This window comes from Salinicola socius (assembly GCF_001937195.1).
Lineage (GTDB): Bacteria > Pseudomonadota > Gammaproteobacteria > Pseudomonadales > Halomonadaceae > Salinicola > Salinicola socius.
The window spans coordinates 1-53,669 of record NZ_MSDO01000014.1 but is presented as its reverse complement, the minus strand read 5'-3'; the positions used below and the strand labels follow the sequence as shown (position 1 = coordinate 53,669).

Here is a 53,669-nt window from a genome sequence, read left to right as displayed (position 1 = left end):
GCCCAGCGAGTGGCCGGTCAGCGATTTGGTCGAGCTCATCGCCGGCGTGCTGTCGCCGAACACTTCGCGAATCGCCTTGAGCTCGGCCACGTCGCCCACCGGCGTCGAAGTGCCGTGGGTGTTGACGTAGTCGACCTTGCCGTCGAGACCCGCGAGCGCCTGACGCATGCAGCGCGCCGCCCCTTCGCCGGAGGGGGCCACCATGTCATGACCGTCGGAAGTGGCGCCGTAGCCGGTGATCTCGGCATAGATCCTGGCACCGCGAGCCTTGGCATGTTCGAGTTCTTCCACCACCAGCATCCCGCCGCCGCCGGCAATGATGAAGCCGTCGCGATCCACGTCGTAAGGGCGCGAGGCCTTTTCCGGCGTGTCGTTGTAGTGAGTGGTCAGTGCGCCCATGGCATCGAACAGACACGACAGCGTCCAGTGCTCCTCCTCGCCGCCACCGGCGAAGACCACGTCCTGCTTGCCGAGCTGGATCTGCTCGACGGCACTGCCGATGCAGTGAGCCGAAGTGGCGCAGGCGGAAGAGATGGAGTAGTTGACACCCTTGATCTTGAACGGCGTTGCCAGACACGCCGAGACCGTGCTCCCCATGGTTCGGGTCACCCGGTAAGGCCCGACGCGGCGCAGACCTTTTTCACGCATCACATCGGCGGCTTCGACCTGATTGGCGCTGGACGCGCCGCCCGAACCTGCAATCAGTCCGGTACGCGGATTGGAGATATCGCTGGCTTCGAGCCCGGCATCCTCGATCGCCTGCTGCATGGCGATGTAGGCGTAGGCCGCCGCATCGCCCATGAAGCGAAGCTGCTTGCGATCGACCAGCGATTCGATATCGATATCGACGGCACCGGCCACGTGGCTGCGAAAGCCGAGTTCGGCATATTCCGGCTTGAAGCGAATGCCGGAGCGCCCCTGGCGCAGAGCATCGAGCACCTGCCGGGCATCATTGCCCAGGCAGGAAACAATACCCAGGCCGGTGACTACCACTCGTTTCATGGAAGCCTCCCGCTCAGAATTTCTCAGTATTGGTAAATAGACCGACGCGCAAGTCCTTGGCCTCGTAGATATCCTGGCCATCTACCGACAGCGTGCCGTCGGCGATACCCAGTACCAGGCGTCGAGTGATCACGCGCTTGATCTCGATATGATACGAAACCTGGCCGGCGCTGGGCAGGATCTGTCCGGAGAACTTGACCTCGCCACACCCCAGGGCGCGGCCTCGGCCGGGGTTACCCAGCCAGCCAAGATGAAAGCCGACCAGCTGCCACATGGCATCCAGGCCGAGGCAGCCGGGCATGACCGGGTCACCGGGGAAGTGGCACTGGAAGAACCACAGGTCGGGATGGATATCCAGCTCGGCGATGATCTCGCCCTTGTGATACTTGCCGCCGTCCTCGTTGATCCGCGTGATGCGATCGAGCATCAGCATGTTGGGCGCGGGAAGCTGGGCGTTTCCGGGGCCGAACAGTTCCCCCCGGCTGCATTTCAGCAGATCGTCTTGGCTGAAAGAGTGCTGTCTGGTCACTGGATGGTTCCGAGAATCGAAAAAGAGTTTGCCTTGTCGTCTCCAAGGCGCGGCCAGTCTAATGGCTGCGAGCACTGAATGCACGTCGGCCAAAGCCTAGTCGTGTGCGATCTGCCGCGCAATGATCCGCGCGACGCTTGCTCTGGCGAATACCGGCGGGGCATGATGCAAAAAGGGAACGGGGTCTTTGCAACGGCCGCCAGGCAAATGATAACGACGATAAAAGACGATCTATGTGGCCTTTCTTTACGCTGAATCGACCGCTGGTCTGGTTGGCGCTGGCGGCACTCGCTGGCGCTAGCGTGCTGCCGTTGCTGAGCTTGCGACTGGCGGCGCTGGTGGTCATCGCCATTGGCATGGTCGATGGCTGGCGCCAGATCCGGCTCGAGCATCAGCGGCGTCGCCTCGGCGAGCAGGCCCTCGAACTGTCCCAGGATGGCGTGATGATCACCAACGCCGCCAATCGAATCGTGATCGTCAATCCCGCCTTTACCCAGATCACCGGCTATACGCTCGAGGAGATCCGCGGCCTCGATCCTTCCGCCCTCTCTTCAGGTCGTCACGACAAGGCGTTCTACGATCGCTACTGGCAGACCCTGAAAACCACCGGGCGCTGGGAAGGCGAGATCTGGAACGAGCGCAAGCACGGTGATCAGTATCCCCAGTGGCTGCGGGTTCAGGCGTGTCATGACCACAAGGGACGGGTATCCCATTATGTCGGCCTGTTCACCGATATCACCCGGCACAAGTCACGGGAGCAGGATCTGCGTCGTATCGGTTTCGAGGATCCGCTCACCGGGCTGCCCAATCGGCGGCGGCTGCATGATCTGCTGGCGTCGCGTTTGCGTCATCTGCGTGCCGGCGAGGGACTGGACCTGGCGCTGATCGATATCGATGCGTTCAAGACGGTCAACGACAGTCTCGGTGTCGATAGTGGAGACCGGCTACTGGCACGTTTCGGTCAGCGCCTGGCCGCCCAGGTGGCTGGCGGTATCGTCGGGCGGCTGGGCGGCGACGAATTCATGGTCATTCGCACCACGACGTTCGACGATCATGACAAGTGGATCGCCACTCTGCGCCAGCATCTCAGCGAACCGTTCGAGATCGACGAGAGTTCGTTGCATCTGGGATTGACCATCGGCAGCTGTCGGGCGCCGGAAGACGGGGCCGATCCCAACGTGCTGTTCCAGCGGCTCGAATCCGCGCTCTACAGCGCCAAACGTCACGGTCGCAACCACGATCGACGTTTTCGCCCCTCGCTGGAAGTCGAAGGCGACCGCCAACTGACCATTCTCAACGAACTGCGCCAGGCTCTGGCTCAGGGCTCCCAGCTGGAACTCTACTATCAGACCCAGCATCGTCTCGACGACGGCGAAATGGTCGGCATGGAGGCGCTGCTGCGCTGGCATCATCCCGACCATGGTCTGATCCTGCCCAGCGAGTTCATTCCGCTGGCGGAGCGCCACGGATTGATGCCGGTTCTGGGAAACTGGGTCATCGACCAGGCCGTGGCGCAGCTCGCGACCTGGCGGGGACAGGGTCTCGACGTGCTGCCCGTCTGGGTCAACCTCTCGGCGCTGCAGCTGATCCAGGGCGACCTGGAGTCGCATCTGATCTCGACCTTGAAGCAGTATCGGGTGCCGGCTCGACTGCTCGGCCTGGAACTGACCGAATCGGTACTGCTCGACGAGCGCGCCGGCGACATTTCGCGGCGGCTGGAGGCGCTGCGGCGGGAAGGGCTGCAGATCGCGATCGATGATTTCGGTACCGGCTATTCCTCGATGGCCTATCTCAAGCGACTGCCGGTCGACAAGCTGAAGCTCGATCGTGAGTTCATCCGCGCCCTACCGCACGACCATGCCGATGCGGCGATCACCTCGGCGGTGCTGGCGATGGCCCATGGTCTGAATCTGGATGTGATCGCTGAGGGCGTGGAGACCGCCGAGCAGCGGGATTTCCTGCTGGCCAGAGGATGCCGCCACGTACAGGGCTATCTCTATGCCCGACCCCAGCCAGCCGGGGAAGTGGAAAATCGGCTGCGACAGGCCGTGGCAAACGTCTATTCCTGATTCTGCCCGCCGGGCTGCGACTGGGGGGAACCGCCCAGGCGCCACGCGACTCCACTGCAGATGATGGCCCAGACCATGGCTTCGACAGCGATGGCCCAAGGCTGGATATTGACACCGGCGAGCGCCGCGCCGGAAAGATAGCTCATCGGCCCGCCGATAATGCCGCAGGCCACCGCCAGGGCGCGGTGTGACCAAAGCCAAGCCAGACAGTGATGCAGCGTCGTGGCGAATAGTGGCCACAGCGCCCAGAGCCAGAATGGGGAGCCGTGTTCGATCTCGATCCCTCCTGCGATCATCAGCCCGCCATCGACGATGACGCCGGTCATTGCGAATCCAAGCCACCACCGCCACTCGCCGGCTCGGGCGAGCCAATGCCAGTGTGCCCAAAGAATCAGCGGCATGACGACGCTGGCCCATCCGGAACCGCCCAGTACACACGCGAACCAGCCCCCTTGAAACATCAGAGCATTGGCGATTAGTGCCAGGCGGCTGTTGGATGGCGGCATGATTCGCGAGCGCTAAACGCCGCCGGTCAAAGGGGCGCGTCGGGCCTCCGGTTTGGCCAGCAGCAGGTGGCAGGTGCCGATCGCCCGTTCCAGGAACGCCCCCTCGCAGTAGCATAGGTAGTAGCGCCACATGCGGATGAAACGCTCGTCGTAACCCAGCTCGCGTACCTGCTCGAGACTCGCCTCGAAGCGCAATCGCCACTCGTGCAACGTACGCGCGTAGTGGAGGCCGATCTCGTCGAGATCGATCAGATTGAGCTGAGTATGACGACTCAGCCCCGAGAGCAGTGCGGTGTGAGAAGGCAGAAAGCCGCCGGGAAAGATGTGGCGCTTGATGAAATCCATTTCGCGCTTGGCCGCCTCGAAGCGCTGGTCGCGAATGGTGATGCACTGCAGTAGCGCCAGGCCGTCGGGGGTCAGCAGGCGGTCGATACAGCTCAGGTAAGTGCCCAGATACTGGTGGCCGACCGCTTCGACCATCTCGACCGAGACGAGCCGATCGAAGCGGCCTTCGAGGTCCCGGTAGTCGTCCTTGAGCAGCGTGATGCGGTCCTGGAGCCCGGCTTCTCGCACGCGGGCCGCGGTGTAGGCGTGCTGTTCTTCGGAGATGGTCGTGGTGGTGACGCGACAACCCCGAGTCCTCGCCGCATGAATCGCCAGCCCTCCCCAGCCGGTGCCGATCTCCAGCAAGTGGTGATGCGGTTCCAGCGCGAGCTTGTCGAGAATGATATCGAGCTTGTGTGTCGACGCCTCCTCCAGCGTGGCCTCGGCGTGGGGAAACACCGCGCTCGAATACATCCAGTGCTGGCGATCCAGAAACGTGGCAAACAGTTCGTTGCCCAGATCGTAGTGCGCGGCGATGTGGCGTTTCGAACGCCGCGCTGTGTTGCGCTGTAGCGTATAGAGGGCGGCCAGCGCCCAGCGACTGAAGCGGGCGGTGCCGTTCTCCATCCGATCGTTGACCCGTTCGACGTTGCGCGCGAACAGGCGAATCAGCCCGACCAGATCGTCGACTTCCCAGGCTCCGTCCATGTACGCCTCGGCGACGCCCACGGTGCCGTCGAAAGCGAAGCGGCGCCAGACATCGGCATCGTGGATGGTGACCTCGACGTGGATCGGTGGCGTATTCGGCGTCGGCTGTCCCAGCTCGAGAACCTCGTCCCCTTCGCGCAATGTCAGATGGCCGCCTTGCAGCGCATCGAGCGCCTTGAGCAGGCGTGGGCGCAACCAGCGCGACAGTCGCGGGGCTTCCGGGGTGCGGTCGGCGGTGGAAGAGCGGGCGGTGGTCATGACGAAGGCGTCTCCCGTCCGGGGTGATCGTGAATCGGCGTGCGCTTGAGCCATAGCCTGAGCGCTTGCCAGTGGATGGTGATGAGGGTCTTGAGCGTCATGCCGGGATGCTTGATCAACTCTGCCACCAGGGCGGTGCGGGTCGCCGGCTTCAGCGTCAGTGTCAGCGTGGCGTCGAAGTGGCGCGCTTCTTCGTGCCACGTCTCCATGTGCATCATCAGGCGCCCGTTCGACTTGGCGGAATGCGACGAGGGGGAATGCGACGACGGGCAATGCGATGAGGCGGAGCGCGGCGTATTGAAACGCCAGTAATAACGCATCTCCATCGGGTTGAAGGGCGAAACATGCAGGCGCTTGTCGAACTCGGCCCGGTGCGAATGACGCTCGGGATCGACCCGGCAGGCGTAGACCTGGCGCTCGCGCCATGGGGTATTGGTGACCTCGGCAAGGACGGCCCGCAGCCTGCCGTGCGCGTCGTAGGCGTAATACAGCGTCAACGGGTTGAACAGCACGCCGAACAGGCGGATCTGGCTCAGCATGCGAACCGGGCCGGTCGGCGCGCTACCCAGCTCCGTCGTCAGACGGGCGCGGACGGCATCGGCCAGCGGCAGCTCGTGGGGCGCCAGATAATCCTCGCGGCGAAAGCGTGCCGGTGCCCCGCGACGGGTGCCGAACCCCGGGGTCCGGGCCAGTAGCGCCGGCAGCTCATCGAGATCGAGCCACAGCATCCACACGCGGTAATCGAAAGCGTGCCAGCGAGGCAGAAAACGGCGGTGACGCAAACGCCCCACGGCGAGCCGGCTGTGAAAGCAGGGGTCGCTCATGCCGGTTCGACCTGATGCCCGGCCGGAGCCGCTGATTGGGTCGAAGATGGCTGCGCAGGGCTCCCATCGATCGCTTCGACCACGCGCAGCGCACTCCAGACGCCATCTTCGTGAAATCCGTTGCGCCAGTAGGCACCGCAGAAATGCGTGCGCCGGGACGCGCTGGAAATATCGCCATGGCGAGCCTGCGCCTGCTGCGCCTCGAAGGTGAACTGGGGGTGTGCATATTCGAACCGGCCCAGCACCCGAGCGGGATCGATGCTGGCATCATCGTTGAGCGTTACACAGAAGGTGGTGTCGCTTTTCAGTTGCTGGAGGATGTTCATGTTGTAGGTGACGGGCACGCAGGCCTCGGCATCACGGCCGTCGAGACGATAGTTCCAGCTGGCCCACGCGCGCCGCCGTCGGGGAAGCATGCCGGTGTCGGTGTGCAGCACGACACGGTTGCGACGGTAACCGATGGCGCTCAGGACCGCCCGCTCGGTATCGCTGGCCTGGGCACCGAGAATACGCAGGGCCTGATCGCTGTGGCAGGCCAACACCACCTGATCGAAGCGCCGTTCGCCGACAGCGGTTGCGAGCGTCACGCCTTCGTCGTCGCGGTGCAGAGCCGTCACCGGCGTATCGAGATGTACATGTTCGCGGTAGGGCGCGACGAGGGGATCGATGTACGCCCGGGATCCCCCCTTTATCGTGCGCCATTGCGGGCGATCGTTCAGCGACAGCAGGCCGTGATGATGAAAGAAGCGCACGAAGAACCGAGCCGGAAAGTCGCGCATGCCCGCCTCGCTGGCGGACCAGATCGCGCCACCCATGGGCAGAAGGTAACGGCGATGGAAATCTTCGCCGTAGCCGCCGCTGGCCAGATAGTCGCCCAGCGACAGCGACGCGGGCAGGCTGCCGGACCGATGGTCGCGAGTTGCGCGCCGGTTGAAGCGAACGATGTCGCTGAGCAGGCGATGGAAGCGCGGGCGTAGCAGGTTGCGGCGCTGGGCGAACAGACTGGTCAGCGTGTGGCCATTGTATTCGAAGTCGCGACCGGTCTCGTGAACCGAAAAGCTCATCTCGGTGTCCTGGCCGGCCACCCCCAGCGAGGCCATCAGATTCTCGAAATGCGGATAGGTGCGATCGTTGTAGACGATGAATCCGGTGTCGATCGACTGCCGTTCCGCACCCGTGTCGACATCGATCGTTGCGGTATGGCCGCCCAGGCGTGAGTCGGCCTCGAACAGTGTGACCTGGTGCCGACGGGAGAGATAGTGCGCGGCGGTCATGCCGGCGATGCCGCCGCCGATCACGGCAATCCGCTGGGCGGGGGGCGTCATGACGATGCTCCGGCGCGATTCCGGTTGGCGACCCGCAGGCCGAGACGGAGGCGAAGCGTCGGCGGAAGAATCCCCAGTGCCTTGATCAGGAAGGTGAAACGTTTCGGGAAGTGAATGTCGAGCCGGCGTCGCTCGAGACCGTCGATGATGTAGTCGGCAGCCTGGTCGGCATCGATCTGCATCGGCATCGAGAAATCGTTGCGCGCCGTCAGCGGCGTCTTGACGAAACCCGGATGAATCACGCTGACATCGATCGCCTCCGCCGCGAGATCGAGCCGCAGCGACTCCAGAAAATGCGAGATGGCGGCCTTGGAAGCGCCGTAAGCCTCTGCACGTGGCAAGGGCAGATAGGCGGCCGCGCTCGATACGCCGGCCAACAACGGACGACGATCTCCGCCTTTCGCCTGGCGCAGCAGCGGCAGCGCTGCCTCGATGGCGTGGAGCGTTCCCCGGAAATTGGTCGAGAACACCCGTTCGACCAGCTCGACATCAAACTGGCGAACATCCAGATATTCGCAGGTGCCGGCGTTGAGCAGGGCGATGTCGAGACCGCCAAAGGCGTTGTCGATGGCGTTGCCGGCGCGGCGCGTGGCGTCGCGATCGGTGAGATCGGCCGGTACCACCAGCGCGTTGTCGTGGCCGGAGGCCAGCGCTTGTAGCGCCTCTTCTCCGCGTGCGGTCAATGCCACCCGGTGACCTTCGGCCAGCAGACGTTTGGCCAGCGCCTCACCGATTCCCGACGTCGCACCCGTCAGCCAGATGCGCCGGGTTCCCGATAGACTCGCCATGACCCTTCCTCGTTTGCTTGAAAATCCCGATCCGCTAGCGCTGGTGACCACTACAGGCGCTTCTTGACGCCCCTGACCATCCAGCCCATCACCGGCAAATGTTCGTACAGCATCGCTCCGACATCGAAATAATCCCGATGACGGCAGACGCGTTGCCCCCGCCACTGCAGATGAGAACAGCCGGCCACGGTAACGTTACGTCCGTTACGCAACCTTGGATGCGCCAGTTGCATGGTCCAGGTCAGAAAACTGGTGTCATCGACCGATTGGCGCGTATGAAAATCGAAATGACAATGTTGCACGCCCTCCATCAGCTTGGCGTAGTAGGCCATGAGATCATCACGGCCGACATGGTGATGAAGAGGATCGGTGAAATCGACGTCGTCGCTGTAGCACTCCGCCAGTGCCGGCAGGCCATCGGCCGTCAACGGCTGGAACAGGGCGCAGAAGTGCGTGACGGACTCGGTACTCGGAGTTTCGGGCGTGATCACCATGACCTCCTGGGTCGTCGCCGATGACGATGGCAAGGGAGCTTGTCAGCTCAGGTTCTTGAATGCCTCGAGGGCCCGCTCTCTGGCGCGTCGATGATCGACGATCGGAGCCGGATAACCTGTTTGATGGCGCTGTTCCGGACTGGGTTGATGGCGATGCTTGGCCGGCAGATCGGCCAGCTCCGGCAGCCAGCGGGCGATGAATCGAGCGTCCGGGTCGAAACGCTGGGATTGGGTGGTCGGATTGAAGATCCGGAAGTAGGGAGCCGCATCGGTGCCGGTCGACGCCGCCCACTGCCAGCCGCCGTTGTTGGAGGCGAAATCCCCGTCGACCAGCTGCTGCATGAAGAAGGATTCGCCGCGCCGCCAGTCGAGGAGCAGGTGCTTGCTCAGGAACATGGCCGTCACCATCCGCAGGCGGTTGTGCATCCAGCCGGTGGCGACCAGCTGGCGCATGGCGGCATCGACGAGCGGATAGCCGGTGCGCCCCTCGCACCAGGCCTCGAAATCCTTGTCACTGTAGCGCCAGTTCAGCTTCTCGGTCTCGAGCTTGAACGGGCGGCGCCGACAGACCCGGGGAAAACCCACCGCGATGTGCTGATAGAACTCGCGCCAGACCAGTTCGTTGGTCCAGCTTGCCAGGCCGGCATCACCATCGGCGAGATGACCGCCATTGTTGGCCATCACCGCTTGCAGGCACTGGCGGTACGAGATCATCCCGGCCGAGAGATAGGCGGAAAGCTCGCTGGTGCCGGCAACGGCGGGAAAGTCGCGGTCGTTGTCGTAACGGCGGGCACGCTGCTTCAGAAAATGGGATAACCGGTCGGCGGCGGCTTCCTGACCTGCTGGCCAGGGCTCGTCCTCGACGCGGGAGGATGACGTAGAGACAATGTCAGAGCGATCCGGTTCGGGAAGCTCGGGAATCGGGTCGCTGGCGATATCCAGCCGAGTCTGACGTCGGGGGGTATCACGCAATGCCAGCTGATCGGCATCGATACGCTGATGCCACGCTTTGGCAAAGGGAGTGAAAACCTTGTAGTACTCATCCTGCCCCGTCAGCAGCTCGCCCGGTTCGAAAGCGATGTGGTCGGCGTAGCTGAATGACGATATCCCAGCCTGCTCGAAGGCGTCGGCGACTTTCTCGTCGCGCACGCGCTCATCCAGCGGGTACTCGCGGTTGAAGTGCAGCGCTTCGGCATCGCAGCGTCGGGCAGCATCGAGTAGTGCCTTCGGAGCCGCGGCGAAATCGTGGATATCCGCATAGAGCAGGGGAATGTCGAGCGCGGCCAACTCTTTCTGCAGAGCGACGACCCCACGATGCAGAAACGAGATCTTGTTGGCGCCATGGTCGTGGCTGCGCCACTGACGCCTGCAGGCGAGATGGATGCCGACGACCGGACCTTTGGCGGCCGCTGCGCTCAACGCGGAATGATCGAGCGTTCTCAGGTCGTTGCGAAACCAGACCAGTTGCACGGAGGACATGGGCACATCCCTTGCCGGTAAGTGAGCGACGCGTCCCTGCGTCGCGTGGTGTTCATCGCGCTAATCCGCAACCGGTTGCCGATCGGTTGTCTCGACCAATGGTGCGAACGCCGGGTCCCGTCTCTGCAGACCGGATTCAGCCGTCGGCATCGAGCATCGCGCGCAATCGGCTCAATGCCTGGCTCATGTCCTCACCCAGCACGGCGACAGCGGTGTTCTCGAAATCGCCGACGCGAATGCGGGCAATGGGGCCGACTAGGCATACCGGCGCCCTGGACTGTTCGGCAAGGCGGGGAAGCTGGCGGCGAATGACGTCGCTACGCTCGGCATGGCCACTGGCGAGCAGCAGCGCCGTGACGCCGAGTCGTTCGGCGGCCAGTGGAAACTCGCTCAATGGCAGCTCGCCATCCATCAAATGTACCCGGTAGCCGGCGGCCGAAGCGGCCAGTCCCATCAGCATCGCCCAGAAGCCACTGCTGTCTTCCGGCAGCCGAGCGACCAGCACCTCACCGGCGTTGCTCAACTGATTGGCATGGTAGATGCGAGTCCCGATACGGGTGCGCAGAAACGATTCCAGCAGTCGTCGTTGAAGCGTCGCGCCGAACTGGTCGCCCCAGCGCTCTTCCAACTGCGAAATGACCGGCTGCCAGAGCTCGGCGATGCAGAGACTGACCGGATACAGCGCCAGACTCTGGTTGAACAGCACTTCCAGTCGCCCGGAGTCGAAAGCCTCCACTGCCTGAATCAGATGCTGGCGCTGGCTGGCCCAGTCGCCCATCTGCGGCGCAGGCGTCTCGACGGTTTCCGGCTGATCGATGAGTTCGCGCACCTGGCTTACCGGAACGCCCCGGTTGAGCCACTGCAGGATGCGCTCGACGCGTTCGATATCGTCACGGCCGTAGAGGCGGTGACCTTTCGGCGTGCGCTGGGGGCGAATCAGGCCGTAGCGGCGCTCCCAGGCACGCAGTGTGACGGAATTGACTCCAGTGAGTCGCGATACTTCACGAATCGGATAGAGCGGCGCGGCACTGGAATCCATGGCCTTGTAAGTCATGCAAATCCTCCTGCGAGGTCTCTGCGTGCGCCGTCTCGTCGAATGAGATGGTTCATGTCAATGTTGCGAGTCATCGCTGCGTGTGGCGGAGTGGCTGGGGCATCGGTCGCGCGTTCGTCTATCGCAGCCGGCAGTGTTACGACTTGAAGGTATGTTACGTCGTGAAATAGTGCCTTCATGATTTGCCGACGTCAGGTAGATCCAGCAACGGTCGCCACGGAGTCGATGACTTCGACGAGTCGTGACGAGACGAATGCTACCGTCTCGATTACCCAAGGATGGGTGAATATGTTGTACGGTTCAAGCGCTTTGTACAATCTTCATGCAATGCAACAGCGCCAGTTATCGGTCCTGTGCCCGCAATTCGACGATATCCGCGAGGGCACGACCAAGGCCGGATGCTGCCGACCGAATTCAGCGGTGGCAGGATGAGCGGATGGTGTCGGGCAGTCTCTTCGAGCTGGCCCGCCAGCCTTTCCGCCGTTGCCGCCCCGACGCGAGAAACAGTGGCAGTATCTCGATCCGGGTAACGCCCCGCGCGGCGAGCCCGGCCACGCCGGTTTCCAGCGGCGGTCCGATCAACGCCATGAGGGCGGCGGGCTTGTCGACCCGTGGCTGCCGCTACGCTCCAGCATCTCGAGGGGGCACGCCAGCGACATCGCTCTGACCATGGGTCAACAGGACCATGGCGGGCTGTGGCATGCTGCCTCCTGTCAGGTCACGCGAGATGCGCCCGTGTCGTGGGTTCGGATCGTCGCCTGGCCATCCGGCGGTGAACGGCACAGAGAACGCCGAGCGGCCACGCGACGGCCTGCTAGACTCAACGAATTGTACAATATTGGTATGACCGCATTGGTATAACTGGGAGCATCCATCATGCGTTTATTGGTCACGGGCGGTACGGGCTTCGTCGGGCGTCGACTGATCGAGCGGGCCCTGGCGGCGGGTCATGAGGTCATGGTGATCTCTCGTGATCCGGAACGCGCACGCCAGCAGCTGCCGCAGAGCGTGCGCATCGGTGACGATGCCACGGATTTCGTGTCGTCCCTCCCGGACGCCATCGTCAATCTCGCTGGCGAACCGATCGCCGACCGACGCTGGAGCGATCCTCAGAAGACCCGACTGGTCGAATCACGCCGCCACGCCACGCGCGATGTCGTGGCGCTCTGTGAACAGCTGGCGCAGCGGGGCCAGGCGCCGCGAGTGCTCGTCTCCGGTTCGGCCATGGGCTATTACGGCGATCAGGGCGAGCGCGACGTGACAGAGGAAACGCCACCGCACGACGAGTTCGCCCATCGGCTGTGTCAGGCCTGGGAAACGGAGGCGCTCAAGGCCGAGGCGTTTGGGGTGAGGGTGGCGTGCCTGCGTACCGGCCTGGTGCTGGATGCGGGAGGGGGAACGCTGGCCAAGATGATGCCGGCATTCAAGCTGGGGCTTGGCGGACGGCTGGGGGACGGGCGTCAGTACATGCCCTGGATCCACCGGGAGGATCTGATTGGCGCGATCGAGTTTCTGCTCGAGGAGGCGACCCTCAGCGGCGCCTTCAATGGCTCGGCGCCCAACCCGGTGACCAACGCCGAATTCACCCGCGCCATGGGGCGTCATCTGCATCGCCCGGCGGTGTTGTGCGTTCCCGCACCCGTGCTGAAACTCGGACTGGGCGAGATGTCCCGTCTGCTCTTGACCGGCGCCTGCATGCGTCCCAGACGCCTGCAGGAAGCCGGTTTCACCTTCCGCTACCCGACGCTGGACGAGGCACTGGCCGCCATCGTCTCGCGATGAGTGCTCTCGCGCCCCCGTGCCCGCGCGCGGAGGCAATGGAAACCGCGGCGATGGAGGCCGTCTAGCGGGCATCCTTGTCGACGGTGACGATCACCCGGACTGCGTCGAGGCGCAGCGAGGCGCCTTCGATGGCGACGTCGAGCGCCTGGCGTTCGTCGTTGAGCGCCTGAAGTTCGTCGTCCCGGATGGCGCCATTGTGCCGTGCCAGGGCTCTGAGTCGCGACAGTTCCAGGTCGAGTGCCTCCCGCATCTCCTGTTGCGCGCGTTCGATCAACGTCGGCAGCTCCCGCTGGGCCTCCTGCTCGCCCTTTTTCAGCAGTTCGCGCAACGTGTCATGGCGCGATTTCAGCAACTCCCGCGCAACGCCTTTCTTGACCCGTTGCAGATTGCGCGAGAGGCCGCTGAAGGTGACCTTGTCGGACAGATTGGCGCCACTCTCGTCGAGCAGTACCCGGACGCCTGTATCCGGCAGGAAGCGCCCCAGCTGCAGCCGCCTGGGCGCCGGGCAGTGGGTGCGAAAGATCAGCTCGAGCATCAACCGGCCGCCGGGGATGTTGGGATGCTTGAGCAGCGCAAGCGCGGTGTTGCCGAGACTCGAGTCGAGAATACGCTCCATCACGGTGGTCACCAGCGGATGCTCCCAGGAGAGGCGCTGAATGTCGTCACGCGCCAGCGCTCGGGTGCGCGAGTAGGTCACGGTAAACCCCTCGTCACCCTGAGCCAGCCCCGGCAGGCTGTCGATCATGTGCGAACCGGGGGTGAGGTGCATCTGACCGTTGCCAAGATCCCGGCTATCGACGCCGAAGACGTCCAGCGCCTGATCGACGTAGCGGGGTAACGCGCTGTCGTTATCCTGCTCCACCACTGCGTTGATCACCGCGTCGGCGCGCTCTGGGCGACAGGCGTTCCATTCCAGCAGGCGATTGCGGCCCGCTTCGCGCTCGGCCAGGCGGGCATCGTTGAAGGTGCGGGTCTCCTCGATCAGGGAATCCAGGCTCCCGTTTCCATCAAGACCGTCGTCATCAAGACTTTCGCGCAGCGCATCGCCGAACGCTTCGAGCACGTCGCCACCCGCGGCGTGCGGCGCTTCGAAGGCGGCCAGGCCGTCGTGATACCAGCGCAGCAGCGTGGCGCTGGGACTGCGCTCGATCACCGGCACGTGGATATCGATGGGGTGCAGCTGGCCGATACGATCGAGCCGGCCGATACGCTGTTCGAGCAGGTCGGGATGCCAGGGCAGATCGAACATCACCAGATGGTGGCAGAACTGGAAGTTGCGTCCTTCGGAGCCGATTTCTGAGCAGATCAGCACTTGGCAGCCGCTGTCGTCGTCAGCAAAGGCGGCGGCGGCGCGATCACGCTCGACCAGGCTCATCTCCTCGTGGAAGACCGGGGCCTGTATGCCGGCACGCACCCGTAGGGCCTCGGCCAGATCCACGGCGGTTTGACGCCAGTGGGCGATCACCAGCACCTTCTGGCGACTGCCCAGGGTGTCGAGCTGGCCGATCAGCCATTCCACGCGGGGATCGAATCGCCACCACGGCGTGTCGCTCTGTACGGCGGCATCATGAAGTGCGCGATAGGTCGCCTCGGGATAGAGGCGCGCGTCGCGGGTGCCCAGATCGGCGGCCGTGAGGCGGGCGGCAAAATGGTCGTTGCCCTGGCGCAACTCGTCGAACTGGTCGGCGTACACCGCCGGCATCGCCAGCGACGCGACATGCAGATGGCGCTCGGGGAAGCCGCCGACATGCCGCCGGCTGTTGCGAAACATGACCCGGCCGGTGCCGTGACGATCCAGCAACTGCTCGCGCAGTTGGCGCCGGACGCTGTCCTGCTGTGCAGCATCGCTCTCGGCATCCAGCAGCGTCTCGAGCAGCGCGCGGCTGTCGCTGTCATCGAGTATGGCGCCGAGCCGGTCATGATCGGCGGCTTCTCCCGGCAGCCGTTCGAGAGCCTCGACCGCTTCCGCCACGGCGGTGTAGCCGCTCTCTTCTTCGCGGAAACGTTCGAGATCGTGATAGCGGTCGGGGTCGAGCAGACGCAGCCGGGCAAAGTGGCTTTCCAGCCCCATCTGTTCGGGCGTCGCCGTCAACAGCAACAGGCCCGCGATGCGCTTCGACAGTCGTTCGATGCAGGCGTAGCCAGGCCCTTCGGCCTGAGGCGACCAGTCGAGGTGGTGAGCCTCGTCGACGATCAGCAGATCCCACTGAGCGCTTTCGACCTGCCGCTGGCGCTGCGGATTGGCGAAGAGCCACTCCTGGCTGGCGAGAATGCACTGGCCGCTGTCGAATGGATTGTCTTCGTCGAACGCTTCGCTCTGGGCTTCGTCCAGCAGCGTGACCGAAAGCGAGAAGCGCCGCAGCAGTTCGATCAGCCACTGATGCGTCAGGCTGGCGGGCACCAGGATCAGCGCCCGGCTGGCACGCCCGGTCAACAGCAGACGATGCAGGATCAGCCCGGCTTCGATGGTCTTGCCCAGGCCGACCTCGTCGGCCAGCAGCACACGCGGGGCGTGGCGGCGGGAGACTTCATCGGCGATGTAGAGCTGGTGCGGGATTAGATCGATGCGCGGCCCCGCCAAGCCCAGTGCCGGACTGCGCGCGATGCGCTGATGATGGTGCAGCGAGCGGTAGCGCAGCTCGAACCGATCATTGCGGTCGACCTGACCGGTCAGCAGTCGATCCTGAGCCTGGTGGAAGCGCATGCTGTCGGAGAGCTTGGCTTCGCTGAGCGAGACGGACGCGGTGTCGTCGGTGTGGCCGTGATAGATCACGCAGCCGTCGCGTTCTTCGATGCGCTCGACGGTCAGTCGATCGCCGTCAGCGGTATCGATGCAGTCGCCGGGGCCGAAGACCACCCGCGTCAGCGGGGCCTGACGCGCGCTGTAGGTGCGGGTTTCCTGGCTGGCGGTGAACAGCACGGTAACGGCGCGCGCATCGACAGTGAGAATGGTGCCAAGCCCGAGCTCGGTTTCGCCGTCGCTGATCCAACGCTGGCCGGGAGAGAAGTCGCTCATGGTGCCTCGGTCGTGTGTACGCTGCGGGAACGGATCGAATGGGCGACGCATTCTAGCGTAAACCGCGTGCGGCCTTAAGCACTGAACGATTCTGCGTGCCACGGCAATGGCGTTACACTGCGCCGGCGCGCGGCGGGATTTGGCCGGCAGGCCGTGGGCCAGGTGACGAGGAGACGATATGGCAGGAGCAGGGCGGAGGGACAATCTGCGTCGTATCGCGATTGCCAGTCAGGCGACGGGTTTCATCCTGATCCTGACGCTGGAGACGGTGATGGGCGATGCCGCCAGGCCGTGGCAGGGCGTGACGCTTGCCGCGATGCTGGCGACCGCGGCGTGGCTGGCGCTGGTGCGGCGCTACCGGCGTAATCGACAACGCCGCCGGCGCGAGGCGCGCGGCGACGTCTGACTGGCGCTGCGGCGCCTCGCTTCCACGATGAACCCTACGGTGCAGAGCCGCTACTGGGATTCCAGCACTGGCGAACACTGATCGAGCGTCTTGTCGAGCTCGGGTGGGCGGCTGTCGTCCTTGTCGCCTGGATCGTACTCCCGCTGCATCTTGCGAACCTCGGCCGCCGTGAAGCGAGCCTGGAGGGCGTCGGTGGCGCACTCGCAATAGCGTTCGACCTTGGGGCCTTCGATGCCGCTGGCAGTCATGTTGGCGCGACAGTGGGCCTGAGACGCGGCGACGGCCTTGGCCGACCATGGCGGGGGCGCTGGTTCGTCGTCTTGCGCCTGGGCTCGTGCCGTGATGGCGAGCGTGAAGCAGAGCGCGACGGCGGGGAAGGGACGAAGCCACATGAACATGATCGTTCTCCTGATGGGCAGTCCTCAACGGGCTTTTGCTAAAGTCGCTTTCTGAGGGGGCTCTTTTTCACTCTAGAGATTTCACCGGCGATTGCCATTAATCTTAGGTGTGACGGGCGCTTGCGTTGTCTAGTCAGCATTGCCGGGTTGCATCGGCGTGCGTCCGGGGAGCGAATCGCGAACGGGCGAGCTTCCCGGCAGCGAAGCGCGTGCTGGTCGGTTCCAGGAATAAAAACGCCCGCCAGGCAGAGCCTGAGCGGGCGTTTTGAAATTCTTGGTCGGAATAGCAGGATTCGAACCTACGACCTCTGCCTCCCGAAGGCAGCGCTCTACCAAGCTGAGCTATATTCCGATGGATCCGTCGAGTGGCTGTCTGTCCGGCTTGCTCGACGGAGGTGAATTATACGCATCGGCGGACGCGGTGCAACCCCGATCGTACTGCCTTTCAGACGTCGCGCTCTACGGCGACGCGGGTCAGCGTCTCCATGCTGTCGCGATAGGTGCTGGGCGCCAGAATCTCCAGCTGTACGCGAGCCTTCTCGGCCATCTCTTCGGCGCGGCGCTGGGTGTATTCGAGGGCGCCGGTATCACGCACGATGGCGAGGACTTCGTCCAGCCGCTCCAGACCACCGTCGCTGATCGCCTGACGGATCAGGGTGGCCTGTTCGGGTGACCCTCGGCGCATGGCATGGATCAACGGCAGCGTCGGTTTGCCTTCGGCAAGGTCGTCGCCCACGTTCTTGCCCATGGTCTTGGCATCACCCTGGTAATCGAGCAGGTCGTCGATCAGCTGGAAGGCGAGACCCAGATAGCGGCCGTAGAGTCGCAGCGCCTGCTCCTGCTCGGCGTCGGCGCCGGCGAGAATGGCGCCGCTATGGGAAGCTGCTTCGAACAGCATCGCGGTCTTGCCCTGAATGGTGTCGAAGTAGTCCGCTTCCTCGATGTCGGCGTTGCCGATGTTGGTCAACTGCTGGACTTCGCCCTCGGCGATGACGCAGGTGGCTCCGGAAAGTACCTGCATGATTCGCATCGAACCGACTTCGACCATCATCTGGAACGAGCGCGAATAGAGGAAGTCGCCGACCAGGACCGACGGGGCGTTGCCCCAGGTGTCGTTGGCAGTGGCCTTGCCGCGCCGCCGGCTGGACTCGTCGACGACATCGTCGTGCAGCAGCGTGGAGGTGTGCATGAACTCGATCAGCGTGGCCAGGGTGACATGTTTGTCACCGGGGGCGTCACCGTCTCGCGGATAGCCGAGCGCGCGCGCGGCGAGCAGCACCAGCAGCGGGCGCAGCCGTTTGCCACCACTCTCGATGATGTACTGACCGATGGTTTCGACCAGCGGGATTCGCGACGTCAGTTGATCGAGGATCGTGCGATTGACGGCGGCGAAGTCCTCAGCCACCGATGCATGGATGGATGCAGCGTTGGATTGCATGGTCGGCTTGTCAATGAATCGGGTGGGGTCGCTCGAAACCGGCCATGGACTGAAGAAAGCCTTGGGCCGCAGGAGGACGTGTGAGGGTATGCTAGGTGGCGCCTACAGGTGCGTCAACCGAAGCGGGGCGGAAGCGCACCGCACGGCCGCCACGCAGACGCGCTCCAGGTGCGGACATGATGCGCTAAAAGGTTGCCGGATGCTGGTGGAGTCGTTATAATCCGCCGCCCAACTCATCATGCTCCCTGTCAGATGGTTGCCAAAAGGGGCACCACTCGCCGCAGGTCGATGAAAGAGCGCCAACCCCGATGAGTGCCTGGAGAATCTTATGTACGCTGTTATCAAGAGTGGCGGTAAGCAATACCGCGTGCAGGAAGGTCTGACACTGAAGCTCGAGAAGCTGGAAGTGCCGACCGGCGACACCCTGGAATTCGACCAGGTTCTGCTGGTTGCCGACGGTGACGACATCAATGTCGGCGCACCGTTGATCGGTGGTGCCAAGGTGACTGCCGAGGTCGTCTCCCACGGGCGTGGCGATAAAGTGCAGATCATCAAGTTCCGCCGCCGGAAGCATCACATGAAGCGTCAGGGCCACCGTCAGTGGTTCACTGAAGTCAAGATCACCGGAATCTCCGTTTAAACGGAACATTCCCCCAGAGAGAGGTATTCGCCATGGCTCACAAGAAAGCCGCCGGTAGTACGCGTAACGGTCGCGATTCCGAATCCAAACGCCTGGGCGTCAAGCTGTATGGTGGACAGAAGGCGACAGCCGGCAACATCATCGTTCGCCAGCGTGGCACCAAGTTCCATGCAGGAACCGGTGTGGGTATCGGCAAGGACCATACACTGTTCGCACTGAGTGACGGCGTCATCAAGTTCGAGCAGAAAGGCCCGAAGAATCGCAAGTTCGTGAGTGTAGTCTCCGCCTGAGACGTCACGAACCTTGCATGAAAAGCCCCGCCCAGGCGGGGCTTTTTCGTTTTCCGGTCGTGCCTTTTCATTTTTGCGGTAGTGTCTTGCAGCATCCACGCGCGCGGCGCACGCCGCCGGGAGAGTGACATGCAGTTCGTCGATGAAACCTCGATCACCGTCGAAGCCGGCAGGGGCGGCAATGGCTGTCTCAGCTTCCGGCGCGAGAAGTACGTGCCCAGGGGTGGTCCCGACGGTGGCGATGGCGGCCATGGCGGCAACGTCTACCTGATCGGCGACGAGTCGCTGAATACCCTGATCGACTTCAAGTTCCAGCGCTTCTACAAGGCGCAGAGCGGCCAGCAGGGTCAGGGTCGTCAGATGAGCGGCAGGGCCGGCGACGACCTGCACGTCAAGGTGCCGGTGGGGACGACGGTGATCGACGAGGACACCCTCGAGGTGATCGCCGATGTTACCGCCGAAGGCCAGGTGGTACTGGTGGCCCAGGGTGGTCGCCGCGGGCTCGGCAACATTCACTTCAAGTCTTCGACCAACCGCTCGCCGCGGCGAACCACGCCGGGGACCGAAGGCGAGCGACGCAAGTTGCGTCTGGAGATGAAGGTGATGGCCGACGTCGGCCTGCTGGGGCTGCCCAATGCCGGTAAATCGACGCTGATTCGCGCGGTCTCCGCGGCCAAGCCGAAGGTCGCCAACTACCCATTCACCACGCTGGTACCCAATCTGGGCGTGGTCAAGATCGGCACTCACGAGCATTTCGTGATGGCGGACGTGCCCGGCCTGATCGAGGGAGCTTCCGATGGCGCCGGGCTCGGATTGCGCTTTCTCAAGCATTTGACCCGCACGCGGCTGCTGCTGCATGTGGTCGATGCGGCGCCTTTCGACGAGTCAGACCCTGTCGCGGCCGTCGAGGCGATCGCTCAGGAGCTGGAGCAGTTCTCGCCGACGCTTTCGGAGCTGCCGCGCTGGCTGGTGATCAACAAGCTCGATCTGTTGCCGGCGGAAGATCGCGAGGCGCGGGTCGCGGATATCGTTTCGCGTCTCGGCTGGCAGGGCCCGGTGTTCCAGGTTGCGGCGATCTCAAGCGACGGCACCGGTGAGTTGGTTCAGGCGGCACACCGCTGGCTGACCGAGCAGCGTCAGCTGGAGAACGAAGACGAGGAGGCTGCCGAACGTGAGCGCGACATGCGCCGGCGTATGGAGGCCGAGTCGGTGGAGCGGGTGGAGGCGCACCAGACCCGCCTGCGCGTCAAGCGGGGCGAAATCGTCGATGAGTTCGACGACGATGACGACGATCATGATGTCGAGATCGAATACACGCGGTAACGGCAACGTGGCTGGCGGAGGTTCGGGGCCGGCAATCAGGCGGAGAGAAAGATGACGGCGGATCGGCGGGTAGGGCGTGGCGTGCTCGAAGGCGCGAAGCGGGTCGTGGTCAAGATCGGCAGCGCCTTGCTGACCAACGATGGTCGCGGGCTCGACGAGTCGGCGATCGGCGGCTGGGTCGATCAGATGGCCGAGCTGCATCGGCGTGGCGTCGAGGTGGTGCTGGTGTCGTCCGGCTCGATCGCCGAGGGCATGGTACGCCTGGGCTGGCAGACGCGGCCGACCGCCGTGCACGAGCTGCAGGCCGCCGCCGCCGTCGGCCAAAGCGGGCTGTCCCAATGCTACGAAACGCATTTCGCCCGCCACCATCTACGCAGTGCCCAGGTGCTGCTGACCCACGACGATCTCTCCAATCGCAAGCGCTATCTCAACGCGCGGTCAGCGCTGCGCACGCTGGTTCAGCTCGGCGTGATTCCGGTGATCAATGAAAACGACACCGTGGTCACCGACGAGATCCGCTTCGGCGACAACGATACCCTGGGCGCGCTCGTTGCCAATCTGCTCGAGGCCGATGCGCTGCTGATCCTGACCGATCAGGAGGGTCTGTTCGACGCCGATCCACGGCACGATCCCGCTGCCAGGCTGATCGGCGAAGGTCAGGCGGACGACCCGCTGCTGGATGCGGTCGCCGGCGGGGGTGGCGCGCTGGGCCGGGGCGGCATGGCGACCAAGCTGCGCGCGGCGCGGCTGGCGGCGCGCTCCGGGGCGGTCACGGCGATCGCCAGCGGACGTCAGCCGTCAGTGCTGACTCGGCTGCTCGAAGGTGAATCGCTGGGCACGCTGCTTCACCCGGATCACGCCCCGCTGGCCGCCCGCAAGCGCTGGCTTGCCGGTCAGCTGCAGGTACGCGGCACGCTGACGCTGGATGCCGGCGCGGTCAACGTGTTGCGCTCGCAGGGCTCCAGCTTGCTGCCGGTCGGCGTCAAGCGGGTGCAGGGTACCTTCCGGCGCGGCGACATGGTGGTCTGTGTCGACGAGCAGGGCACGCGGGTTGCCAAGGGGCTGATCAACTATTCGAGTGTCGATGCCATGCAGATCGTGGGGCAGCCCAGCCAGCGCATTGCGGAAATCCTGGGTTACATGGAAGCGCCGGAGCTGATCCATCGTGACAATCTGGTGGTGATCTGACCTGATGGCACTCCAGTTGACGCTGGATCACCTCGGGGGCGTGTGATAGAATCCCGCATCCTCTCAGACATGGCCCGTTGAAGACTGCGCTAACGGCAGTCGAAAATGGTTCCCGAAACGCTTCACATTCGGGTGCCATTGAACATTCGGCCGAATCATTCAGGTTTGCCTGAAGCGGTTTCGAGGCTGGCCTGGGTGATTTAACTTACAGAATTGACTGTCAACATCTCCAAGGAGTCGACGGTGGCGAATACCAAACAGGCGCGCAAGCGCGCACGTCAGGCGGAAGACCGCCGCAAGCTCAACGCAAGTCAGCGTTCCATGGTGCGTACCTATATCAAGCGCGTGATCAAGGCCATCCAGGCCGGCGATCAGACGCAGGCGAACACCGAGTTCAAGGCCGCTCAGCCGGTCATCGATCGCATTGCCGACAAGGACGCCATGTCCAAGAAGAAGGCAGCGCGTATCAAGAGTCGCTTGAACAAGCGAATTAAGGCGCTGGCTGCCTGAGCCGGACGCGCTTGACGAAAAACCGGCTTCGGCCGGTTTTTTTGTGGCTGCCTTCCGTGGCCTCGCGTCGAGAGGGTGTCTCCTTGGCGACGATTTCGAGACGGCGATTGCGTGGCCGCTACACGGATGGCGAAGCGTGCAATGACGGATTCCCGTAGTGAGCGACAGCGCGTCATGAGCGAACAGCACAGTCCTGCAGACGACCCTGCGGACAATGAATCGGTAACCGAGGCGATGGCGGCGAAGACGGTGACTCCTGTCTCGCGCCGGGGATTGTTGCGCTCCGGTATGGTGGTCAGCACCATGACGCTGCTGTCACGCGTACTCGGATTGGCGCGGGACGTGGTGATCGCCGCGCTGCTGGGTGCCGGCAGCGGGGCCGATGCGTTCTTCGTGGCGTTCAAGATCCCCAATTTCATGCGTCGGCTATTCGCCGAGGGGGCGTTCAACCAGGCGTTCGTACCGGTACTGTCGGAATATGCCACCCAGCGCACCCGCGCCGAGGTCCGCGAGCTGCTCGATGCGGTGTCCGGCAGCTTGAGCGTAGTGCTGGCGCTGATCACGGCGATGGCCATCGCCGCCGCACCCTGGCTCGCGTGGCTGTTCGCGCCCGGCTTCCAGTCCGACCCGGGCAAGCTGGCGTTGACCGCTGAGATGCTGCGGCTGACCTTCCCGTACCTGCTGCTGATCTCGTTGACGGCGTTCGCCGGCAGCGTGCTCAACACCTGGGAGCGTTTCGCGATACCCGCGTTCACGCCGGTACTGCTCAATGTCTGCATGATCGGGGCGGCTCTCTGGCTGACGCCCTGGATGAGCGACCCGGCCATGGGCCTGGCCTGGGGTGTGCTGATCGCCGGCGCGGCGCAGCTGCTGTTCCAGCTACCCTTTCTGGTGCGCCTGGGGCTGATGCCACGTCCCCGGGTGGGATTCCGTCATCCCGGCGTCAGACGCGTGCTGCGCTTGATGACCCCGGCGCTGTTCGGGGTGTCGGTGTCGCAGATCAATCTGTTGCTGGATACGGTACTGGCCTCGTTCCTGGTCTCCGGTAGCGTTTCGTGGCTCTACTATTCCGATCGTCTGGTGGAACTCCCGCTGGGGGTATTCGGGATCGCGATTGCCACGGTGATTCTGCCGGCGCTCTCCAAGCGCCACGCCGATCAGTCGCGGGACCACTTCGCGCGCATGCTCGACTGGGCGCTGCGGATGGTGCTGCTGATCGGTTTGCCGTCGGCACTGGCGCTGATTCTGCTGGCCGAGCCGCTGCTGGTCAGCCTGTTTCACTACGGCGCGATGACCGATCACGACGTGATCATGGCCGCGCGCAGCCTGCGGGCCTATGCACTGGGGCTATTGGCGTTCATGCTGATCAAGGTGCTGGCGCCGGGATATTTTGCCCGTCAGGACACCAAGACCCCGGTCAAGATCGGTATCGTGGCCATGTTCGCCAACATGGTCATGAATCTGGCTCTCATCGTGCCGCTGGCTCACGCCGGGCTGGCGCTGGCCACGGCGCTGTCGGCATTTCTCAACGCCGGGCTGCTGGGGCTGGGGCTGCGTCGGCAGGGCGTGTTGCGCTTCCAGCCCGGCTGGGGGCGTTATGCACTGCAGGTCCTGGGCGGCTGCCTGCTGATGGGTGGCGGTCTGTGGTGGTTCTCGCCGGATTGGCATACCTGGGTGACCTGGAGCGCGCTGCATCGGGCCGGCATGATGGGAGCCCTGGTGGTTGGCGGCGCCGCCGTCTACTTCGGTTGGCTGGCGCTCAGCGGGATTCGGTTGAAGGACTTTCGCCTGCACGGCTGACACGAGCGGGGCCGCTTTGGTGATGGGACGAGCGCTTTGGTTATAATGACACCCTTTGAGGATGGCGAGTCGGTATGGAATTGATCCGAGGCTTGCACAATTTGCCCCCCGGAAACCCTGACTCGCAGGGCCGGACGTCGCGTGGCTGCGTGGCGACCATCGGCAACTTCGATGGCGTGCATCTTGGACATCAGGCCATTCTCGAGCAGTTGCAGACGCTGTCCCGTGCGCAGGATCTGCCGGTCACGGTGGTGATCTTCGAGCCCCAGCCGCGGGAATATTTCGCAGGCGACCAGGCGCCGCCGCGGCTGACCCGGCTGCGCGACAAGGTGGCGCTGCTCAAGGCGCACGGTGCCGACCGCATTCTGTGTCTGCCATTCAACGATGCCTTGCGCAGTCTGACCGCCCAGCAGTTCATCGAGCGCGTGTTGATCGACGGCCTGCAGGTCGAGCACCTGGTTGTCGGCGACGATTTTCGGTTCGGCTGCGACCGCGCCGGGGACTTCACGCTATTGCAGGCGGTCGGGCGCGAGCGCGGCTTTGCCGTCGAGCATACGCGGACTTTTGCCCTCGACGACGAGCGCGTCTCCAGCACGCGGGTGCGGACACTACTGGCCAGCGGCAACTTCTTCCAGGCCGCGCGCATGCTGGGGCGACCCTATGGCTATCAGGGGCGCGTCGTCCGTGATCGGCAACTGGGCCGTACCATCGGTGTGCCCACGGCCAACATCCCGCTGACGAGACGACCGATGGCGCTGCGTGGCGTATTCGCCTGCGCTACCCGGCTGCCGAACGGTGAATGGGCCGCCGGTGCCGCCAATATCGGCTGGCGGCCCACCGTCGGTGCCGATCGGCCCATGCTCGAAGTGCACCTGCTGGATCGCGAACTCGATCTTTACGGTCAGACCCTCACCGTCGTGCCCTGCGCCAAATTACGCGGCGAAACCAAATTCGACGAGTTCGACGCGCTGGTCAGCCAGATTCATCGTGATCTTGACGATGCCCGTCACTATTTTCTCCAGGCGCCCCGGCAGACGGCCGCGCAGGTTCCCGAAACGTCGCATGCCGAGATCTACGCGGCCAAGACCGGAGGGCTCTGCGCCGCCACCTTGCCTCAGGCGCAGTTTCCGCTCGCCTCGGCACCGCTGCCGCCGGACACCTCGAATACCGACGCGCCCGTGAACCCGGCGCCTCTCGAATGAATAGACGATTGATGACAGCCCGGTCGACCCGAACACAGCCCTGAGCGACCCGAACACAGCCCTGAGCGACCCGAACACAGCCTTGAGCGATCCGACTACAGTCCTGAGCGACCCGATTACAGCCCTGAGCGACCCGATTACAGCCCTGAGCGACCCGAACACAGCCTTGAGCGATCCGAACAGCCTTGAGCGACTCGAAACAGCCCTGAGCGACCTGAAACCAGCCTTGAGCGGACCGAAATAGCCATGAGCGACTACAAGCACACGCTGAATCTGCCATCGACCGACTTTCCCATGCGCGGCAACCTGCCGGCGCGGGAGCCGAGTCGAATCGCGCAGTGGAACGACATGAACCTCTACGCCAAGTTGCGCGAAGCGCGCCAGGGCCGCGAGCGGTTCGTGCTCCATGACGGCCCTCCTTACGCCAACGGCAGCATTCACATCGGTCACGCGGTCAACAAGCTGCTCAAGGATTTCATCGTCAAGTCGAAGAGTCTGGCCGGCTTCGACGCCCCCTACGTGCCGGGCTGGGACTGCCACGGGCTGCCGATCGAGCACAAGGTCGAAACCACCCACGGCAAGCATCTGCCGGCCGCCGAAGCTCGCGCGCTGTGCCGCGAATATGCTGCGGCCCAGGTCGAAGTGCAGAAGGAAGGCTTCGTCCGTCTCGGCGTTCAGGGCGATTGGGGCAATCCGTACCTGACCATGAATTTCGCCAACGAAGCGGGCGAGATCCGGGCCCTTGCCGAGATGGTCAAGGGTGGCTACGTGTTCAAGGGGTTGAAACCGGTCAACTGGTGCTTCGATTGCGGGTCGGCGCTGGCCGAAGCGGAGGTCGAGTATCAGGACAAGCAGTCCGATGCCATCGATGTCGCCTTCCCCAGTGTCGACGATGCCAAACTGGCCGCCGCGTTCGGGCTCGAATCGCTGCCCAAGCCGGCGGCAGCGGTGATCTGGACCACTACGCCCTGGACCATCCCGGCCAATCAGGCGATGAACGTGCACCCAGAGTTCGTTTACGCCCTGGTCGATACCGGCGAGCGTCTGCTGCTGCTGGCCGAGGAGCTGGTCGAGTCGAGCCTCGCGCGTTTCGGCCTGACCGGCGAGATCGTCGCCACCGCGCCGGGCGAGCGTCTCGAGAACCTCGCTTTCCGTCATCCATTGGCGGGGCTGGACGACGGCTACGACCGAATCTCGCCGATCTATCTGGCCGACTACGTCGAGCTGGGCGCGGGCACCGGGATCGTTCACTCCTCGCCCGCCTACGGCGAGGACGATTTCCATACCTGCCGCGCCTACGGCATGAGCTTCGACGAGATTCTCAATCCGGTCCAGAGCAACGGGGTTTACGCAGGCGATCTGCCGCTGTTCGGCGGCCAGATGATCTGGAAGGCCAATCCGCAGATCGTCGCCAGTCTGGAAGACGCCGGGGCGCTGATGGCCCACGACAAGATCACCCATAGCTACATGCACTGCTGGCGCCACAAGACGCCGGTGATCTACCGCGCCACCGCGCAGTGGTTCGTGGGCATGGACCTGGAAGGCGCCGACGGCAAGACGCTGCGCGACAAGGCACTGGCCGGCGTCGATGCCACCGATTTCATCCCCGGCTGGGGCCAGGCGCGGCTGCATTCGATGATCGCCAATCGGCCCGACTGGTGCATTTCACGTCAGCGCAACTGGGGCGTGCCGATCCCGTTCTTCCTCGACAAGGCGAGCGGCGAGCTGCATCCGCGTACCGTCGAGCTGATGGAGGCGGTGGCAAGCCGCGTCGAGCAGGAGGGCATCGAAGCCTGGTTCAAGCTCGAGCCGAGCGAGCTGCTGGGCGACGAGGCCGACGCCTATGAGAAGGTCACCGACACTCTCGACGTCTGGTTCGATTCCGGCACCACTCATTGGCACGTGCTGCGCGGATCGCATCCGCTCGGTCATGAACACGGGCCACGCGCCGATCTCTATCTCGAAGGCTCGGATCAGCACCGTGGCTGGTTCCACTCCTCGCTGCTGACCGGCTGCGCCATCGACGGCCATCCGCCCTACAAGTCGCTGCTGACCCACGGTTTTACCGTCGACGAGAAAGGCCGCAAGATGTCCAAGTCATTGGGCAACGTGGTGGCGCCGCAGCAGGTGATGGACAAGTTGGGTGCCGATATCCTGCGGCTGTGGGTCGCCTCGACCGACTACTCCGGCGAGATGGCGGTCTCCGATGAGATCCTCAAGCGCACCGCCGATGTCTACCGACGGATTCGCAACACCTCGCGCTTCCTGCTCGGCAACCTGACCGGCTTCGAGCCGAGCCGCGACGCTGTGGCCTTCGACGACATGCTGGCGCTGGATCGTTGGGCGGTGGATCGTGCCGCCGAGCTGCAGGGGCGTATTCGGAAGGCCTACAGCGACTATCGTTTCCGCGATGTCTATCAGCAGGTCCACGATTTCTGTGCGCGGGACATGGGCGGCTTCTATCTCGATATCATCAAGGATCGCCAGTACACCACCCAGCCCGATTCGCTGGCCCGTCGCAGTTGCCAGACCGCGCTGTATCATATCGTCGAAGCGCTGGCACGCTGGGTCGCGCCGATTCTGTCGTTCACCGCCGAAGAGATCTACGAGAACATCCCCGGCGAACGCGGCGCGAGCGTCCATCTCGAGACCTACTATGACGGCCTCTCCATGCTGCCCGAAGACGCCGCCATGGGGCGCCAGTTCTGGGAGCAGGTGATCGCGGTCAAGCAGGCGGTCAACAAGCAGCTCGAGGATGCCCGCAACGCTGGCACCATCAAGGGCGCGCTGGACAGTGAAGTGACGCTCTACGTCGACGATACGCTGAACGCGCTGCTGTCACGGTTCGAGGATGAGCTGCGCTTCGTGCTGATCACCTCCGAGGCGACGCTCCAGCCGCTGGCGCAGGCCGGCGACGCCAGGGCCACCGAGCTCGACGGTCTCAAGGTCGCGGTGGCCATGAGCCCGCATGAGAAGGACGAGCGCAGTTGGGAGCGCCGTGCCGACGTGGGGGCGAATCCCGACTATCCGACGCTGTCGGCCCGATCCATCGCCAATCTGCCGGATGGCCCGGGAGAGGTACGTCGCTTTGCCTGAATCCACGTCTTCCCAACCCATCGACCGGTCGCTGCCGATGCAGCGGCCGCTGCGCTGGCTGTGGCTGTCGCTGGTGGTCATCGTGCTCGATCTGGGCATCAAGGCGCTGGCGTCCGCCCATCTCGATTACGGTCGGCCGCTGGAAGTGTTGCCGATCTTCAATCTGACGCTTTTGCACAATACCGGCGCAGCATTCAGTTTCCTGGCCGAGCATGCGGGCTGGCAGCGCTGGCTGTTCGCGTTCATCGCCATCGGCGCCAGTATCGGTCTGACGATATGGCTGTCGAGACTGAAACGCGGCGAGACGCTCACCGCGATCTCGCTGACGCTGGTGATCGGCGGCGCCATCGGCAATCTCTACGACCGTCTGGTGCACGGCTACGTGGTCGACTACCTGTCGTTTCACTGGGGCGACTGGTACTACCCGGCGTTCAACCTGGCCGATACCGCGATCACGCTGGGGGCGGTCGGACTGGTGCTGCAGTCACTGTTCGATTCGCGCCGGCCGAAAGCCTCTCAGGCCGCCAGCAAGGACGAACCTTCTTTCACCAAAGGGGAATCCTCTTCAACCAAGGGTGACTCATGAACGAGAACGGCCAACAGGACGATCGCGACTATCGCATCGACGACGGCATGGAGATCACGCTGCATTTCACGGTCAAACTCGAGAACGGCGAAGTCGTCGACTCGACCCGTGACAAGCAGCCGGCGACGTTCCAGCTTGGCGACGGCAACCTGCCGCCGGGCTTCGAGGCGCCGCTCAAGGGCTTGGCGGCGGGCGATGCCGGTGCCTTCGAGGTCACGCCGGAACACGCCTTCGGCCAGCACAATCCACAGAACGTGCAACGCCTAAGTCGCGATGCCTTCGAGGAAGCGGTGGAGCCGGGCACCGTGATGTCGTTCGCCGATGCTGCCGGTGGCGAGCTGCCCGGGGTGATCGCCAGCGTCGACGAGCGTCATGTCGAGGTCGACTTCAATCATCCGCTGGCAGGGCGTACCCTGACCTTCGAGGTGGAAATTCTGGATGTGAGGCCCGCCACGACTCACTGAGGTCCGATCCGACTTCTCTACCGACATCCGAGCGCATCAAGCGAGGTCGCCATGTCAAAGGTTCCCATGCAAATCAAGCTGGCCAATCCCCGCGGTTTCTGTGCCGGCGTCGATCGTGCCATCGACATCGTCAATCGCGCGCTCGATGTCTTCGGGCCGCCGATCTATGTTCGCCATGAAGTGGTTCACAACCGCTTCGTGGTGGAGACGCTGCGCGAACGCGGGGCGATCTTCGTCGAAGAACTCGACGAGGTTCCCGATAATGTCATCGTGATCTTCTCCGCCCACGGCGTTTCGCGTGCCGTACAGCAGGAAGCCGAGCGTCGCGGGCTCAAGATTTTCGATGCCACCTGCCCGCTGGTGACCAAGGTCCATATGGAAGTGCTGCGCTACGCCAAGCGTGGCCAGGAGTGCGTGCTGATCGGCCACGCCGGCCATCCGGAGGTCGAGGGCACCATGGGGCGCTACGACGACAGCCACGGCGGGTCGATCTATCTGGTCGAGGACGAGCAGGATGTCGCCAAACTGCCGGTGCGGGACCCCTCGCGATTGGCGTTCGTTACCCAGACCACGCTGTCGATGGACGACACCGCCAAGGTGATCGATGCGCTGCGCGAACATTTTCCCGAGATTCAGGGGCCACGCAACGATGACATCTGCTACGCCACCCAGAACCGTCAGGATGCCGTGCGTGAACTCGCGACCGGTGCCGACCTGGTGCTGGTCGTGGGCAGCGTCAACAGCTCCAACTCCAATCGACTGCGCGAGCTCTCCGAACGTGTCGGCACGCCGGCCTACCTGATCGACGACGCCGAACAGATCGATTCGAACTGGCTCGAAGGTGTCGAGACCATCGGCATCACCGCCGGCGCCAGCGCGCCGGAAGTGCTGGTCAAAGGCGTCATCGACAAGCTCCAGGCGCTGGGCGCCAGCGTGCCGGAGGAACTTTCCGGTCGCGCCGAAACCATCACCTTCTCCATGCCCCGCGAACTGCGCGAACGCGTGATTGCCAGCGAAGTGTGACTGCCGCTCAATCTTCCTGATACCAGGCCGATAACAAAAAGTAACGAATGAAGCGCGCTGGCAGTTGACCAGCAGACTCGTTCTCAACTTTTGGGATTATCGGCCTTGTTGCATTCGCAGCGCGGACTCTCGCTGATCGAAGTCTTGATTGCCATCGTCGTGTTCAGCGTGGGCTTGCTGGGTGCGGCGCGGTTGATCGTCGAGCAACATCAGCTGGAACAGGAGTCTGGCTTTCGGGCGACCGCCACGTTGATGGCGGAGGACCTGCTCGAGCGTGTCAAGCTCGAGGACGCCGATGTCGATCGCTATCTCGGCGATTACGAGTTTGCCGATGCCGGGGCTAGCCCTGACGATGACGAAGGCGTTGAAGCGCCCGATGGGCTGCGCGACTGGGCGGCGACCTGGGTCCGTCGTCATGCCCTTCCCGGTGCGAAAGTGTGTTCCCGAAAAGTGTCTACCGGGGATGGAACAGGGAGTGAGATCGGCGTGACCGTGGTGTGGCGGTCTCGTCTCGAAATGACGCCGCCAGATGACCTTCCGACCTGTGTTTCGACCCGGGATTCGCGCCAGCAGCAGCGTTGGGTGGAGCTGACCACCTGGGCGGCCGCCATATGAGAATGCGACTGGAAGCGAACGCGCACCGCCAGTCAGGCGTGACGCTGATCGAGTTGATGATCGCAATGGTCATTGGCCTGATCATGATCCTGGCGCTTTCGCGGGTCTATCTCTCCAGTGCTGAAAGTGTCCGAGAGGCAGAAGCCCACGCGGCACTGACCGACAAGATGCGGCTGCTGCGTGAGCGTTTCGACTTCGAGTTTCGTCGTGCCGACTTCTGGGGGCGGGTGCCGGCAGACGCGGCCAGGCTCGGCGAGCTGACGCTGGGCGCGGATTGCGAGGGCGAGTTCGCTTTCGGGCGCAACGGGGAGAGTCAGCCGTATCAGCCTCTGGGTATCTGGGCCGCCGACGCGAAGCCTGATGGCTGCAACATCGATGAGGCGATGGACGATCAAAGCTACGTGGCGCTGCGCTACGCTGGCGATTCCTGTTCCTCCGGCTGCGATTCTCCCTCCGTGCGTAGTTTCTACCCTTCCATCTATTTCTTCACGGGCAACGCCCCCGCGCTGCCGGAGCGCGCCAACCGCGATGATAACTGGCAGTACGAGGGCAGCCTTTACTACTTGAAACGCGACAGCACGCTGTGGCGTCTTCGAATTTCCGGCAGCAATCTGAGAAACCAGGAAATTCTGCGCGGTGTCGAGGCGTTGAGCTATCGCTGGCACGACACCAATGAGGATGAGAATGGCGGCTGGGTGAACACCGATCAATTGAGCGTCAGCCGAATGCAGCAGGTCGACGGCGTCGAAATCGAAGCGGTCGTCTCGACCGAGACCCGCGCCACTTATCATGACTCGCGCTCCTATCCGTTGAGGGATGGTCGCGTGGTAGCGACGCAACCGGGCCAGCGCTACCGGCATTTCTCCTTTGTGGTTCCCCTGGAGATGCACCGGTTCGGAGACGGCGATGAGTAGTCGTCTCGGAGCCAGGCGCCAGCAGGGGGTGGTGTTGATCATGAGCCTGATCTTCCTGCTGCTGCTGTCGCTGGCGTCAACGGCGCTGCTGAACACCGTGACATCGCAGAACCGCCTCGGGGTTGTGCATCAGCAGGCGCGCAGCCTGTTTCACTCCCTCCATGGCCGACTGGAAGCTGCCAGTCATGACAACACCACGCTCCGCACGGTTACCCAGACCGCGCAGGCAGGCGAGCCGCTCGATTGGCCTCAGCGCGCCGAGGCCGGGCCCGACTTGCAACCGTCGGCGCCCGATGACCAGATGCTGTCGCTCTCGGTCGAGCTGCTGAGGCCCGGTTACGACTGTCTTGTCACTGGCTATTCCAGCGGTAGCTGCCTGCCGATGGAGCTGCGCGGGGAAGGCAAGCGGGCGGCAGGTCAGGCCGATTCGTTTCAGGCACTGGGTCTTGTCGTTGAAACGATCAACGTCTCCTCCGGGGGCGACAGTCGCGCCGGAATATTCACCGGTCATCGAGGAGAGCAGACACCATGAGGATCGTGCTCCGCGGCCTGCCGATACTGTTGCTGGCGGCTGTCGCCTGCGTCGCGGGGGCCGACGACACCGATATCTATCGCAGTCTTTATGACATCGAAGAGCGAGGCGGTAACCCGCAGGTGATGATCCTGTTCGATACTTCTGCCAGCATGCGTGACGTGATCGTCGGTGCGCGCACCGAAACCAAGATGGCGATCGCCAAAGAGGTGATCGAGAAATTGGTGAGCAATAACCCTCGGGTCGATTTCGGGCTGACGATCTTCAATGGCAATTATTACTACCAGCCCAACGGTGGCCGCGTCATTTCTACCCTGCCGGGCATGCGGAATATTCGCGACGACGATAGCGACACGCGGCGCCAGGCGCTACTCGATATGGTGGCAGGTCTGAGGCCCATTACCACGACGCCACTGTGTGAGACCTATTACGAGGTTTTCCGCTATCTCAGCGGCGAAAAACCCTGGAGTGGTACGCTGGATCGTGCCTCCGGTGACACCAACCCCGCGTACAGCCCGGAAGCGCTCTCCGAGGGGCGCTACGTCTCGCCGCTGCGCCCGTGCGAGCCGCTCTATCTGATCTACATGACCGACGGCCTGCCTTATCTCGATACCGATGCCAATGGCAGGATCCAGGCGCTGCTGAGCGAGCAGGCCAGGGGTTTGTCATGTCGCCGCTATCCCGCCGCGCAGTCACGGGGCGGTGAGATCAACTGCCTGCCGGAGCTGGCTTACTATATGCAGCAACTGGAGACCTTCTCTCAGGGTGAGACCCCACGCGGGCCGGTGACCACCTATACCATCGGTTTCGATACCGATCAGCGCCTGCTGGTCGACAGCGCCAGTCCGCTCAACCTGGCGCCGGGCAAGACCTGCCCCACACCGCGCCGGGACACCCGTTACCATGGCCGCGACGCCTGCGTGGGCTATTTCACTGCCGCCAACTCGGCCCAGCTCTACGCTGCCTTCCAGGGCGCGATCGACGACGTGCTCTCGCGCAGCACGACCTTCTCCGCGCCGGCGGTCTCCGCCGCCTTTACCAGTAACACCCAGAGCTTCGACAGGCTCTACCTGCCGCGCTTTTTGCCACGTAACACGCCGCGTTGGAGCGGCAATCTCAAGCGTTTGCGCTTCGTGGCGCAAGACTCCTGGACGGATCGGTTGGGCCGCGACGCCTTCAACGCTTCCACCGGAGACATTCTGGATACGGCTTCCACTTGGTGGAGCGACAGGCTGGATCTCGACGAGCCGGACGGCAATACGGTCGAGGCGGGCGGGGTCGGCGGACTGCTGCGCCAAACCGTCGACCGGGCGCTGCGAACCACCGACCATGATGGGCGCCAGATCGTTACCGACGTCGAGGGTGCCCTGGTCGATTTTCGCGCCGGGGAAGGATGGATGCGTGATCCCGCGGCCTGGGGCCTGGCGGCGGAGACCCCGGCTGCGGCATTGGCGACGCTGATCGACTGGAGTCGGGGCCGGGATACCGAGGACGAGGATGGCGACGGCAATCGCCAGGAGGCGCGTCCATGGCTTCTCGGCGACATCCTCCATTCAGACCCGATCGCGCTCAACTACGGCGGGGAGAGCCAGGACGCGGAGAAGCTGTATCTCGCCTTCGGGACGAATGCGGGCTACCTGCACTTCGTGGACGGCGATACCGGGGATGAACAGTGGGCTTTCACGCCGCGAGCACTCGGGCCGCTCCATGCGGTGCTGCGCGAGAACCGCGAGGTGATCTCCTCGGACGAGACCTTGCAGCACCCCTACGGCATTGATGGCCCACCGGCCTACGTTCGTATCGATGCCAACGGCGATGGGCGCATTCGTGCCAGTGACGGCGACCGAGTCATCCTGGCATTCGGTTTACGCCGTGGCGGAGATCGCTACTATGCAATCGATGTCAGCGATCCTCTCGCGCCCCGGCTCGCCTGGGAAATCGAGCCGAAGGGTGACTTCGCAGAGCTTGGGCAGAGCTGGGCGGCGCCGATCCCGACCCGCGTGCCGGGACATGCCAATCCGGTCTTCGTGATCACTGGCGGCTATGACACCGGACGCGACGACCCGACGCGGGATGCCAATGACCCGGACGCCATGGGACGGGCGGTCTATATCGTCGATGCCCTCGACGGCTCGCTGGTCTATCGCGCCGATGCGTCCATGCCAGAGCGGTTCATCGGCGACGGCATTTTTGGCCACGCCATGCCGGCAGCCCCCGAGGTCGTGGATATCGACAGCGACGGCGTCGCCGATCGTATCTATCTCGCCGATGTCGGCGGCAATCTCTGGCGGCTCGATCTCGATCCGACCGTGAGCGCCGATGCGTGGCACATCCTTCAGGTTGCGAAGCTGGGCGGCAGTGGGCGTAACAACCGTCGCTTCTTCAACAGCGTGGATTTCGTCAGCCAGGTGGCAGGAGGCCGCCGCCAGGCGCTACTTCTGATTGGCAGCGGGGATCGCGCCAATCCCAAATCCGGCGGCGAGGGCGGGCGTGGGGCGCCGGTACGTGATGCCTTCTTTGCGATACGCGATGCGGTCAGTGACGCGCAGTTTTCCACTGACGAGCCGGTCAAGCCGGTCGCCCCCGATCAGCTAGTCGACGTCACCAACGACGCCTACTGCAGCCACGACCGCAGCGACCGCGACCGCCTCTGTGCCGATGTCTGGGCGCGGGAGGCCGGGTGGATCGTGTACCTGGATAACGGTTATGCGCTGCCGCTCCCCGGTGCCAAGGTGCTTTCCGAAAGCGTGACCATCAACGGCGTGACCTACTTTTCCGCCTACGTGCCAGAAGTGCCAACATCGATCTGCGTGCCAGTCATCGGCCGCAGCTATCTGTTTGGACTGGCGCTGCTGACAGCCCATGGGGCGCGAAGGGTGAATCTTCCCGACGACAGGCTGGATCGCAATACACGGGCGGTCGAGGCAGGGGAGTATCTGCTTGGCCGGCCATCGCTGATCGTACGTGATGGCGAGCTTTTCCTGCAGGGAATCGGGACGGCGAATCTGGCTCAACTCGTCGGCGAGGACGCGCGTGGCGACGCCGGCGGCCTCGCGCTGCCCTATCGCACACGGCGGACCTACTGGTATGAAATGGAGGAGCCTTCACCATGACGCGGACGCAGCGCGGCTTTACGCTGATCGAGTTGATGATCACCGTCGCTATCGTGGGCATTCTAGCGGCGATTGCCATTCCCAACTATCAGCAGTACGTCGAGCGTTCGCGCCGCAGCGATGGCCAGGCGGCTTTGCAGAGTGCCATGGCACGCCAGGAGGCCTACTACAGCCAATACCTGACTTATGCGCCAAGCGTCGAGGTGCTGACGAGCGACGAGGCCGGCGCACTCGATACCGACGATTATCGAATCGAGGTCTGCGGCGATCAGGCAGGTTGCAACGATGCCGACGACGATCAATACGTGCGGATGACCGCCACGCCGTTAGCCGATAGCCCGCAGCAGGGTGACGGCATTCTATGGCTTGATTCGCGGGGTGATAGAGGGATCATCCGCAATGGCATGGAGTGGGGGCCATGGTGACACGATTTCGGTATCTTTTTATGGCGATGACCGTCATAAGCGCCGCGGCTCTCGCCGACGAGCAGAAGTGCCTGGTACGCCAGCCCGGTGGCGGGCTCGAGATCCGCCATATCGAGATTGCCGATGATCGCCAGGCGACGTTTACGCTCCAGCACTACTTGGATGCGCATGAGCGGCCGGGACAGATTGTGGAAAGTTGCATCGATCTGGGAAGGCACTTTGACTCGGCGAAGGCGCGTGAGAGGGACGCAAAGTCGCCACGCTGAGCCTGCGACCGCTAACCTATCAATGGCTCACGGCTCGGGGGCCACCACACAGCCCGCGCTATTGCCGTACTCCACTCTGATTCTGCCCGCGTCGTTGACGATGACTTTGTTGCTACCACTGTGATTACACAGTGTGAAGCTTGTCATTGATGTGTGAAGTTGCCAGGGGGCGCTGGGGAAGACGATGGCGCTGGAACTGCTTCGGCGCAGTTCAACCCCTTCTACTTCGTGCCTGCCCGACAGACGGTTGGCGTTGCCGTCCGCCAGATCCCACTGATAACCCGCCAGCCAATCATCGCCACAGCCCGCGATGCCAGACGCTGTAACTGGACACAGTTGCCATGAGCGGCGCGTCGAAGTCGATAGCTGACGTAGTCCCTCCAGCCGCTGCTGCAATGCTTGCGTTTCCACGCGAAGACGGTGAGCGTCTATCCATCCGCTGGCCGAAAGGGAGATCCCGGCCACGATTGCCATGACCGCCAACGTGACCATCAACTCGATAAGAGTGAAGCCACGCTGGCGGTGGAAAGCGCTCTTCGCGCCTTGGCTTGAGGGCATGATGCGGTCCGGGTGCCGGGCGAATGGTAGAATCGCCCTTTTGTCAGGATATCGACAGCATGCAGGATTTCTTGATCGTGGGCGGGGGTGTCATCGGCATGATGACGGCGCTGCAGTTGGCCGATGCCGGCCATTCGGTGGCGCTGGTCGAGCGCGGCCAGTGTGGCCGTGAAGCCTCCTGGGCCGGCGGCGGTATCGTCTCGCCGCTTTACCCGTGGCGTTACTCGAAAGCGATCTCGGCGTTGTCCAGCTGGTCCGAGGGGCGCTACCCCGAGCTGGCCGGGCGGCTGCTCGAGGAGACCGGCATCGATCCCGAATATCGCCAGAAAGGCCTGCTCTATCTACGAGTCGAGGATGTCGACATCGCCCTCGCCTGGGCGCGGGACGTCGCCAAACCGCTGGCGCGCATCGATGCCGAAAGGCTCTATGCCAAGGAGCCCAATGCGGCACCGGGCTTCGATGGCGCGTTATGGATGCCGACGCTCGGCAGCATCCGCAATCCGCGGCTGGGTCAGGCGCTGCGGGCACGCCTGCTGCAGATGCCGACGGTGAATCTGCACGAGCAGTGCGAGGTATCGGCGCTGATTCGCGAGGGGGATGCCATTCGGGGCGTGGCGACGCCCCAAGGCGCGATCCGCGCCGGCCACACCGTCGTCTGTGCCGGCGCCTGGTCGCGAGCGCTGCTGGCGGAGATCGGCGTCGAACTGCCAGTCCGGCCGGTCAAGGGCCAGATGATTCTGTTCAAGGCGCCGCCGGGGCTAATCGAGCGTGTCGTGCTCAAGGACGGACGCTACGTGATTCCCCGCGGGGACGGCAGGGTGCTGGCGGGGTCGACGCTCGAGGAGGTCGGCTTCGACAAGCAGACGACCGGAGAGGCCTATGCCTCGCTTCGTGCCAGCGCGCTCTCCATCGTTCCCGCGTTGGCCGACTGTCCGGTCGAGCATCACTGGGCGGGTTTACGTCCGGGCTCGCCCGACGGCGTGCCGATGATCGGGGCCGTGGCAGCGTTCGAGGGGCTGCATGTCAACGCCGGCCACTACCGCAATGGCCTGGTGCTGGCGCCGGCCGCCACCCGGCTGCTGGTGGACCAGTTGATTGGCTGTGAACCGATCGTCGACCCTCGCCCCTACTTGCCTGGCTCTTGTCCGCCCCATTCCGAGCGGCCGGCAGGTTGAGCATCGATGGGGTTTTGCCTCTATGGATCGCATGCGCGAAAATGGCCCAAAGGGTTGCCGCAGCGACGGTTTCCCGTTGGATGGTGGTTCCCGTTGAACAGTGATCAGCGCGCCGCTGCTTATCTGGAGGGCTTTCGATCTGTGGATACCGCGATCCGGAGAAGCCCACCTGCTTGGAGAAATCGATGGCGATGCAAGATCTGACCCTGGTGATGGCGCAACTGGACCCGATGGTAGGTGATATCGCCGCTAACACCGCGGCGGCCATCGAGGCAGTGCGCGAGGCGCGACTCGAACACGGTGCGGATGTCGTCGTGTTCAGCGAGCTGTTTCTGACCGGCTACCCGCCGGAGGATCTGCTGCTGCGCGAGGCGATGGAATCACGCCTGCAGGACGCGCTGGAAGAGATGGCACGCAAGATCGACAAGATCGCCCCGGAGACGCTGGTCATCATCGGCTACCCGGGGGTGCGTCGCGGCCAGCGCTACAATCTGGCGGGCGTGCTGCTGGGCGGTGAGTGGCGCGGCGAGTATGCCAAGCAGGCGCTGCCCAACTATCAGGTCTTCGATGAGGATCGCTATTTCGAGCCGGGGCACGAGCCGCTGATGATCGAGCATAAAGGCGCCAGGCTCGGCATTCTGATCTGCGAGGATCTCTGGGACGGTGCGCCGGTGCGTCAAGCGGCCGAGGCTGGCGCCGACATTCTGGTGACGCTCAATGCCTCGCCGTTTCATCTCGACAAGCCTGCCGAGCGCGAGCGTCTGTTTGCCGAGCGCGCGCGGGAAGTCGGCAGGCCGCTGGTCTACGTCAACGCCATCGGCGGGCAGGACGAACTGGTGTTCGATGGCGGCTCGCTGGTGCTTGACGCCGCAGGGGAGGTGGCCGTTCGCGCCCCGTTCTGGCAGGTCGGGCTGATGCCGGTGCGCTTCACGCGAGATGAAGCGAGCTGGGAGCCGCAAGGCGGCGAGCGAGAGCCGCTGCTTGGCGCCGAGGAAAATCTCTACTGCGCGCTGGTCACCGGGCTTCGCGACTACGTCAACAAGAGCGGCTTCAAGGGCGTGGTAATGGGGCTTTCCGGCGGTATCGACTCGTCGTTGTCGCTGGCGATTGCGGTCGATGCACTGGGGCCGGATCGCGTCCATGCGGTAATGATGCCGTATCACTATACCGCCGAGATCTCCCAGGCCGACGCCGCCGAACAGGCGAAGATGCTGGGTGTCGGTTATGAGGTGATGCCGATCGCGCCGATGGTCGAAGCGTTCACCGCAACGCTCGCCGACAGTTTCAGCGGTCTGGCGGCCGACACGACCGAAGAGAACCTGCAGTCCCGCGTGCGCGGCGTGCTGCTGATGGCGATCTCCAACAAGAAGGGGCTGATGGTTCAGACTACCGGCAACAAGAGCGAGATGGCAGTGGGCTATGCCACGCTCTACGGCGACATGGTCGGTGGCTACAACGCACTCAAGGATGTCTACAAGACTTGGGTCTACCGCCTGGCCAACTGGCGCAATGCTCAGGAGCCGGCGATCCCCGAGCGGGTAATCACGCGTCCGCCGTCTGCCGAGCTGGCGCCGGATCAGCAGGACAGCGATTCCCTGCCGGGTTATGACGTGCTGGATGCGATTCTCGAACGCTATATCGAACGCGACATGAGCGCCGAGGCGATCATCGAAGCCGGTTTCGAGCGCGACGACGTCTATCGGGTGGTCAAGCTGGTCGATCGCAGCGAATACAAGCGACGCCAGGCGCCAGTGGGGGTTCGGGTGACACTCAGGGGCTTCGGCCGCGATCGGCGTTATCCCATCGTCAACGGTTGGCAGCCGGGGGCTTAGATCACCGCGTGACCCACGAAAAGCGCCGCTTGCCATATCGGCAAGCGGCGCTTTTATTCCTGAGCTCGTAGCTCGTAGCTCGTAGCTAGTGACTCCTGGTGTCTAGCCGTTCAACGTCAGCGGCGGATTGACGTCGACATGCCTTGGCACGAAGGTGTCGCCATCGAGCTGGCTGTTGTCGGGATCGTTCTCGATCAGCGTCTGGAGCACGGTCTCGGCGCGGTCTCGCATGTTCAAGCCGAGGTAGCCTTCCACCATGACCGCCAGGGCGTCACGCGTTGCTGCGGCTTTCGGGTAGTGCTCGATGACCCAGCGACCGCGTTCGACCGCGGCGACGTAGGCGCCTTTACGAAGATAGAAGTCGGCGACTTGCAGCTCGTGGCGCGCCATGACGTTGCGCAAATAGATGATGCGCTGGCGAGCGTCCGGGGCGTAGGCGCTATCGGGGAAACGCCGCACCAGTTCGCCGAAATCGACGTAGGCATCGCGGGACGCGCCGAGATCACGCTTGGAAATATCGATCAGTGCCAGGCTCTCGAGGCTGAAACGCCCCGCCTGGTAAGCACCGAGCCCGCGCATGTAGTAGGCGTAATCGACCTGCGGATGATCCGGGTGAAGACGGATGAATCGGCTGGCGGCCGCGCGGGTCTTCTCCCAATCCTCGACCTCGTAATAGGCATAGATCAGTTCGAGCTGGGCCTGTTCGGCATAGCGCCCGAACGGGAAACGAGTATCCAGCGCTTCCAGCTGAGTCACGGCAGCGCTGTAACGGCCGGCATCGAGGGAGCTCTGGGCCTGCTGGTACAGATCCTGTTCCTGCATGTCGGGGGCGGGCTCGTTGCTGGCGCAGCCAGCGAGCAGGGCGCCTGCCAACAACAGGGCGGCCAGAGCGGAACATCGCGCAGAAAATCGCATCATCATCCTCGTATCAACCATTCCTTGGCGGCCGTGCTAGAATCCGCCGAATCCGGCTCACTATAAAGCAAACCCGTGTACTGACGAAACGTACTGACAAAACGTACTGACGAAACGCGCCGACGAAACGTACCGGCAAAACGTACCGGCGAACGGAACCGACCCCCACGTATGGCCGACATCCTAAAGCGTGACGAACGCGTACCCGAGCACCTGGCCGGGCGACGTCTCGACCAGACTGCCGCTGAAATGTTCCCTGAATTCTCGCGAGAACGCCTCAAGGGGTGGATACAGCAGGGGGAATTGACGATCGACGGGCAAAAAGCCCGGCCCAAGGATAAGGTGATCGGCGGCGAGCGGCTAGCGCTCGACACCCAGCTCGAGGAGGAAACTCGCTGGGAGCCTCAGGCAATTCCCTTGTCCATCGTCTTCGAGGATGACGACGTCATGGTGATCGACAAGCCTGCCGGTCTGGTCGTCCATCCTGCCGCCGGCAACCCCGACGGCACCCTGCTCAACGCCCTGTTGCATCATCATGGCGCGCTGGCGGCGATTCCGCGTGCGGGCATCGTCCACCGGCTCGACAAGGACACCACCGGATTGATGATGGTGGCCAAGACGTTGAGGGCGCAGACGGCGCTGGTGGCACAGCTGCAGGCGCGAACGGTGTCACGTGAGTACGACGCCATCGTGGTGGGCGCGATGACCGCGGGGGGCAAGGTCGACGCACCGATCGGCCGCCACCCCAAGGATCGTCAGCGCCAGGCCGTGACCGAGTCGGGCAAACCGGCGGTTACGCACTATCGGGTCCAGGAGCGTTTTCGTGGCCATACCCACGTTCGCTGTCGACTCGAGACCGGCCGCACGCACCAGATCCGGGTGCATCTGGCCCACGTTCGTTATCCGCTGATCGGTGATCCGGTCTACGGTGGGCGGTTCAAGCTGCCCCCCGGCGCTGGCGAATCCCTGAAGACGCTGCTGAGAGAATTTCCGAGGCAGGCCCTGCATGCGCATAAACTGCGCTTCGAGCATCCTGTCAGCGGCGCGCCGATCGAGTGCAAGGCGCCGTTGCCGGATGACATGTTTCTGCTGCTGGACGCGCTTCGCGAGGATCAGGAGGCCGATTGATGCATTCAGAATCGTGTTCGTCGACGCTGACGAACGAGCCCGAGACATCGGCAATGGACGCGCCGACGCTGCTGCTGCCTGACTGGTCCGCGCCGAGTACGGTCGGCGCTTTCGTCACCACGCGTGAAACCGGCCCCAGCCGCGGCGATTTCGCGGCGTTCAATCCGGCGGCTCACGTCGGTGACGATCCTGAGACCGTGGTCCGCTGTCGAGATCGGCTGGTCACCGAGATCGGCGATCAGCGGCCGCTGTTGTGGCTCGATCAGGTGCATGGCGCCGGCGTCGTTCAGCGCGACCGGCCGAGCTATCGTCGACAACCTCCGCAGGCCGATGCCTCGGTAGCGTTCGACCGCGGTCATGCCTGCGTCATTCTGACCGCGGATTGCCTGCCGGTCTTTTTCTGCGATCGCCAGGGGACACGTGTCGGACTGGCCCACGCTGGCTGGCGCGGTCTCGCCGGCGGCGTGCTGGAAGCCAGCGTGGCGGCACTGAACGTCGATCCCGAAGAGCTGATGGTATGGATGGGCCCGGCGATCTCCAACGCCCAGTTCGAGGTCGGCCCGGAGGTGTTCGAGGCTTTCGTCGCCATGCAGCCCGAAGCCGAAAACGCGTTCGAGCGCAGCCCCTATCGCCTGAACCATTACATGGCGGACCTCTATCGCCTCGCCCGGCTGCGACTGGAGCGCATCGGCATCGTCTCGATCAGCGGTGGACACTTCTGCACGGCCTGCGAGTCTCGCTTCTACTCCCATCGCCGCGATGATGGCCACACGGGGCGAATGGCCAGCGCGATCTGGTTGCGCTGAGTCGCCTGCCCTGTCGCTGGCCCGCTCTCTTTTCATGAATTTCATTCGTCTGTGGCGTTCTGTCGCGGCGAATTTTTCATTCGCCTCGCTTGAAAAGATCCAACATACCTCCATATAAGTGTCAACTAATGAAAACGACGGGCCGCCGAGAACTCTCGTGTCGGCTGCTGGAGGTAGACCTATGCGTATGGATCGCATGACAACCAAGCTGCAGAACGCGCTCGCCGAAGCACAGTCGCTGGCGGTAGGGCGTGGGCATAACCAACTCGACCCCGGCCATCTGCTGATGGCGCTGCTCGAGTCACGCGACAGCGGCATCAAAGGGCTGGTGCAGAAGGCCGGGGGCGAGGTCAGCCGGTTACGCGAAGGGCTGACCCAATATCTCGGCAATCTTCCCGAAGTGGGTCAGTTCGATGGCAATGTCGGCATGAGCCAGGATCTGGCACGGCTGTTCAACCTGGCCGATCGGGAAGCCCAGACCCGCGGCGATCAGTACATCGCCATCGAGCTGGTGCTGCTCGCCGCGCTGGACATGAAGAACGGGCTGACCAAGGTACTCACGCAAGCCGGGCTGGATCGTAAGCGTCTCGCCAGTGCGATCAGTGAGCTGCGCGGTGGGGCCAATGTCGATGACGCCAACGCCGAGGAGAAACGCGAGGCGCTGGAGAAGTACACGCTCGATCTGACCGCCCGTGCCACCGAAGGCAAGCTGGATCCGGTGATCGGCCGCGACGACGAGATCCGTCGTACGATTCAGGTGCTGCAGCGCCGGACCAAGAACAACCCGGTATTGATCGGCGAGCCCGGCGTGGGCAAGACCGCCATCGTCGAAGGGCTGGCGCAGCGTATCGTCAACGGCGAAGTGCCGGAGGGGCTCAAGGACAAGCGTGTGCTGTCTCTCGACATGGGCTCGCTGCTGGCCGGCGCCAAGTTCCGCGGCGAGTTCGAGGAGCGGCTGAAATCCGTGCTCAGCGAGCTGTCCAAGGAAGAAGGGCGCGTCATTCTGTTCATCGACGAGCTGCATACCATGGTCGGCGCCGGTAAAGGCGAAGGTGCCATGGACGCCGGCAACATGCTCAAGCCGGCGCTGGCGCGCGGCGAGCTGCACTGCGTCGGCGCCACCACGCTCAACGAGTACCGGCAGTATATCGAGAAGGATGCCGCGCTGGAGCGCCGTTTCCAGAAAGTGCTGGTCGACGAGCCGTCCGAGGAGGACACCATCGCCATTCTGCGCGGCCTCAAGGAGCGCTACGAGGTTCATCATGGCGTCGATATCACCGATTCGGCGATCATCGCCGCGGCCAAGCTGTCGACCCGGTACATCACCGATCGGCAACTGCCGGACAAGGCGATCGATCTGATCGACGAGGCGGCATCGCGCATCCGCATGGAGCTCGACTCCAAGCCGGAGGAGATGGATCGGCTCGACCGGCGCCTGATCCAGCTCAAGATGGAGCGCGAGGCGCTGAAGAAGGAGACCGACGAGGCGTCCAAGAAGCGGCTCGACAATCTCGAAGCCCAGATCGACGAGCTCGAGCGCGAGTACGCCGACCTCGAAGAGGTGTGGAAATCCGAGAAGGCCAGCATCCAGGGCGCGGCTCAGTACAAGGCCGAGCTCGAGCAGGTGCGGATCGATCTCGAAGCGGCGCGACGTCAGGGCGACCTGGGTCGGATGTCCGAACTGCAGTACGGCGTGATCCCCAAACTCGAACGACAGATCGCCGAGAGCAACGATAGCGAGGGCCCGGATCCCGCCAAGCACCAGCTGCTGCGATCCAACGTCACCGAGGAGGAGATCGCCGAGGTCGTCTCGCGCTGGACCGGCATTCCCGTCGCCAAGATGCTCGAGGGCGAGCGTGACAAGCTGCTGCGCATGGAGGACGCGCTGCACGAGCGGGTCATCGGCCAGGACGAAGCGGTCAAGGCGGTGGCCAACGCCGTACGCCGCTCGCGTGCCGGGTTGTCCGATCCGAACCGGCCCAACGGCTCGTTTCTGTTCCTCGGCCCCACCGGCGTGGGCAAGACCGAGCTGTGCAAGTCGCTGGCCAACTTCCTGTTCGATACCGAAGAGTCGATGGTGCGCATCGACATGTCGGAGTTCATGGAGAAGCACTCCGTCGCTCGCCTGATCGGTGCGCCTCCCGGTTATGTCGGTTACGAGGAGGGCGGTTATCTGACCGAGGCCGTACGCCGCAAGCCCTACTCGGTGCTGCTGCTGGACGAGGTCGAGAAGGCGCATCCGGATGTGTTCAACATCCTGCTGCAGGTGCTGGAAGATGGCCGCCTGACCGATGGTCAGGGGCGCACGGTGGATTTCCGCAATACCGTGATCGTGATGACCTCCAACCTGGGCTCCGACATCATCCAGCGCATGGGTGGCGAGGAAACGGAATACTCGGCAATGCGCGATGCAGTGATGACGGTGGTAGGCAACCACTTCCGGCCGGAATTGATCAACCGTATCGACGAGGTCGTGGTGTTCCATGCGCTGGGCCAGGAGCAGATTCAGGCGATTGCCTCGATCCAGCTCGATCGCCTGCGCAGCCGTCTCGCCGAGCGTGACCTCGAGCTCGAGGTCAGCAGTGAGGCGATGGCGCAACTGGCGGTGGTCGGCTTCGATCCGGTGTTCGGCGCGCGTCCGCTCAAGCGTGCGATCCAGAGCCGGATCGAGAACCCGCTGGCGCAGGATCTGCTGTCGGGCCGCTTCCTGCCTGGCGACACCATCCGTGTCCGCGCGGACGGCGATCACCTGGTCTTCGACAAGTAACGGGTCGGCCCGGCGATGCGCCGGGCCGATCATCGTTTCCAACGTTTCAAGTCAAACGGTCGCGTCCTGACCGTCTTACCGCCCGTGGCGTCCAACGTCACGGGTTTTTTACGAGCGTGGTTCGCCCCGCGGCGACAGCTTCTCCTGCATTTTCTCCAGCGCGACGCCCTTGGTCTCGGGCATCAGGAAGGCGACGAAGACGACCTGCAGCACCATCATGAAGGCGAAGAACGCAAACACCGGCCCGCCGTTGAATACGCTCAGCACCCAAGGCGTGACCAGGGTGATGACGGCGGCGAAAAACCAGTGGGTGAAACTGCCGAGCGATTGTCCGCGGGCGCGTTCACGGTTGGGGAATATCTCCGAGATGAAGACCCAGATCACCGTGCCCTGACTGATGCCATGGGCAGCCACGAACAGGCACAACTGCAACGGAATCAGCGCGCCGCCGAGGTTATCGGTAAAGAACGCATGCGAGATGATCGACAGCGAGATGATGTATCCCACCGAGCCGATGTACATCAGCGTTCGCCGCCCGAAGCGATCGATCAGCGCCATGCCGATCATGGTGAAGAGCACCATGATCAGCCCGATGCCGGCGGTGGAGAGCAGGGCGGCGTTGTCGCCCAGCTGCGCCGACTCGAGAATGCGGGGCGCGTAATAGAGCACGAAGTTGATGCCGGTGAACTGGTTGAAGAAGGCGATCAGGAAAGCCAGCGTGATGGGCAATCGGTAGCGGCGCGAGAAAAATCGCGACTGGACTTTGCTGTCTTCGCGATCGGCGGCCTGGATCTCCTCGATCTGGGCCTGGTTGTCGCGTTGCGGGTCGATCTGATCGAGCACCTTGGCAGCGGCGCGCGTGTCGTTGCGGTTGAGAATCAGCCAGCGCGGACTCTCCGGCACCTTGAGTAGTGCCAGCGTGTAGACGAGGGCCGGGACGGCTTCGATGCCGACCATCCAGCGCCAGGCGTCGTCGCCGAGCAGGCTGCCCAGAATGGCGTTGGAGACGTAGGCCATGAAGATCCCGAACACGACGTTGAACTGATACAGCGCGACCAGGTTGCCGCGACGTTCAGCCGGCGCGATCTCGGAAATGTAGGCCGGCGCCGCGACCGAGGACATCCCCACCCCGAAGCCGCCGATCAGACGGAAGAACGAAAACCAGAACGGATCGGTCGCCAGCGCCGATCCCACGGCGGAAACTAAATAGAGCACGCCAATGACGAAGAGCGTCGTGCGTCGGCCTAGCCGGTCGGTCGGCCAGTTGCCGAAAATGGCGCCGAGTACCGTGCCCCACAGCGCCATCGACATGATGAAAAGGCCATGCTCGAGATCGCTCAGCCCCCACAGCGCCTGGATGGGTTTGTCGGCACCGGAGATCACCGCGGTATCGAAGCCGAATAGAAAGCCGGCCATGGCCACGAACGCGGACCATTTCACAATGGGGGACATGCGCGTTACTCCAACGAGTGGGTTTGTCTGCCGATCATCATCGATGCTCACATCCAGTACAGCAGTGATGTCTCGTTGGCGCCGCGCAAAGCGATCCAACTTTAGTCGGCGTCAGCCGCGGTATTCAGACGATATTCCCGCCGAAGACTCGACTGGCGGCGTCGAAGGTTGACAGCCCCGGAGTGCTGGGGGAATCTATGCGATTCCTGATTGCGGGCGCAGCCAATGACGGGTGATCCCCGGCCGCTGCGTGAAGGGTAGGTTCCCAGTGACCTCTACCCGCCTGTCGAAGGAGACCTTTCTCAGCTTTGTTGGGAAACCAAGGGCGCGGGCCAAACGCCTGTTCCCCGCCAACCCCGATGCGGCGATCTGCCGTATCAGGAATCGCCAACGCCCAGGCGCGACCGATTCCTATGAGTGCGGGTCCTCACCCCGGGCCCAGGACGCCAGGATATGGCATCAGGCGTCGACCGCAGGTCGACAGCGGCTTACCGCCGTGATTGAGCTTCGTTTCCGTGTATCGCGCCAATCGTTCACGGATCGGGTTTTGTGATCAAAACCGCGAAGCGGCACTCGAACTTCCAGGGGAGACTCACCAGTGGAATTACTTTCCGGCGCCGATATGATCGCCCGCTTTCTGAAAGACGAAGGCGTCGAGCGTATCTATGGCTACCCGGGCGGAGCGGCGTTGCACATCTACGATGCCCTGTTCCGTCAGGATAGCGTTCAACACATTCTCGTTCGGCATGAACAGGCTGCGACCCACGCCGCCGATGGCTACGCCCGAGCCTCCGGCAAACCCGGCGTGGTGCTGGTCACCTCCGGCCCCGGCGCGACCAACGCCGTCACCGGCATCGCTACCGCCTACATGGATTCGATCCCGATGGTGGTGCTGTGCGGCCAGGTCGCCAGTCACCTGATCGGCGAAGATGCCTTTCAGGAGACCGATATCGTCGGCGTTACCCGGCCGGTGGTGAAACATAGCTTCTCGATCAGGCACCCCAGCCAGATTCCCGAGGTGCTGAAGAAAGCGTTCTACCTGGCCGCGACCGGTCGGCCAGGGCCGGTGGTCGTGGATATTCCCAAGGATATGACCGCGCCCACCGAGCGCTATGAATACGTCTATCCGAAGAAGGTCAAGATTCGTTCCTACAACCCGGTGACCCGTGGGCACAGCGGCCAGATCAAGAAGGCCGTCGACATGATGCTCAAGGCGCGCCGGCCGGTGTTCTACACTGGCGGCGGTATCGTCACCGGCCGGGCGTCGGAGGCGTTGACCGATCTGGTCCGGCGGCTCGGCTTTCCGATCACCACTACGCTGATGGGGATCGGCGGTTATCCGCAAGGCGACCGCCAGTCGCTGGGCTGGCTCGGCATGCACGGCAGTTTCGAGGCCAACATGGCGATGCATCATGCCGATCTGATCGTCGCCATCGGCGCGCGCTTCGACGACCGCGTCACCAACAACACCTCGAAGTTCTGTCCCACGGCCAAGATCGTGCATGTGGATATCGATCCCAGCTCGATCTCCAAGACCGTGCGCGCGGACGTGCCGATCGTCGGCGCGGCCGGCAGCGTCATCGACGAGATGATCAGCCTGATCCAGGGCCGCGAGGCGTCCAACGCAGAGTCGCTGGGCGAGTGGTGGAAGAGCATCGAGGGCTGGCGTTCCGAGCGCGAAGGCAAGCTCTACGAGCCTTCGAAGCCGGGCGAGGCGCTCAAGCCGCAGGAGGTGATCGAGGCGGTCTACCGCGCCACCCGCGGCGAGGCGTTCGTGACCACCGACGTGGGTCAGCACCAGATGTTCGCGGCGCAGTACTACAAGTTCGCCAAGCCCAACCGTTTCATTACCTCCGGCGGCCTCGGCACCATGGGCTTCGGCTTCCCGGCGGCGATGGGCGTCAAGCTCAGCTATCCGCAGGACGACGTGGTCTGCTTCACCGGCGAAGGCAGCTTCCAGATGATGATGCAGGAGCTGTCGACCTGTAAGCAGTTCGACGTCGGCGTCAAGATCGTCAACCTCAACAACCAATCGCTGGGGATGGTGCGCCAGTGGCAGGACTTGAACTACAAGTCGCGCCACGCCCACTCCTACATGGAGTCGCTGCCGGACTTCACCAAGTTGATCGAGGCCTACGGCTTCACCGCGATCAAGGTGAAGACGCACGACGAGCTGGCTCCGGCGCTGGAGCGTGCCTTCGCCGATACCAACGAGCTCGTGTTCCTCGATATCTATGTCGATCCATTCGAGCACGTCTATCCGATGCAGGTGCCGCTGGGCTCCATGCGTGACATGCTGCTTTCGAAGACGGAGCGGACCTGATGCGCCATATCATCTCGATCCTGCTGGAAAACGAACCCGGCGCCCTGTCCCGCGTGGTGGGGCTGTTTTCCCAGCGCAACTTCAATATCGAAACCCTCAACGTGGCGCCGACCGAAGACCCGTCGCTGTCGCGTCTGACCGTGACCACGGTGGGCGATGACCGGGTGATAGAGCAGATCACCAAGCATCTCAACAAGCTGATCGACGTGGTCAAGCTGGTCGACCTGACCGAGGGCAATCACATCGAGCGCGAACTGATGCTGGTCAAGGTCAAGGCGCTGGGCGCGGCCCGCGACGAGGTCAAGCGTACGGCGGACATCTTCCGCGCGCAGGTCGTTGACGTCACGCCGAGCGTCTACACCGTCCAGATTACCGGCGATGCCGGCAAGCTCGATGCTTTCGTTCAGGCGATGGCGCCGATCGGCATTCTGGAAGTGGCACGCACCGGCGTCTCGGGCATTGCCCGTGGGGACAAGCTGCTCACGCTGTAACTACGATCCATCGCCAGACCCACGCCCGGCAGAAGCGATTCTGTCGGGCGTTTTGCGTTTTCAGACGCGTCGGGGTCGGGTCAGTTAGGCAGCTGGGCCCATAGCGCCTCGATCAGCGCACTCTTCAAGCGGCGCTTGAGCACGCACAGGCCGACATCGTAATGAGGTAGCTCCGGCTTGACCGGCAGAATCGTGATCCGATCCAGCAGGGGGCTGTTGTCGAGCACGATGCGCGGCACGATACCGACTCCGAAACCCAGTCCGACCATGCTGACGATCGCTTCGTTACCGGCTACCTGGGCATAGATGCGGGGGCTGATGCCCATGGCTCGGAACCAGGTATCAGCATGATCCCGCGACAGGCCGGATTCGGACAGGATCATCGGGACGCCTTTCCACTGCGAGGGCGTTGGCGTTTCCGGCGTGGCGGGCAGCCAGTCGGCGCCATCACGCGGGGCAATGAACACCAGCGGCGAGGTGGTCAGCGGCTTGAAGGCCAGTGCGTCCGGCAGGCTACGGGGGCGCGCGGTGATGGCGATGTCCTCGTTTTCGGCCTGGACCCGGGCAATGGCGTCCGCGGGATCGCCGGTATGCAGCTTGATCTCGATACGCGCATGACGCTGGCGGAACTCGCTCAACAATCGGTAGAGGAAGCTGTAGCTGGCGGTGACCGAGCAGTAGATGCTGATCTCGCCGGCCAGCTCGCGGGTTTCCGCCATCAGCGTGGCCTGCATCGCCTGCCACTGCTCCAGGGTTTCCCGAGCGTAGGAGTGAAACAGCTGACCTTCCCGCGTCAGCGTGACATGACGGTTGTCGCGCTCAAACAGCGTGACGCCGAGCGTCTCCTCCAGCTGGCGGATCGAACGACTCAGCGTGGATGGACTGACATGGCAGGCATCGCTGGCTCGGCCGAAGTGAAGATGATCGGCCAAGGCGAGGAACTGGGTGAGGGGGCGGTAATCCATGCTCGTTTCATTTATCGAAATGTCGTGTTGCAAATATAGCGTTTTACGCAACACGTTGCCTGGCTTATCGTGGCGCCAGGCTAGAACGAAGCCCGTCGCGGCAGACGCCGGCGGCGGCCGTCAACGCTGTCACTTTTGTAAAGACGTCTGTTTTTCGACGATGACAGTTCCGAGCGCCACGCTCACCAGATTCGATTTCCGGAGTTCGATATGCACGTTTATTACGACAAGGATTGCGACCTTTCGCTGATCCAGGCCAAGCAGGTCACTATCGTTGGCTACGGCTCCCAGGGCCATGCCCATGCCAATAACCTGAAAGAGTCCGGCGTTGACGTGACGGTCGGTCTGCGCAAGGGTTCTTCCTCGGCGGCCAAGGCCGAGAGCGCCGGCCTCAAGGTGGCGAGCGTCGCCGAGGCGTGCAAGACCGCCGACGTGGTCATGATTCTCGCGCCGGACGAAAACCAGAAGGTCATCTATGAGCAGGATATCGAGCCGAACCTGAAAGAGGGCGCCACGATCGCCTTCGCTCACGGCTTCAATATCCATTACAGTCAGGTGGAACCGCGCGCCGATCTCGACGTCATCATGATCGCGCCCAAGGCGCCGGGCCATACCGTGCGCTCCGAGTTCGTCCGCGGCGGCGGCATCCCGGATCTGATCGCCATCCATCAGGATGCGTCCGGCCAGGCCAAGGAGATCGCACTCTCCTACGCGGCGGCCATCGGCGGCGGCCGTAGCGGTATCATCGAGACGACCTTCAAGGACGAGACCGAAACCGATCTGTTCGGTGAGCAGGCCGTTCTCTGCGGCGGCGCGGTCGAACTGGTCAAGGCCGGTTTCGAAACGCTGACCGAAGCCGGCTACGCGCCGGAGATGGCCTACTTCGAGTGTCTGCACGAGCTCAAGCTGATCGTCGACCTGATGTATGAAGGCGGCATTGCCAACATGAACTACTCGATCTCGAACAACGCCGAGTACGGTGAGTACGTGACCGGTCGCGAGATCATCAACGATCAATCGCGCGCCGCCATGAAAAAGGCGCTGCAGCGCATCCAGGACGGTGAATACGCCAAGATGTTCATTGCCGAGGGCGCCTGCAACTACGCCTCCCTGAACGCACGCCGTCGTCAGACCGCCGAACACCCGGTCGAACAGGTGGGTGCCAAGCTGCGCGGCATGATGCCGTGGATCACCGCCAACCAGCTGGTCGACAAGAGCAAGAACTGAAACTCGATCCGTGAGTTCCAGCAGGGGCGCGACGAGGGTCGCGCCCCTGTTTTTTTTGCGCATCCGTCGGTGGGGGACGCGGCTTTTTATACAGGCATCTGTCGAGATTCCCGCTAGGCTGTAGAATGAGCCGGCTTTTATGCCCGAGCGCACTCGCCACTAATAGGACTCGCTTCATGACGCAGGATGACCGCCACCACGAGCAAGAGCCCGAAACCATAACCATCGGTGCTACCTCCCCACTGTACGACTCTCCGTTGTATGACGACGAAGATGAAGTCATCGAGGAGACGGTCGAAAACGGCAAGCGGATACGCCGTCGCGGTATCTATCTGCTGCCCAACCTGTTCACGCTCTCGGCACTGTTCGCGGGTTTCTATTCCATCGTGGCAGCCATGAACGGGGACTACGCCAAGGCGGCCATCGCTATCTTCGTCGCCATGGTCCTCGACGGACTGGACGGGCGCGTAGCCCGGTTGACCAATACACAGAGCGCCTTCGGCGCCGAGTTCGACAGCCTCGCCGACATGGTCTCGTTCGGCATGGCGCCGGCTCTGGTCGCGTTTACCTGGATTCTGCAGGACGTCGGCAAGCTCGGTTGGATCGCGGCGTTCATCTTCGTCGCGGGTGCCGCCCTGCGTCTGGCGCGGTTCAACGTCCAGATCGGCAGTGTCGACAAGAAGTGGTTCGTCGGTTTGCCCAGTCCCTCGGCAGCGGCAGTCGTGGCGGCTTGCGTCTGGGTCTTTCACACCTTCGATGCCGAATCGCTGGGCTTCAAGGTGCTGATGATCATCGTGGTAGCCGCGGCTGGTGTGTTGATGGTCAGTAACGTTCGCTATCACAGCTTCAAGGAGATCGATTTCAAGGGGCCGGTGCCATTCGTCTTCCTGTTGGCGATCGTGCTGCTGTTCGTGCTGATCTCTATCGAACCCTCGGTCATGCTGCTGGCACTGTTCGGTTGCTATGTCGTTTCCGGTCCGGTTCTGGCGCTGGGACGCTTGAACAAGGCGCGTAGAGAGAAGCGGCGAAGCGAAGCGGGCGGCCAGAACGCCCAGGATGATTAAAATCTGAAATTGCTCTCGCATTGCTGAAACGCCCGCCCCGCGCGGGCGTCGTCGTTTTTGGCGGCAGGGGCTGGGGGCGAATGTCCAAAAAGTTGAGCGCGAGGGCTTGCCAAGACGCGGGCGGGTCCGTAAAGTACGCATCCGCTGCCGCCGAGACAGGTCCTCGGAGGCGGTGAAGAAGAAAGCCAAGCGTTTGATTTGATTGAAGAAATCGGTTGACGCAAGGCGGTGAGGCAGGCACAATCGCTTCCCAGTTCTTCGCAGGGTCGGCACCACTGAGCAGCAACGGCGCCCGGCAGGATTCGACAGAAAAACGTTGACATCTTCGCTCAGATCCTTAAAATACGCCACTCCTTACGGCGAGCAAGAAAACAAGCGCTGACAAGCACTTGAAACCTTTCAGGCTCGTGGCGGAAGTCGCAAGACTCCCAAGTGGGAACGCTCTTTAACAATCGATCAGGTAATTGATGTGGGTGCTTGCTCTCGCGTGACGTCAGTCACGACATATCGAGGCAAGCGACTCGTCAAAGATTCGTTTGACCTTGAACCAAGTTTGGTCCGCTTTTTTCCTTGGTCTTC

Annotated in this window: 47 protein-coding genes and 1 tRNA gene; 29 read left to right on the top strand and 19 right to left on the bottom strand. The window is 63.4% G+C overall.

Going from position 1 to position 53,669, the window contains the following annotated elements; all coding sequences use genetic code 11:
• On the bottom strand, window positions 1-1,002 hold a 1,002-nt coding region (locus BTW07_RS11000), incomplete at its 3' end, for a beta-ketoacyl synthase N-terminal-like domain-containing protein (protein ID WP_075570226.1).
• A 13-nt stretch (window positions 1,003-1,015) separates the two neighbouring features.
• Window positions 1,016-1,531, bottom strand: a complete 516-nt coding sequence (gene fabA, locus BTW07_RS10995; RefSeq protein ID WP_075570225.1) for a 3-hydroxyacyl-[acyl-carrier-protein] dehydratase FabA — start codon at window positions 1,529-1,531, stop codon at window positions 1,016-1,018.
• A gap of 233 nt (window positions 1,532-1,764) precedes the next feature.
• On the opposite strand from fabA, the gene BTW07_RS10990 reads away from it, so the two are divergent.
• Complete coding sequence (locus BTW07_RS10990) at window positions 1,765-3,600, top strand: putative bifunctional diguanylate cyclase/phosphodiesterase (protein WP_075570224.1); 1,836 nt, start codon at window positions 1,765-1,767, stop codon at window positions 3,598-3,600.
• Here the strand turns inward: BTW07_RS10990 and BTW07_RS10985 are convergent.
• From BTW07_RS10985 to BTW07_RS19645, 9 genes are all read right to left on the bottom strand, one after another.
• Entirely contained in the window at window positions 3,591-4,106 is a 516-nt protein-coding gene (locus BTW07_RS10985) for a DUF2878 domain-containing protein (protein ID WP_075570223.1), read from the bottom strand. The two genes, BTW07_RS10990 and BTW07_RS10985, sit on opposite strands and share 10 nt — an antisense overlap.
• A 12-nt stretch (window positions 4,107-4,118) precedes the next feature.
• Window positions 4,119-5,396, bottom strand: coding sequence for an SAM-dependent methyltransferase (locus tag BTW07_RS10980; protein WP_075570222.1), 1,278 nt, complete (start codon window positions 5,394-5,396; stop codon window positions 4,119-4,121).
• Window positions 5,393-6,220 (bottom strand): DUF1365 domain-containing protein, encoded by an 828-nt coding sequence (locus BTW07_RS10975; RefSeq protein ID WP_075570221.1) that lies wholly within the window; start codon window positions 6,218-6,220, stop codon window positions 5,393-5,395. The genes BTW07_RS10980 and BTW07_RS10975 overlap by 4 nt, the downstream gene beginning before the upstream one ends.
• On the bottom strand, window positions 6,217-7,545 hold the full coding sequence (locus tag BTW07_RS10970) for an NAD(P)/FAD-dependent oxidoreductase (protein WP_075570220.1): 1,329 nt from the start codon (window positions 7,543-7,545) through the stop codon (window positions 6,217-6,219). The genes BTW07_RS10975 and BTW07_RS10970 overlap by 4 nt, the downstream gene beginning before the upstream one ends.
• Window positions 7,542-8,333, bottom strand: coding sequence for an SDR family NAD(P)-dependent oxidoreductase (locus BTW07_RS10965; protein WP_075570219.1), 792 nt, complete (start codon window positions 8,331-8,333; stop codon window positions 7,542-7,544). The genes BTW07_RS10970 and BTW07_RS10965 overlap by 4 nt, the downstream gene beginning before the upstream one ends.
• A gap of 50 nt (window positions 8,334-8,383) precedes the next feature.
• Entirely contained in the window at window positions 8,384-8,827 is a 444-nt protein-coding gene (locus tag BTW07_RS10960) for a nuclear transport factor 2 family protein (protein ID WP_075570218.1), read from the bottom strand.
• A 42-nt stretch (window positions 8,828-8,869) separates the two neighbouring features.
• Window positions 8,870-10,306, bottom strand: coding sequence for a deoxyribodipyrimidine photo-lyase (gene phrB, locus BTW07_RS10955; protein ID WP_075570217.1), 1,437 nt, complete (start codon window positions 10,304-10,306; stop codon window positions 8,870-8,872).
• Window positions 10,307-10,442: 136 nt separating this feature from the next.
• On the bottom strand, window positions 10,443-11,360 hold the full coding sequence (locus BTW07_RS10950; protein WP_075570216.1) for a MerR family transcriptional regulator: 918 nt from the start codon (window positions 11,358-11,360) through the stop codon (window positions 10,443-10,445).
• A gap of 414 nt (window positions 11,361-11,774) precedes the next feature.
• The gene (locus BTW07_RS19645) at window positions 11,775-11,948 is read right to left on the bottom strand and encodes a CbiX/SirB N-terminal domain-containing protein (RefSeq protein WP_110643981.1); all 174 of its coding nucleotides are present in this window, start codon (window positions 11,946-11,948) and stop codon (window positions 11,775-11,777) included.
• A gap of 288 nt (window positions 11,949-12,236) precedes the next feature.
• Here BTW07_RS19645 and BTW07_RS10945 point away from each other — a divergent pair, with 288 nt between their 5' ends.
• Entirely contained in the window at window positions 12,237-13,142 is a 906-nt protein-coding gene (locus BTW07_RS10945) for a TIGR01777 family oxidoreductase (protein ID WP_075570215.1), read from the top strand.
• A gap of 61 nt (window positions 13,143-13,203) precedes the next feature.
• Here BTW07_RS10945 and rapA read toward each other — a convergent pair whose 3' ends face one another.
• The gene (gene rapA / locus BTW07_RS10940) at window positions 13,204-16,158 is read right to left on the bottom strand and encodes an RNA polymerase-associated protein RapA (protein ID WP_075570214.1); all 2,955 of its coding nucleotides are present in this window, start codon (window positions 16,156-16,158) and stop codon (window positions 13,204-13,206) included.
• Window positions 16,159-16,336: 178 nt separating this feature from the next.
• Here rapA and BTW07_RS10935 point away from each other — a divergent pair, with 178 nt between their 5' ends.
• Window positions 16,337-16,564, top strand: a complete 228-nt coding sequence (locus BTW07_RS10935; protein ID WP_075570213.1) for a hypothetical protein — start codon at window positions 16,337-16,339, stop codon at window positions 16,562-16,564.
• Between the two features lie 50 nt (window positions 16,565-16,614).
• Here BTW07_RS10935 and BTW07_RS10930 read toward each other — a convergent pair whose 3' ends face one another.
• The 3 genes from BTW07_RS10930 to ispB all read right to left on the bottom strand — a co-directional run bounded on the left by BTW07_RS10930 (window position 16,615) and on the right by ispB (window position 18,400).
• The gene (locus BTW07_RS10930) at window positions 16,615-16,962 is read right to left on the bottom strand and encodes a hypothetical protein (RefSeq protein WP_075570212.1); all 348 of its coding nucleotides are present in this window, start codon (window positions 16,960-16,962) and stop codon (window positions 16,615-16,617) included.
• Between the two features lie 275 nt (window positions 16,963-17,237).
• A tRNA-Pro gene (locus tag BTW07_RS10925) sits at window positions 17,238-17,314 on the bottom strand.
• A 93-nt stretch (window positions 17,315-17,407) separates the two neighbouring features.
• Window positions 17,408-18,400, bottom strand: coding sequence for an octaprenyl diphosphate synthase (gene ispB / locus BTW07_RS10920; RefSeq protein WP_075570211.1), 993 nt, complete (start codon window positions 18,398-18,400; stop codon window positions 17,408-17,410).
• 328 nt (window positions 18,401-18,728) lie between these two features.
• On the opposite strand from ispB, the gene rplU reads away from it, so the two are divergent.
• From rplU to BTW07_RS10830, 17 genes are all read left to right on the top strand, one after another.
• Window positions 18,729-19,040 carry a 50S ribosomal protein L21 gene (gene rplU, locus BTW07_RS10910; protein ID WP_075570209.1) on the top strand — a complete coding sequence of 104 codons (312 nt, stop codon included), beginning with the start codon at window positions 18,729-18,731 and terminating at the stop codon, window positions 19,038-19,040.
• A gap of 32 nt (window positions 19,041-19,072) precedes the next feature.
• Window positions 19,073-19,330, top strand: coding sequence for a 50S ribosomal protein L27 (gene rpmA / locus BTW07_RS10905; RefSeq protein ID WP_075570208.1), 258 nt, complete (start codon window positions 19,073-19,075; stop codon window positions 19,328-19,330).
• Between the two features lie 129 nt (window positions 19,331-19,459).
• Window positions 19,460-20,653 carry a GTPase ObgE gene (obgE, locus tag BTW07_RS10900; RefSeq protein WP_075570207.1) on the top strand — a complete coding sequence of 398 codons (1,194 nt, stop codon included), beginning with the start codon at window positions 19,460-19,462 and terminating at the stop codon, window positions 20,651-20,653.
• Between the two features lie 51 nt (window positions 20,654-20,704).
• Entirely contained in the window at window positions 20,705-21,841 is a 1,137-nt protein-coding gene (proB, locus tag BTW07_RS10895) for a glutamate 5-kinase (protein ID WP_075570206.1), read from the top strand.
• 243 nt (window positions 21,842-22,084) lie between these two features.
• A complete protein-coding gene (gene rpsT / locus BTW07_RS10890) occupies window positions 22,085-22,351 on the top strand; it encodes a 30S ribosomal protein S20 (protein WP_075570205.1) in 267 nt (88 codons plus the stop codon).
• 234 nt (window positions 22,352-22,585) lie between these two features.
• Window positions 22,586-24,151 carry a murein biosynthesis integral membrane protein MurJ gene (murJ, locus tag BTW07_RS10885; protein WP_075570230.1) on the top strand — a complete coding sequence of 522 codons (1,566 nt, stop codon included), beginning with the start codon at window positions 22,586-22,588 and terminating at the stop codon, window positions 24,149-24,151.
• A gap of 74 nt (window positions 24,152-24,225) precedes the next feature.
• Entirely contained in the window at window positions 24,226-25,353 is a 1,128-nt protein-coding gene (gene ribF / locus BTW07_RS10880; RefSeq protein WP_075570204.1) for a bifunctional riboflavin kinase/FAD synthetase, read from the top strand.
• Between the two features lie 246 nt (window positions 25,354-25,599).
• Window positions 25,600-28,449 carry an isoleucine--tRNA ligase gene (gene ileS / locus BTW07_RS10875; protein ID WP_075570203.1) on the top strand — a complete coding sequence of 950 codons (2,850 nt, stop codon included), beginning with the start codon at window positions 25,600-25,602 and terminating at the stop codon, window positions 28,447-28,449.
• Window positions 28,450-28,486: 37 nt separating this feature from the next.
• Entirely contained in the window at window positions 28,487-29,035 is a 549-nt protein-coding gene (gene lspA / locus BTW07_RS10870) for a signal peptidase II (RefSeq protein WP_075570202.1), read from the top strand.
• Window positions 29,032-29,499, top strand: a complete 468-nt coding sequence (gene fkpB, locus BTW07_RS10865; protein ID WP_075570201.1) for an FKBP-type peptidyl-prolyl cis-trans isomerase — start codon at window positions 29,032-29,034, stop codon at window positions 29,497-29,499. The genes lspA and fkpB overlap by 4 nt, the downstream gene beginning before the upstream one ends.
• Before the next feature lie 51 nt (window positions 29,500-29,550).
• Complete coding sequence (gene ispH / locus BTW07_RS10860; protein ID WP_075570200.1) at window positions 29,551-30,522, top strand: 4-hydroxy-3-methylbut-2-enyl diphosphate reductase; 972 nt, start codon at window positions 29,551-29,553, stop codon at window positions 30,520-30,522.
• A gap of 105 nt (window positions 30,523-30,627) precedes the next feature.
• Window positions 30,628-31,137 carry a type IV pilus modification protein PilV gene (pilV, locus tag BTW07_RS10855; RefSeq protein WP_158025876.1) on the top strand — a complete coding sequence of 170 codons (510 nt, stop codon included), beginning with the start codon at window positions 30,628-30,630 and terminating at the stop codon, window positions 31,135-31,137.
• The gene (locus tag BTW07_RS10850) at window positions 31,134-32,051 is read left to right on the top strand and encodes a PilW family protein (RefSeq protein ID WP_083941774.1); all 918 of its coding nucleotides are present in this window, start codon (window positions 31,134-31,136) and stop codon (window positions 32,049-32,051) included. Before pilV ends, BTW07_RS10850 begins: the two co-directional genes overlap by 4 nt.
• Complete coding sequence (locus BTW07_RS10845) at window positions 32,044-32,583, top strand: hypothetical protein (RefSeq protein ID WP_075570197.1); 540 nt, start codon at window positions 32,044-32,046, stop codon at window positions 32,581-32,583. Before BTW07_RS10850 ends, BTW07_RS10845 begins: the two co-directional genes overlap by 8 nt.
• Window positions 32,580-35,696 carry a pilus assembly protein gene (locus BTW07_RS10840; protein WP_075570196.1) on the top strand — a complete coding sequence of 1,039 codons (3,117 nt, stop codon included), beginning with the start codon at window positions 32,580-32,582 and terminating at the stop codon, window positions 35,694-35,696. Before BTW07_RS10845 ends, BTW07_RS10840 begins: the two co-directional genes overlap by 4 nt.
• On the top strand, window positions 35,693-36,121 hold the full coding sequence (locus BTW07_RS10835) for a type IV pilin protein (RefSeq protein ID WP_075570195.1): 429 nt from the start codon (window positions 35,693-35,695) through the stop codon (window positions 36,119-36,121). Before BTW07_RS10840 ends, BTW07_RS10835 begins: the two co-directional genes overlap by 4 nt.
• Entirely contained in the window at window positions 36,115-36,387 is a 273-nt protein-coding gene (locus BTW07_RS10830) for a hypothetical protein (RefSeq protein WP_075570194.1), read from the top strand. The genes BTW07_RS10835 and BTW07_RS10830 overlap by 7 nt, the downstream gene beginning before the upstream one ends.
• Window positions 36,388-36,414: 27 nt before the next feature.
• Here BTW07_RS10830 and BTW07_RS19415 read toward each other — a convergent pair whose 3' ends face one another.
• On the bottom strand, window positions 36,415-36,945 hold the full coding sequence (locus tag BTW07_RS19415) for a pilus assembly FimT family protein (RefSeq protein WP_083941772.1): 531 nt from the start codon (window positions 36,943-36,945) through the stop codon (window positions 36,415-36,417).
• 59 nt (window positions 36,946-37,004) lie between these two features.
• On the opposite strand from BTW07_RS19415, the gene thiO reads away from it, so the two are divergent.
• Both thiO and BTW07_RS10815 read left to right on the top strand, forming a co-directional pair.
• Window positions 37,005-38,120: a glycine oxidase ThiO gene (gene thiO / locus BTW07_RS10820; RefSeq protein WP_075570193.1), complete on the top strand. Its 1,116-nt coding sequence runs from the start codon at window positions 37,005-37,007 to the stop codon at window positions 38,118-38,120.
• A gap of 191 nt (window positions 38,121-38,311) precedes the next feature.
• Window positions 38,312-39,952, top strand: a complete 1,641-nt coding sequence (locus tag BTW07_RS10815) for an NAD+ synthase (RefSeq protein ID WP_075570229.1) — start codon at window positions 38,312-38,314, stop codon at window positions 39,950-39,952.
• Window positions 39,953-40,054: 102 nt separating this feature from the next.
• Here BTW07_RS10815 and BTW07_RS10810 read toward each other — a convergent pair whose 3' ends face one another.
• Window positions 40,055-40,867 carry an outer membrane protein assembly factor BamD gene (locus BTW07_RS10810; protein WP_075570228.1) on the bottom strand — a complete coding sequence of 271 codons (813 nt, stop codon included), beginning with the start codon at window positions 40,865-40,867 and terminating at the stop codon, window positions 40,055-40,057.
• Between the two features lie 171 nt (window positions 40,868-41,038).
• Here BTW07_RS10810 and rluD point away from each other — a divergent pair, with 171 nt between their 5' ends.
• From rluD to clpB, 3 genes are all read left to right on the top strand, one after another.
• Complete coding sequence (gene rluD, locus BTW07_RS10805; RefSeq protein ID WP_075570192.1) at window positions 41,039-41,995, top strand: 23S rRNA pseudouridine(1911/1915/1917) synthase RluD; 957 nt, start codon at window positions 41,039-41,041, stop codon at window positions 41,993-41,995.
• Window positions 41,996-42,048: 53 nt separating this feature from the next.
• Window positions 42,049-42,801: a peptidoglycan editing factor PgeF gene (gene pgeF / locus BTW07_RS10800; RefSeq protein WP_075570227.1), complete on the top strand. Its 753-nt coding sequence runs from the start codon at window positions 42,049-42,051 to the stop codon at window positions 42,799-42,801.
• Between the two features lie 181 nt (window positions 42,802-42,982).
• Entirely contained in the window at window positions 42,983-45,568 is a 2,586-nt protein-coding gene (gene clpB / locus BTW07_RS10795; protein WP_075570191.1) for an ATP-dependent chaperone ClpB, read from the top strand.
• Between the two features lie 108 nt (window positions 45,569-45,676).
• Here clpB and BTW07_RS10790 read toward each other — a convergent pair whose 3' ends face one another.
• Entirely contained in the window at window positions 45,677-47,020 is a 1,344-nt protein-coding gene (locus tag BTW07_RS10790; RefSeq protein WP_075570190.1) for a sugar porter family MFS transporter, read from the bottom strand.
• Window positions 47,021-47,618: 598 nt separating this feature from the next.
• On the opposite strand from BTW07_RS10790, the gene BTW07_RS10785 reads away from it, so the two are divergent.
• Together BTW07_RS10785 and ilvN are read left to right on the top strand one after the other, a co-directional pair.
• Window positions 47,619-49,343, top strand: a complete 1,725-nt coding sequence (locus BTW07_RS10785; RefSeq protein ID WP_075570189.1) for an acetolactate synthase 3 large subunit — start codon at window positions 47,619-47,621, stop codon at window positions 49,341-49,343.
• Window positions 49,343-49,834, top strand: coding sequence for an acetolactate synthase small subunit (gene ilvN / locus BTW07_RS10780; protein WP_075561369.1), 492 nt, complete (start codon window positions 49,343-49,345; stop codon window positions 49,832-49,834). Before BTW07_RS10785 ends, ilvN begins: the two co-directional genes overlap by 1 nt.
• Before the next feature lie 80 nt (window positions 49,835-49,914).
• Here ilvN and ilvY read toward each other — a convergent pair whose 3' ends face one another.
• On the bottom strand, window positions 49,915-50,799 hold the full coding sequence (gene ilvY, locus BTW07_RS10775; RefSeq protein WP_075570188.1) for an HTH-type transcriptional activator IlvY: 885 nt from the start codon (window positions 50,797-50,799) through the stop codon (window positions 49,915-49,917).
• A 210-nt stretch (window positions 50,800-51,009) separates the two neighbouring features.
• Here ilvY and ilvC point away from each other — a divergent pair, with 210 nt between their 5' ends.
• On the top strand, window positions 51,010-52,026 hold the full coding sequence (ilvC, locus tag BTW07_RS10770; RefSeq protein WP_075570187.1) for a ketol-acid reductoisomerase: 1,017 nt from the start codon (window positions 51,010-51,012) through the stop codon (window positions 52,024-52,026).
• A 176-nt stretch (window positions 52,027-52,202) separates the two neighbouring features.
• Window positions 52,203-53,090, top strand: a complete 888-nt coding sequence (gene pssA / locus BTW07_RS10765) for a CDP-diacylglycerol--serine O-phosphatidyltransferase (protein WP_075570186.1) — start codon at window positions 52,203-52,205, stop codon at window positions 53,088-53,090.
• Window positions 53,091-53,669 lie beyond the last annotated feature (579 nt).

Excerpts from the sequence above, each read along its gene's own strand:
- ispH (WP_075570200.1), top strand. The coding sequence starts at position 29,551 with ATGTCAAAGGTTCCCATGCAAATCAAGCTGGCCAATCCCCGCGGTTTC.
- ribF (WP_075570204.1), top strand. The coding sequence starts at position 24,226 with ATGGAATTGATCCGAGGCTTGCACAATTTGCCCCCCGGAAACCCTGAC.
- ileS (WP_075570203.1), top strand. The coding sequence starts at position 25,600 with ATGAGCGACTACAAGCACACGCTGAATCTGCCATCGACCGACTTTCCC.
- BTW07_RS10950 (WP_075570216.1), bottom strand. The coding sequence starts at position 11,360 with ATGACTTACAAGGCCATGGATTCCAGTGCCGCGCCGCTCTATCCGATT.
- BTW07_RS10980 (WP_075570222.1), bottom strand. The coding sequence starts at position 5,396 with ATGACCACCGCCCGCTCTTCCACCGCCGACCGCACCCCGGAAGCCCCG.
- BTW07_RS10935 (WP_075570213.1), top strand. The coding sequence starts at position 16,337 with ATGGCAGGAGCAGGGCGGAGGGACAATCTGCGTCGTATCGCGATTGCC.
- BTW07_RS19645 (WP_110643981.1), bottom strand. The coding sequence starts at position 11,948 with ATGGCGTTGATCGGACCGCCGCTGGAAACCGGCGTGGCCGGGCTCGCC.
- BTW07_RS19415 (WP_083941772.1), bottom strand. The coding sequence starts at position 36,945 with ATGCCCTCAAGCCAAGGCGCGAAGAGCGCTTTCCACCGCCAGCGTGGC.
- ilvN (WP_075561369.1), top strand. The coding sequence starts at position 49,343 with ATGCGCCATATCATCTCGATCCTGCTGGAAAACGAACCCGGCGCCCTG.
- clpB (WP_075570191.1), top strand. The coding sequence starts at position 42,983 with ATGCGTATGGATCGCATGACAACCAAGCTGCAGAACGCGCTCGCCGAA.
- ilvC (WP_075570187.1), top strand. The coding sequence starts at position 51,010 with ATGCACGTTTATTACGACAAGGATTGCGACCTTTCGCTGATCCAGGCC.
- BTW07_RS10835 (WP_075570195.1), top strand. The coding sequence starts at position 35,693 with ATGACGCGGACGCAGCGCGGCTTTACGCTGATCGAGTTGATGATCACC.
- rplU (WP_075570209.1), top strand. The coding sequence starts at position 18,729 with ATGTACGCTGTTATCAAGAGTGGCGGTAAGCAATACCGCGTGCAGGAA.
- BTW07_RS10970 (WP_075570220.1), bottom strand. The coding sequence starts at position 7,545 with ATGACGCCCCCCGCCCAGCGGATTGCCGTGATCGGCGGCGGCATCGCC.
- proB (WP_075570206.1), top strand. The coding sequence starts at position 20,705 with ATGACGGCGGATCGGCGGGTAGGGCGTGGCGTGCTCGAAGGCGCGAAG.
- BTW07_RS10975 (WP_075570221.1), bottom strand. The coding sequence starts at position 6,220 with ATGAGCGACCCCTGCTTTCACAGCCGGCTCGCCGTGGGGCGTTTGCGT.
- BTW07_RS10815 (WP_075570229.1), top strand. The coding sequence starts at position 38,312 with ATGCAAGATCTGACCCTGGTGATGGCGCAACTGGACCCGATGGTAGGT.
- BTW07_RS10850 (WP_083941774.1), top strand. The coding sequence starts at position 31,134 with ATGAGAATGCGACTGGAAGCGAACGCGCACCGCCAGTCAGGCGTGACG.
- thiO (WP_075570193.1), top strand. The coding sequence starts at position 37,005 with ATGCAGGATTTCTTGATCGTGGGCGGGGGTGTCATCGGCATGATGACG.
- BTW07_RS10930 (WP_075570212.1), bottom strand. The coding sequence starts at position 16,962 with ATGTTCATGTGGCTTCGTCCCTTCCCCGCCGTCGCGCTCTGCTTCACG.
- rluD (WP_075570192.1), top strand. The coding sequence starts at position 41,039 with ATGGCCGACATCCTAAAGCGTGACGAACGCGTACCCGAGCACCTGGCC.
- BTW07_RS10830 (WP_075570194.1), top strand. The coding sequence starts at position 36,115 with ATGGTGACACGATTTCGGTATCTTTTTATGGCGATGACCGTCATAAGC.
- BTW07_RS10990 (WP_075570224.1), top strand. The coding sequence starts at position 1,765 with ATGTGGCCTTTCTTTACGCTGAATCGACCGCTGGTCTGGTTGGCGCTG.
- murJ (WP_075570230.1), top strand. The coding sequence starts at position 22,586 with ATGGCGGCGAAGACGGTGACTCCTGTCTCGCGCCGGGGATTGTTGCGC.
- lspA (WP_075570202.1), top strand. The coding sequence starts at position 28,487 with ATGCAGCGGCCGCTGCGCTGGCTGTGGCTGTCGCTGGTGGTCATCGTG.
- fkpB (WP_075570201.1), top strand. The coding sequence starts at position 29,032 with ATGAACGAGAACGGCCAACAGGACGATCGCGACTATCGCATCGACGAC.
- BTW07_RS10985 (WP_075570223.1), bottom strand. The coding sequence starts at position 4,106 with ATGCCGCCATCCAACAGCCGCCTGGCACTAATCGCCAATGCTCTGATG.
- ispB (WP_075570211.1), bottom strand. The coding sequence starts at position 18,400 with ATGCAATCCAACGCTGCATCCATCCATGCATCGGTGGCTGAGGACTTC.
- rpmA (WP_075570208.1), top strand. The coding sequence starts at position 19,073 with ATGGCTCACAAGAAAGCCGCCGGTAGTACGCGTAACGGTCGCGATTCC.
- ilvY (WP_075570188.1), bottom strand. The coding sequence starts at position 50,799 with ATGGATTACCGCCCCCTCACCCAGTTCCTCGCCTTGGCCGATCATCTT.
- phrB (WP_075570217.1), bottom strand. The coding sequence starts at position 10,306 with ATGTCCTCCGTGCAACTGGTCTGGTTTCGCAACGACCTGAGAACGCTC.
- rapA (WP_075570214.1), bottom strand. The coding sequence starts at position 16,158 with ATGAGCGACTTCTCTCCCGGCCAGCGTTGGATCAGCGACGGCGAAACC.
- BTW07_RS10790 (WP_075570190.1), bottom strand. The coding sequence starts at position 47,020 with ATGTCCCCCATTGTGAAATGGTCCGCGTTCGTGGCCATGGCCGGCTTT.
- obgE (WP_075570207.1), top strand. The coding sequence starts at position 19,460 with ATGCAGTTCGTCGATGAAACCTCGATCACCGTCGAAGCCGGCAGGGGC.
- pssA (WP_075570186.1), top strand. The coding sequence starts at position 52,203 with ATGACGCAGGATGACCGCCACCACGAGCAAGAGCCCGAAACCATAACC.
- BTW07_RS10945 (WP_075570215.1), top strand. The coding sequence starts at position 12,237 with ATGCGTTTATTGGTCACGGGCGGTACGGGCTTCGTCGGGCGTCGACTG.
- BTW07_RS10960 (WP_075570218.1), bottom strand. The coding sequence starts at position 8,827 with ATGGTGATCACGCCCGAAACTCCGAGTACCGAGTCCGTCACGCACTTC.
- BTW07_RS10965 (WP_075570219.1), bottom strand. The coding sequence starts at position 8,333 with ATGGCGAGTCTATCGGGAACCCGGCGCATCTGGCTGACGGGTGCGACG.
- BTW07_RS10810 (WP_075570228.1), bottom strand. The coding sequence starts at position 40,867 with ATGCGATTTTCTGCGCGATGTTCCGCTCTGGCCGCCCTGTTGTTGGCA.
- BTW07_RS10840 (WP_075570196.1), top strand. The coding sequence starts at position 32,580 with ATGAGGATCGTGCTCCGCGGCCTGCCGATACTGTTGCTGGCGGCTGTC.
- pgeF (WP_075570227.1), top strand. The coding sequence starts at position 42,049 with ATGGACGCGCCGACGCTGCTGCTGCCTGACTGGTCCGCGCCGAGTACG.
- BTW07_RS10845 (WP_075570197.1), top strand. The coding sequence starts at position 32,044 with ATGAGTAGTCGTCTCGGAGCCAGGCGCCAGCAGGGGGTGGTGTTGATC.